General features: G+C 65.1%; 56 protein-coding genes (1 of these 56 only partly in view). 31 read left to right on the top strand and 25 right to left on the bottom strand.

Annotated features, from left to right (window positions below):
* Positions 1-2,123, top strand: partial view of a catalase/peroxidase HPI gene (gene katG, locus CH266_RS03485; protein ID WP_217900984.1) — the 3' portion only. 73 nt of this gene lie to the left of the window's left edge; 2,123 of the gene's 2,196 nt are visible here — the last part of the coding sequence; its start codon lies off the left edge, out of view; its stop codon occupies positions 2,121-2,123.
* 165 nt (positions 2,124-2,288) lie between these two features.
* Positions 2,289-2,432 (top strand): hypothetical protein, encoded by a 144-nt coding sequence (locus CH266_RS25295; RefSeq protein WP_176456996.1) that lies wholly within the window; start codon positions 2,289-2,291, stop codon positions 2,430-2,432.
* A 3-nt stretch (positions 2,433-2,435) separates the two neighbouring features.
* Here the strand turns inward: CH266_RS25295 and CH266_RS03480 are convergent, their stop codons facing one another.
* Positions 2,436-3,419, bottom strand: coding sequence for a fumarylacetoacetate hydrolase family protein (locus tag CH266_RS03480; protein WP_141214480.1), 984 nt, complete (start codon positions 3,417-3,419; stop codon positions 2,436-2,438).
* Positions 3,420-3,540: 121 nt separating this feature from the next.
* On the opposite strand from CH266_RS03480, the gene glsA reads away from it, so the two are divergent.
* On the top strand, positions 3,541-4,749 hold the full coding sequence (gene glsA / locus CH266_RS03475) for a glutaminase A (protein ID WP_032387098.1): 1,209 nt from the start codon (positions 3,541-3,543) through the stop codon (positions 4,747-4,749).
* A gap of 25 nt (positions 4,750-4,774) precedes the next feature.
* Here the strand turns inward: glsA and CH266_RS03470 are convergent, their stop codons facing one another.
* Positions 4,775-5,956, bottom strand: a complete 1,182-nt coding sequence (locus CH266_RS03470) for an NAD(P)/FAD-dependent oxidoreductase (protein WP_094714730.1) — start codon at positions 5,954-5,956, stop codon at positions 4,775-4,777.
* 8 nt (positions 5,957-5,964) lie between these two features.
* Complete coding sequence (locus CH266_RS03465) at positions 5,965-6,432, bottom strand: hypothetical protein (RefSeq protein ID WP_094714719.1); 468 nt, start codon at positions 6,430-6,432, stop codon at positions 5,965-5,967.
* 202 nt (positions 6,433-6,634) lie between these two features.
* Between CH266_RS03465 and CH266_RS03460 the strand changes: the two genes are divergently transcribed.
* Together CH266_RS03460 and CH266_RS03455 are read left to right on the top strand one after the other, a co-directional pair.
* A complete protein-coding gene (locus CH266_RS03460) occupies positions 6,635-7,321 on the top strand; it encodes a HemK2/MTQ2 family protein methyltransferase (RefSeq protein WP_094666344.1) in 687 nt (228 codons plus the stop codon).
* Between the two features lie 61 nt (positions 7,322-7,382).
* Entirely contained in the window at positions 7,383-7,547 is a 165-nt protein-coding gene (locus tag CH266_RS03455) for a CDGSH iron-sulfur domain-containing protein (RefSeq protein WP_063216898.1), read from the top strand.
* Here the strand turns inward: CH266_RS03455 and CH266_RS03450 are convergent.
* Positions 7,529-8,527, bottom strand: coding sequence for an iron-containing redox enzyme family protein (locus CH266_RS03450; protein ID WP_051365077.1), 999 nt, complete (start codon positions 8,525-8,527; stop codon positions 7,529-7,531). The two genes, CH266_RS03455 and CH266_RS03450, sit on opposite strands and share 19 nt — an antisense overlap.
* Positions 8,528-8,654: 127 nt before the next feature.
* Here CH266_RS03450 and CH266_RS03445 point away from each other — a divergent pair, with 127 nt between their 5' ends.
* Complete coding sequence (locus CH266_RS03445; RefSeq protein WP_032366266.1) at positions 8,655-9,836, top strand: zinc-dependent alcohol dehydrogenase; 1,182 nt, start codon at positions 8,655-8,657, stop codon at positions 9,834-9,836.
* Positions 9,837-9,912: 76 nt separating this feature from the next.
* Here CH266_RS03445 and CH266_RS03440 read toward each other — a convergent pair whose 3' ends face one another.
* Positions 9,913-10,866 (bottom strand): hypothetical protein, encoded by a 954-nt coding sequence (locus tag CH266_RS03440; protein WP_032366265.1) that lies wholly within the window; start codon positions 10,864-10,866, stop codon positions 9,913-9,915.
* A gap of 207 nt (positions 10,867-11,073) precedes the next feature.
* Between CH266_RS03440 and CH266_RS03435 the strand changes: the two genes are divergently transcribed.
* Both CH266_RS03435 and CH266_RS03430 read left to right on the top strand, forming a co-directional pair.
* Positions 11,074-11,466 (top strand): OsmC family protein, encoded by a 393-nt coding sequence (locus tag CH266_RS03435; RefSeq protein ID WP_027496209.1) that lies wholly within the window; start codon positions 11,074-11,076, stop codon positions 11,464-11,466.
* A 39-nt stretch (positions 11,467-11,505) separates the two neighbouring features.
* Positions 11,506-12,342 carry a YihY/virulence factor BrkB family protein gene (locus tag CH266_RS03430; RefSeq protein ID WP_094714718.1) on the top strand — a complete coding sequence of 279 codons (837 nt, stop codon included), beginning with the start codon at positions 11,506-11,508 and terminating at the stop codon, positions 12,340-12,342.
* Here CH266_RS03430 and CH266_RS03425 read toward each other — a convergent pair.
* The 4 genes from CH266_RS03425 to CH266_RS03410 form a co-directional block, all read right to left on the bottom strand.
* On the bottom strand, positions 12,290-13,003 hold the full coding sequence (locus CH266_RS03425; RefSeq protein WP_141214479.1) for a CDP-alcohol phosphatidyltransferase family protein: 714 nt from the start codon (positions 13,001-13,003) through the stop codon (positions 12,290-12,292). The genes CH266_RS03430 and CH266_RS03425 overlap by 53 nt on opposite strands.
* A gap of 98 nt (positions 13,004-13,101) precedes the next feature.
* Positions 13,102-13,299 (bottom strand): hypothetical protein, encoded by a 198-nt coding sequence (locus CH266_RS03420; protein WP_255175829.1) that lies wholly within the window; start codon positions 13,297-13,299, stop codon positions 13,102-13,104.
* Positions 13,300-13,432: 133 nt separating this feature from the next.
* Positions 13,433-15,751, bottom strand: coding sequence for a glycosyltransferase (locus CH266_RS25745; RefSeq protein ID WP_255175828.1), 2,319 nt, complete (start codon positions 15,749-15,751; stop codon positions 13,433-13,435).
* The gene (locus CH266_RS03410) at positions 15,748-16,692 is read right to left on the bottom strand and encodes a WcbI family polysaccharide biosynthesis putative acetyltransferase (RefSeq protein WP_255175827.1); all 945 of its coding nucleotides are present in this window, start codon (positions 16,690-16,692) and stop codon (positions 15,748-15,750) included. Before CH266_RS03410 ends, CH266_RS25745 begins: the two co-directional genes overlap by 4 nt.
* A gap of 202 nt (positions 16,693-16,894) precedes the next feature.
* On the opposite strand from CH266_RS03410, the gene CH266_RS03405 reads away from it, so the two are divergent.
* From CH266_RS03405 to CH266_RS03385, 5 genes are read left to right on the top strand one after another with little or no spacing between them, the layout of a single operon-like run.
* The gene (locus tag CH266_RS03405) at positions 16,895-17,929 is read left to right on the top strand and encodes a glycosyltransferase family 1 protein (protein ID WP_255175826.1); all 1,035 of its coding nucleotides are present in this window, start codon (positions 16,895-16,897) and stop codon (positions 17,927-17,929) included.
* Positions 17,926-19,038 carry a glycosyltransferase gene (locus CH266_RS03400; RefSeq protein ID WP_032366263.1) on the top strand — a complete coding sequence of 371 codons (1,113 nt, stop codon included), beginning with the start codon at positions 17,926-17,928 and terminating at the stop codon, positions 19,036-19,038. Before CH266_RS03405 ends, CH266_RS03400 begins: the two co-directional genes overlap by 4 nt.
* On the top strand, positions 19,035-20,054 hold the full coding sequence (locus CH266_RS03395; RefSeq protein ID WP_094714714.1) for a glycosyltransferase: 1,020 nt from the start codon (positions 19,035-19,037) through the stop codon (positions 20,052-20,054). The genes CH266_RS03400 and CH266_RS03395 overlap by 4 nt, the downstream gene beginning before the upstream one ends.
* Entirely contained in the window at positions 20,051-20,902 is an 852-nt protein-coding gene (locus CH266_RS03390; RefSeq protein WP_141214478.1) for a glycosyltransferase family 2 protein, read from the top strand. The genes CH266_RS03395 and CH266_RS03390 overlap by 4 nt, the downstream gene beginning before the upstream one ends.
* Positions 20,903-20,935: 33 nt before the next feature.
* Entirely contained in the window at positions 20,936-21,958 is a 1,023-nt protein-coding gene (locus tag CH266_RS03385; RefSeq protein ID WP_094714713.1) for an LLM class flavin-dependent oxidoreductase, read from the top strand.
* A 69-nt stretch (positions 21,959-22,027) separates the two neighbouring features.
* On the opposite strand, the gene CH266_RS03380 is transcribed toward CH266_RS03385, so the two are convergent.
* The gene (locus CH266_RS03380) at positions 22,028-23,221 is read right to left on the bottom strand and encodes an esterase/lipase family protein (protein ID WP_094714712.1); all 1,194 of its coding nucleotides are present in this window, start codon (positions 23,219-23,221) and stop codon (positions 22,028-22,030) included.
* A 353-nt stretch (positions 23,222-23,574) separates the two neighbouring features.
* On the opposite strand from CH266_RS03380, the gene CH266_RS03375 reads away from it, so the two are divergent.
* Both CH266_RS03375 and CH266_RS03370 read left to right on the top strand, forming a co-directional pair.
* Positions 23,575-24,831, top strand: coding sequence for a PucR family transcriptional regulator (locus CH266_RS03375; RefSeq protein ID WP_141214477.1), 1,257 nt, complete (start codon positions 23,575-23,577; stop codon positions 24,829-24,831).
* Positions 24,828-25,562 (top strand): EAL domain-containing protein, encoded by a 735-nt coding sequence (locus CH266_RS03370; RefSeq protein WP_255175825.1) that lies wholly within the window; start codon positions 24,828-24,830, stop codon positions 25,560-25,562. The genes CH266_RS03375 and CH266_RS03370 overlap by 4 nt, the downstream gene beginning before the upstream one ends.
* 62 nt (positions 25,563-25,624) lie before the next feature.
* Here CH266_RS03370 and CH266_RS03365 read toward each other — a convergent pair whose 3' ends face one another.
* Positions 25,625-25,822: a CsbD family protein gene (locus CH266_RS03365; protein ID WP_027496220.1), complete on the bottom strand. Its 198-nt coding sequence runs from the start codon at positions 25,820-25,822 to the stop codon at positions 25,625-25,627.
* 118 nt (positions 25,823-25,940) lie between these two features.
* Here CH266_RS03365 and CH266_RS03360 point away from each other — a divergent pair, with 118 nt between their 5' ends.
* Complete coding sequence (locus tag CH266_RS03360; protein WP_094714726.1) at positions 25,941-26,402, top strand: hypothetical protein; 462 nt, start codon at positions 25,941-25,943, stop codon at positions 26,400-26,402.
* Between the two features lie 74 nt (positions 26,403-26,476).
* Here the strand turns inward: CH266_RS03360 and CH266_RS03355 are convergent, their stop codons facing one another.
* The 4 genes from CH266_RS03355 to CH266_RS03345 form a co-directional block, all read right to left on the bottom strand.
* Positions 26,477-27,025: a Dps family protein gene (locus CH266_RS03355; RefSeq protein ID WP_027496222.1), complete on the bottom strand. Its 549-nt coding sequence runs from the start codon at positions 27,023-27,025 to the stop codon at positions 26,477-26,479.
* Between the two features lie 79 nt (positions 27,026-27,104).
* A complete protein-coding gene (locus CH266_RS03350) occupies positions 27,105-28,169 on the bottom strand; it encodes a TerC family protein (protein ID WP_032371100.1) in 1,065 nt (354 codons plus the stop codon).
* Complete coding sequence (locus tag CH266_RS25290; RefSeq protein WP_167326732.1) at positions 28,166-28,321, bottom strand: hypothetical protein; 156 nt, start codon at positions 28,319-28,321, stop codon at positions 28,166-28,168. Before CH266_RS25290 ends, CH266_RS03350 begins: the two co-directional genes overlap by 4 nt.
* A 160-nt stretch (positions 28,322-28,481) precedes the next feature.
* Complete coding sequence (locus CH266_RS03345; protein ID WP_032366258.1) at positions 28,482-29,696, bottom strand: PucR family transcriptional regulator; 1,215 nt, start codon at positions 29,694-29,696, stop codon at positions 28,482-28,484.
* Positions 29,697-29,911: 215 nt separating this feature from the next.
* Here CH266_RS03345 and CH266_RS03340 point away from each other — a divergent pair, with 215 nt between their 5' ends.
* Positions 29,912-31,351, top strand: a complete 1,440-nt coding sequence (locus CH266_RS03340) for an amino acid permease (RefSeq protein WP_094714725.1) — start codon at positions 29,912-29,914, stop codon at positions 31,349-31,351.
* Positions 31,348-32,247, top strand: coding sequence for a universal stress protein (locus CH266_RS03335; RefSeq protein WP_027496226.1), 900 nt, complete (start codon positions 31,348-31,350; stop codon positions 32,245-32,247). The genes CH266_RS03340 and CH266_RS03335 overlap by 4 nt, the downstream gene beginning before the upstream one ends.
* A gap of 7 nt (positions 32,248-32,254) precedes the next feature.
* Here CH266_RS03335 and speB read toward each other — a convergent pair whose 3' ends face one another.
* Positions 32,255-33,214 carry an agmatinase gene (speB, locus tag CH266_RS03330; protein WP_027496227.1) on the bottom strand — a complete coding sequence of 320 codons (960 nt, stop codon included), beginning with the start codon at positions 33,212-33,214 and terminating at the stop codon, positions 32,255-32,257.
* Between the two features lie 115 nt (positions 33,215-33,329).
* Here speB and CH266_RS03325 point away from each other — a divergent pair, with 115 nt between their 5' ends.
* From CH266_RS03325 to CH266_RS03315, 3 genes are read left to right on the top strand one after another with little or no spacing between them, the layout of a single operon-like run.
* Positions 33,330-33,962, top strand: a complete 633-nt coding sequence (locus tag CH266_RS03325) for a helix-turn-helix domain-containing protein (protein ID WP_032383518.1) — start codon at positions 33,330-33,332, stop codon at positions 33,960-33,962.
* Positions 33,959-34,804: a carbon-nitrogen hydrolase family protein gene (locus CH266_RS03320; RefSeq protein ID WP_032383519.1), complete on the top strand. Its 846-nt coding sequence runs from the start codon at positions 33,959-33,961 to the stop codon at positions 34,802-34,804. Before CH266_RS03325 ends, CH266_RS03320 begins: the two co-directional genes overlap by 4 nt.
* A complete protein-coding gene (locus CH266_RS03315) occupies positions 34,801-36,486 on the top strand; it encodes a flavin monoamine oxidase family protein (RefSeq protein WP_094714710.1) in 1,686 nt (561 codons plus the stop codon). The genes CH266_RS03320 and CH266_RS03315 overlap by 4 nt, the downstream gene beginning before the upstream one ends.
* On the opposite strand, the gene CH266_RS03310 is transcribed toward CH266_RS03315, so the two are convergent.
* Together CH266_RS03310 and CH266_RS03305 are read right to left on the bottom strand one after the other, a co-directional pair.
* Positions 36,483-37,193: a YoaK family protein gene (locus CH266_RS03310; RefSeq protein WP_032366254.1), complete on the bottom strand. Its 711-nt coding sequence runs from the start codon at positions 37,191-37,193 to the stop codon at positions 36,483-36,485. The genes CH266_RS03315 and CH266_RS03310 overlap by 4 nt on opposite strands.
* A 28-nt stretch (positions 37,194-37,221) precedes the next feature.
* Entirely contained in the window at positions 37,222-38,718 is a 1,497-nt protein-coding gene (locus tag CH266_RS03305; RefSeq protein ID WP_094714709.1) for a PucR family transcriptional regulator, read from the bottom strand.
* Positions 38,719-38,847: 129 nt separating this feature from the next.
* On the opposite strand from CH266_RS03305, the gene gabT reads away from it, so the two are divergent.
* Together gabT and CH266_RS03295 are read left to right on the top strand one after the other, a co-directional pair.
* Complete coding sequence (gene gabT, locus CH266_RS03300) at positions 38,848-40,212, top strand: 4-aminobutyrate--2-oxoglutarate transaminase (protein WP_032371094.1); 1,365 nt, start codon at positions 38,848-38,850, stop codon at positions 40,210-40,212.
* 1 nt (position 40,213) lies between these two features.
* Positions 40,214-41,665 carry an NAD-dependent succinate-semialdehyde dehydrogenase gene (locus CH266_RS03295; protein WP_094714708.1) on the top strand — a complete coding sequence of 484 codons (1,452 nt, stop codon included), beginning with the start codon at positions 40,214-40,216 and terminating at the stop codon, positions 41,663-41,665.
* 93 nt (positions 41,666-41,758) lie between these two features.
* Here the strand turns inward: CH266_RS03295 and CH266_RS03290 are convergent, their stop codons facing one another.
* Both CH266_RS03290 and CH266_RS03285 read right to left on the bottom strand, forming a co-directional pair.
* A complete protein-coding gene (locus CH266_RS03290) occupies positions 41,759-42,787 on the bottom strand; it encodes a Glu/Leu/Phe/Val family dehydrogenase (RefSeq protein ID WP_094714724.1) in 1,029 nt (342 codons plus the stop codon).
* A gap of 283 nt (positions 42,788-43,070) precedes the next feature.
* Complete coding sequence (locus CH266_RS03285; RefSeq protein WP_027496234.1) at positions 43,071-43,550, bottom strand: Lrp/AsnC family transcriptional regulator; 480 nt, start codon at positions 43,548-43,550, stop codon at positions 43,071-43,073.
* A 134-nt stretch (positions 43,551-43,684) separates the two neighbouring features.
* On the opposite strand from CH266_RS03285, the gene pdhA reads away from it, so the two are divergent.
* The 3 genes from pdhA to CH266_RS03270 are packed head-to-tail and all read left to right on the top strand — an operon-like array spanning position 43,685 to position 47,175.
* Entirely contained in the window at positions 43,685-44,767 is a 1,083-nt protein-coding gene (gene pdhA, locus CH266_RS03280; RefSeq protein WP_094714707.1) for a pyruvate dehydrogenase (acetyl-transferring) E1 component subunit alpha, read from the top strand.
* Complete coding sequence (locus tag CH266_RS03275) at positions 44,764-45,768, top strand: alpha-ketoacid dehydrogenase subunit beta (RefSeq protein ID WP_094714706.1); 1,005 nt, start codon at positions 44,764-44,766, stop codon at positions 45,766-45,768. Before pdhA ends, CH266_RS03275 begins: the two co-directional genes overlap by 4 nt.
* Before the next feature lie 57 nt (positions 45,769-45,825).
* A complete protein-coding gene (locus tag CH266_RS03270; protein WP_094714705.1) occupies positions 45,826-47,175 on the top strand; it encodes a dihydrolipoamide acetyltransferase family protein in 1,350 nt (449 codons plus the stop codon).
* Positions 47,176-47,207: 32 nt separating this feature from the next.
* On the opposite strand, the gene CH266_RS03265 is transcribed toward CH266_RS03270, so the two are convergent.
* Complete coding sequence (locus CH266_RS03265) at positions 47,208-48,677, bottom strand: MDR family MFS transporter (RefSeq protein ID WP_037219199.1); 1,470 nt, start codon at positions 48,675-48,677, stop codon at positions 47,208-47,210.
* A gap of 110 nt (positions 48,678-48,787) precedes the next feature.
* Between CH266_RS03265 and CH266_RS03260 the strand changes: the two genes are divergently transcribed.
* Entirely contained in the window at positions 48,788-49,435 is a 648-nt protein-coding gene (locus CH266_RS03260) for a TetR/AcrR family transcriptional regulator (RefSeq protein WP_051365083.1), read from the top strand.
* A gap of 67 nt (positions 49,436-49,502) precedes the next feature.
* Here CH266_RS03260 and CH266_RS03255 read toward each other — a convergent pair whose 3' ends face one another.
* Together CH266_RS03255 and CH266_RS03250 are read right to left on the bottom strand one after the other, a co-directional pair.
* A complete protein-coding gene (locus CH266_RS03255) occupies positions 49,503-50,645 on the bottom strand; it encodes an NAD(P)/FAD-dependent oxidoreductase (protein ID WP_094714723.1) in 1,143 nt (380 codons plus the stop codon).
* Positions 50,642-51,139, bottom strand: a complete 498-nt coding sequence (locus tag CH266_RS03250; protein WP_032383525.1) for an Lrp/AsnC family transcriptional regulator — start codon at positions 51,137-51,139, stop codon at positions 50,642-50,644. The genes CH266_RS03255 and CH266_RS03250 overlap by 4 nt, the downstream gene beginning before the upstream one ends.
* A gap of 172 nt (positions 51,140-51,311) precedes the next feature.
* Here CH266_RS03250 and CH266_RS03245 point away from each other — a divergent pair, with 172 nt between their 5' ends.
* Both CH266_RS03245 and CH266_RS03240 read left to right on the top strand, forming a co-directional pair.
* Entirely contained in the window at positions 51,312-51,878 is a 567-nt protein-coding gene (locus CH266_RS03245) for an antibiotic biosynthesis monooxygenase (protein WP_032366526.1), read from the top strand.
* A gap of 46 nt (positions 51,879-51,924) precedes the next feature.
* Positions 51,925-52,449 carry a peroxiredoxin gene (locus CH266_RS03240; RefSeq protein ID WP_027496242.1) on the top strand — a complete coding sequence of 175 codons (525 nt, stop codon included), beginning with the start codon at positions 51,925-51,927 and terminating at the stop codon, positions 52,447-52,449.
* Between the two features lie 3 nt (positions 52,450-52,452).
* On the opposite strand, the gene CH266_RS25740 is transcribed toward CH266_RS03240, so the two are convergent.
* Positions 52,453-52,575 carry a hypothetical protein gene (locus tag CH266_RS25740; protein ID WP_255032376.1) on the bottom strand — a complete coding sequence of 41 codons (123 nt, stop codon included), beginning with the start codon at positions 52,573-52,575 and terminating at the stop codon, positions 52,453-52,455.
* 91 nt (positions 52,576-52,666) lie between these two features.
* Here CH266_RS25740 and CH266_RS03235 point away from each other — a divergent pair, with 91 nt between their 5' ends.
* A complete protein-coding gene (locus tag CH266_RS03235) occupies positions 52,667-53,785 on the top strand; it encodes a class I SAM-dependent methyltransferase (RefSeq protein ID WP_094714704.1) in 1,119 nt (372 codons plus the stop codon).
* Positions 53,786-53,809: 24 nt separating this feature from the next.
* On the opposite strand, the gene CH266_RS03230 is transcribed toward CH266_RS03235, so the two are convergent.
* Positions 53,810-54,235, bottom strand: a complete 426-nt coding sequence (locus CH266_RS03230) for a hypothetical protein (protein ID WP_027496244.1) — start codon at positions 54,233-54,235, stop codon at positions 53,810-53,812.
* A gap of 197 nt (positions 54,236-54,432) precedes the next feature.
* Here CH266_RS03230 and CH266_RS03225 point away from each other — a divergent pair, with 197 nt between their 5' ends.
* On the top strand, positions 54,433-55,281 hold the full coding sequence (locus CH266_RS03225) for a Bax inhibitor-1/YccA family protein (RefSeq protein WP_027496245.1): 849 nt from the start codon (positions 54,433-54,435) through the stop codon (positions 55,279-55,281).
* The last annotated feature ends 129 nt before the right edge of the window (positions 55,282-55,410 follow it).

Below are 55,410 nucleotides of genomic sequence, written 5' to 3'. Positions count from 1 at the left end.
AAGGCGGCGGCAACCGCGAGTGGTGGCCCAAGGCGCTCAATCTCAAGATCCTCAAGAAGAACCCGGCCGTGGGCGATCCGATGGGTGCGGATTACGACTACGCCGCCGAGTTCAATTCTCTCGATCTCGCCGAGGTCAAGCGTGACATCGAAGCCGTGATGACGAACTCGCAGCCGTGGTGGCCTGCGGACTTCGGGCACTACGGTCCGTTCTTCATCCGCATGGCGTGGCACGCGGCGGGCACGTACCGCAAGCAGGACGGCCGCGGCGGTGCCGGAGCGGGTATGCAGCGCTTCGCACCACTCAACAGCTGGCCCGACAACGCGTCGCTCGACAAGGCCCGCCGTCTGATCTGGCCGATCAAGCAGAAGTACGGCCGCAAGCTCTCGTGGGCCGACCTGATCGTGCTCACCGGAAACGTCGCCATCGAGTCCATGGGGCTGCCGACCTACGGCTACGCCGGCGGACGCGTCGACGCCTGGGAGCCGGACGAGGACGTCTACTGGGGCCCCGAGCAGACCTGGTTGGGCGACGAGCGCTACCACGGTGACCGCACGAGCCTCGAGAACCCGCTGGCCGCAGTGCAGATGGGCTTGATCTACGTCAATCCCGAAGGCCCCAACGGCAATCCGGATCCCGTGCAGTCCGCACTCGACATCCGCGAGACCTTCGGCCGCATGGCCATGAACGACATCGAGACCGCGGCACTTGCGGTCGGTGGACACACCTTCGGCAAGACCCACGGCGCAGCCGACCCCGATGCCCACATCGGACCGGAGCCCGAGGGCGCGCCCATCGAGCAGATGGGCCTGGGCTGGAAGAACAGCTTCGGCACCGGCTCGGGCGCCGACGCGATCACCAGCGGACTCGAGGTCATCTGGACCCCGACGCCGACCCAGTGGGACAACTCGTTCCTCGAGACCCTCTACGGCTTCGAGTGGGAGCTCTACAAGAGCCCGGGTGGCGCACACCAGTGGCGTCCGAAGAACGGAGAAGGCGCGGATCTCGTTCCCGACCCGGCGGATCCGTCCAAGCGTCGCCACCCGTCGATGCTGACCTCCGACATCGCGATGCGCGTCGATCCGATCTACGAGCAGATCACCCGTCGTTGGCTCGATCATCCCGAAGAGCTCGCAGAAGAGTTCCAGAAGGCATGGTTCAAGCTCACCCACCGCGACATGGGACCGGTCTCGCGTTACCTCGGCCCCGAGGTTCCGGCGGAGCCCCTGCTCTGGCAGGACCCGATTCCGGCCGTCGATCACGAGCTGATCGGTGACGCACAGATCGCCGAGCTCAAGCAGGCCATCCTCGGTTCCGAACTGAGCCAGGATCAGCTGATCTCGGCTGCATGGGCGGCGGCATCGTCGTTCCGCGTCAGCGACAAGCGCGGCGGTGCCAACGGTGGCCGTCTGCGCCTGCAGCCGCAGGCCGGCTGGGAGGTCAACGAGCCCGACGAGATCGCACAGGTCATCCGCGTTCTCGAAGGCATTCAGCAGTCGTTCTCCGGAACGGTGTCGTTCGCGGATCTCGTCGTCCTCGGCGGCGTCGCAGCCGTCGAGCAGGCCGCCAAGAATGCAGGCGTCGACATCACAGTTCCGTTCACCCCGGGCCGCATGGATGCGACGCAGGAGAAGACGGACGTCGACTCGTTCTCCGATCTCGAGCCCAAGGTGGACGGCTTCCGCAACTTCCTGGGCAAGGGCCAGAAGCTGCCCGCCGAGTTCAACCTGGTCGATCGGGCCAACCTGCTCTCGCTCAGTGCACCGGAGATGACCGTGCTGGTCGGCGGTCTGCGTGTACTCGGCGCGAACTACAAGGGGTCGACGCACGGCGTCCTCACCGACAAGGTCGGCACGCTCACCAACGACTTCTTCGTCAACCTCCTCGACATGGGCACCGAATGGGTTCCCACCGCGGAGGACGGCATCTACGAGGCCAAGGACGCCGCTACCGGCGAGAAGAAGTGGACCGGAACCCGTAACGATCTGGTCTTCGGCTCGAACTCCGAATTGCGCGCTCTCGCAGAGGTTTACGCTTGCGATGACGCCAAGGAGAAGTTCGTGCGGGACTTCGTCGCGGCCTGGGACAAGGTCATGATGCTCGATCGCTTCGAGCTCGCCTAGTACTCACCGGCGCTGATGCGCCACCCGAACTCGAAGTTGTGGATGGAATACGAGCTGGATCCATCCACAGCTTCGAGTTCGTCGTTACCGGGCTGTTATCTTTCGATGCCGATTCGTGACTTTGCACCTGGATTTGTCGCAATGTCCGATTGTCATGCTGGTTGCATGACACAACAGGACGTATCCGCAGGCTCTGCGGACAACAACAGAGACGAAACACGTCAGAGTGCATCCGGTTTCGGGTCGTTCCTCGAGATGTTCCAGGACGCGTCGACCGACAAGTCGGACATCGAGCGCGGAATCCGATAGGACTCAGCGAGCGCCGATGGTGTTGGTGACGGAGCCGATTCGTTCGATATCGAGTTCGACGCGGTCGCCCGGAGCAATCCACCGGTCGAGTTCGAGCCCGCAACCGCGAGGCAGAGTGCCCGACGTCAGGAGCTCGCCGGGGTGGATGCTCTCGCCGCGACTCGCATACGCCAGAGATTCACCCATGGAATAGCGCATGCCGGCAGTGCTGGTGGTGGACCAGAGCTCGCCGTTGACCCGGACGGTCGCGGCCAGCGAATCTATATGCGCCGCAACCTCATCGGGGGTGACGATGTCTGCGCCCATCGAACTGGCGAACGTCTTGGTCTTGACGACCGGACCGAACGGAGTCCGGCGCTGCTCTTCCCACTGCGTGTCCCGCGCGCTGATGTCGTCGAAGACGACGTAACCGCCTATCGAAGCCTCGGCCTCCCGCTCGGATGCATCTCGGATCGGTCGGGTGACGACGGCACCGAATTCGAGCTCGAAATCGAGAACTCGGCTGTACGACGGCCACTCGACATCGGCCCCGTCGGCGACGACGGTCAGGTGGTTACCGGTGTAGTAGATCGGATGGTCGTCGAACCCCGGACCGGGACGCAGGGCCGGGAATGTTCGACGCGTCAGCATCTCGAATCCACGGATGAACGGGACGGCACGCGGTAGATTTCGCCGAACGAGGTTGTGTGCGGCCAGGTCCCAGTGCTCGTCCCAGCCCAGGAAGCAGCGCAGTGACGCCGGAACGACCGGAAGGGTCGGTGCCGGTCGGTCCATCGTCGCGATGCCCTCGTCGGCCGCCCGCCGCGCCACCGTCGTTGCGGCTTCACGTGCGGGTTCACCTGCATCGAGGAACCGAAGCATGGACCCGGTGAGCGGGCGCAGGATCTCGGGGGCACCCAGAGTCGAGACCGCAGCCTCGAGATCGATCCACGTGGTCGTGTCGGGCACGTGGACGGCAAGGCGGTCGGCGGAATCGGTGGAGGTCAAGCGTCGCAATCGCACGGGCGCGTCCGATCTGTGCGGAGCGATGCTCCACAACGGTTGAGGAACCCGGAGTGTAAACGGTGCCACGGTCGGCGTGTCAAGACCCGACGGTTAGCGTGGGGTGATGAGATCACCGGTGCCCGAGTATCTTCAGTCCGTCCTGACGGAGTGCCGACACCTCGACGATGGGGAAATGTCGAGCGGCAACCCTGAATTGGCGGCGGCTGATCCCGACACGTTCGCGGTTGCGCTCGCCACCGTCGGTGGGTCGCACTACGGGGCGGGCGATACCGACACCGAATTCTCCATCCAGTCGATCGCCAAAGCCGTGGCCTATGCGCTGGCCATCGAGGACAACGGGCTCGCAGCGGTGCTCGAGGCCGTCGACGTCGAACCGTCGGGTGATTCGTTCAACGAGATCTCGTTGGAGGCGCGGACCGGTCGACCTCGCAACCCTCTGATCAATGCCGGTGCGCTGGCGGTACATTCGATGATCGCGGGCAGTGACGGCGAAGAACGAGCGGGGCGGCTCATCGAGCTACTCGGAGCCATGGCCGGCCGCGAACTCCACATCGATCGGGCGGTGTACGAGGCCGAACTGGAATCCGACGATCGAAATACCGCGATCGCGCACCTGCTGAAGTCGGTCGGCCACCTCGGTGCGGAACCCGCGGTCGTCGTCGACGGGTATGCGCGCCAGTGCGCGGTGACGGTGACGTGCAACGATCTGGCCGTGATCGCCTCGGTGATGGCGAACGGCGGAACCGATCCGGCCACCGGCCGACAGGTCGTCGACCCCGCGGTCAACCGTCACGTTCTCGCTGTCATGGCAACCTGTGGGATGTACGACGGCAGCGGCAGTTGGATTGCGACAGTGGGCATTCCGGCCAAGAGTGGAGTCGCGGGAGCCATCATGGGCGTGCTCCCCGGTCAGGTGGGCGTTGCCGTGATCTCGCCCCGGTTGAACGAGCACGGAAACAGCGTCCGCGGGGTTGCGGTGTTCGAGAGGTTGTCACGCGACCTCGGTCTGCACATGATGCACGTCCCTCCCAGCGGCGAATCCGCCATTCGCACGCTGAGCGAATCCGACGGCGTCACCACCGTCGAACTGCAGGGCGAGCTGAGGTTCGCCGGTGCGGAATCCGTCGTCGCCCGTCTTGCGGCCGGCGTCCCGGACTGCGAGGAGATAGTCGTCGATTTCACCGAAGTGCGCGCCGTCGACGGCGCTGCACAGCGCCTCCTTCGAGAGGCTGTGAGCGGACTGGAAGACGACGGCTACCGCGTCGTCGTCGAGGATCCCGACGGGCTGATGAACGCCTCCCGGGACAGCTGACACACCTCGAACCAGACGGTCGGTGTCACAGTCTCCCGGCGAGAATCATGTGCCAGTAGGACTGCGGTAGGCCGTATCGGTCGAACGCCCACGCGGACCGTCTGGGTTTGAGGGGATCGAGAAACGAGGGTAGCGACGAGACCAGTGCACCGGTGCGGTCGAACTCGGCAGCAATCAGAGTGTGTGCTTCGACAGCGATGGGTGCGACGGTGTACCCGTCGTAATTCGACATCGCTCCGCCGCTCCTGGATGCGACGAGATTGTCGACGAGAACCGAAATCTGTTGGCGTAGAGCGCCACCCGACGAGTCGGTGTCGATCGCTGCACCGTCGCCCGCAGCCCACACCTCGGGGTGGCGTCGGTGCCGCATCGTGCGGGAGTCGATGTCGACGACACCGTGCTGCTGCTCTCCGGCCAGACCGGACTCCTGTACCCACAGTGGTCCGCGATACGGCGGGACCAGGTGCAGCATGTCGTAGTCGATTCGCTCGTCGACCCCGGCGTGATCGGTGACGGTGATGCGCTTGCTCTCCGGCTCGAGCGCCGTGACCGATGTATCCATCAGGACGCGCACACCCAGGTCTCGGAGGTGGCCGGCGAGCCGGGGGTCCAGGTCAGGGACACCGAGCAGACTCTCACGATCTACGACCAACGTGATGTCGACGGTCGGTAGTCGTCCTGTGCGTTTCCAATGGGCCGCCGCGAGAAACAGCGGCTTGACGGTTGTCCCGGTACACCCGACGGGCGGACGCGGCACGGTGAACACGGCGTGGCTGTGTGCAGGCAGGTCACGGACCAGCCGCCATGTGCGCTCGGCCCGGTCGAGGTAATTGCTGGCGACATCGGGAAAACGAAGTGCCGCGTGCACACCCGGCAGAGCGGCTTCGTCGGCGATCAGGCCTTGCCCCAGCACGAGATCGCGGTAGCCGTACTCGATTCCCGACGCGCAGCGAACCGATCGTTCTGCCGGATCCACCGACACGACCGAATCTTCGAGCCACACACAGCCCTCGGGGGTCACCGAGCGTTGGGTCCGTTCGGCCTCGGTCAGCGGTGCCTGACCGGCACCGACGTACGACAACAGGGGCTTGTACGTGTGCACCTGCTTGGGCTCGATCACGGCGACGTCGGACACGCCCTTCTTCAGCAGTCGTGCGGCCGCGCTGATACCGGCATTGCCTCCACCGATGATCAGCACGTCGTACATGGTGCGGCTCACCGTGAATCGGCCGCCTGCGCTGTGACGTCGGTGCGGGCACCGGTTTCGGTGCGGGCTTCGGCGAGCGTGCGGTAGACGAAGACGCGGTCCAAGACGCCGCTCGGGTCTGCGCCGTCGGGAAGCACGACGGAGAGTTGCTGCTGCCAGCGACTTTGGCGAATAGCGGTGGCGTCGAGCACGGAGCGAACTCCCGCCGCGACGAACGTGACGCGAGACAGATCGAGAATGAGAGCCCGGCCGCGCTCGGCGGCTTCCCCCAACGTCTCGGCCAGCACCGGAACGTCGACGTCGGTGATGGTGCCGGCAATGCGCACCTCGATGTCGTCGCCCGCGCTCTCGTCGACCGACACCGTCATCTCGGCCTCCGGGAGAGAGGAGCGGGTACTCGAGGCACGGTCGCCGGTGGTGGAGAGCGATGGAACCACACCGGCGAGCGGAGTTCGAATGGACGGAACGACGATCATGGACAACTCCTCTGGAGCCGAACTCCTGAACCCGTGCAGGGGGAGTGCGGCAGTCGACTGCCGAGACTGCGGGCTGCTCCTCAACCACACACGTCCTAGCACTACCCCGAAGTGCGTGTCGGTAAGCCTGTTCCGAACAACCGGTTTGCGGGGCTCGGACACGGGAATACGAATCCGACAATCCACGCTGGGAGGAATGTCCATGACGACAGCCGAATTCGATTCCGTCCGTTCGCTGGCACGAGTGCACGCCGATCCCGGAGTGTACGAGCCTCAGGAGGATTCACTTCTGCTGTGCGACGTCGCCGCAGATTCGGGGCTCGTGCCTGGAGCCCGTGTACTCGACATGTGTACCGGTAGCGGCGCAGTGGCCATCACCGCAGCACTGCTCGGTGCCCGCGAGGTGGTGGCCTTCGACATCTCTCCGCGTGCGGTTGCCTGTGCGCAGCGCAATGCCCGGTCGGTCGGAGTCGATGTGGATGTGCGGCTGGGGTCGTTCTCGGAGGCAGCCGAGCTGGAGCCGTTCGACATTCTGCTGTGCAACCCTCCGTACGTTCCGTCGGAGACCGCGCCCACCGGCATGGGTTTGCACCGCGCCTGGGATGCGGGTGAGGACGGGCGAGTGGTGCTCGACCCTCTGTGCACGCGAGGCGCGGAACTGCTGGCACCCGGTGGTGTGCTGCTGGTGGTCCACTCGGAATTCTCGGGTCCGCAGCGAACACGGGAGATGCTGAATACTCACGGTTTCGGTGCATCGGAGGCGGCGTGCCGCACAATCGACTTCGGGCCCGTCATGACGGCTCGTGCCGAGTGGCTCGAGGCCAAGGGCGTGCTCGAATCAGGCCGCAGAACGGAAGAATTGGTGGTGTTGCGTGGCGACAAGCGATGAGTCGACGGGTGGTGACGCTGCACCTGCGCGCACTCGGGTGAGACTGGTCCGGGGCGGACCGATGCTGATCGACGGGCCGGTCGAGATCGAACTCGACGACGGCTCCGTCGTCACCTCGGATCGTTTCGTCGTCGCGCTGTGCACGTGCAAGCGCAGCAAGACGTACCCGCTGTGCGACACGAGCCATCGCGCGAAGCGACGAGCGAGTCAGTCCAGCGACGACTGACCGGCGGACCACCGCTGCATCACGTGGTCCGCGAGCTCGTTCTCGACGAAATCCAGTGCGCGCATGCCGAATACGATGTCGGCTTCGATGTGCGGTTCCTGTCCGATCAGGTTCTCCACCACGTCGTGGCGCAGGACCTGCTCGTGGACGGCGTCGGCCTCGACGTGCTCCGCGTAGAACGCGATGCATGCAGCCGGCGCTGACAGCCTGCGAAGGCCCTGCACGAACCGCTGTGAACCCGGCGAGGACGTGATCTCCGTGGCGGCGAAATGGCCCACGGTGGCACCTCGGCGGCTGCGGTGCAATCCGAACAACGACATGAGGTTGACCCACGCGAGTGTCTGGGCGGGGACGCGATCCACGTACCCGAGGTAGGACGCATCGAGGTCTGCTGCCGTCATGGATTCGGCCCACAGATGCTGGTGGACACGCTCACCCCTGCCACCGCCGTACTCGTCGAATTCGACGGCGACATACGAGGCCTTGACCTGGCCGACCAGCCTCGGGATCGCCCACGCATGGGGATCCGCTTCCTTGAGGTGGTAGATGGACCGATGTACGAAGTACTCGCGCATCTGCTCCCACGATCCTTCGTCCCGCAGGAACCACGACGGGCCGGTACCGGACGACGCCTCGACCGACAGTCGCTTCATTTCGGCGACGACGTCGTCGCCGGGTTCGACATTCGAGCGCACGTAGTTCAGAAACGCGGATTCGAGTGCTGCTCTGAACTGCAGCAGTGCTGGATCCCACTCCAGTTCGTCGTCCACGCCCTCGAACCCGCGGTAGTGCAGTTCGTAGCTGATGAGCAACGCCAGTTGCATATCACGCGACGTCGGATCGGCATCCGACGCGCTGGGCAGTGCGGCACCGCCGCCGGTGGAGAGATACCGGATCACGGCGTCCGAGAGTGGACCACACGGCACCGGCAACCGAGGCGACACGAGGGTGGGGGCGATGGAAGGGGTCACAACACTCATTGTTCACGCCTACCCGCTGCCGGTCACGGTCAATCGTGTGGGTCCGATGCGTTTGCACGCATACGAAGCAGGTAATCCGCTTCGTGCGATTCCGAGTTTCGGGGTCGAGTAACAGAGAGGAGCCTCCATGCGCGCAGTGACATGGCAGGGCAAGAGGAACGTCAGCGTCGATTCGGTGCCCGATCCCCGCATCGAAGCGCCGACGGACGCAATTGTGAAGATCACGACCACCAATATCTGCGGATCGGACCTACACCTGTACGAGACGCTCGGTGCCTTCATGGACCAGGGCGATATTCTGGGTCACGAGCCCATGGGCATCGTGGAGGAAGTCGGTTCGGAGACAGGCGATCTCGCCGTCGGAGACCGTGTGGTCATCCCGTTCCAGATTTCGTGTGGACATTGCTACATGTGCAATTCGAGTCTGTACACCCAGTGCGAGACCACCCAGGTTCGTGAGCAGGGCATGGGTGCAGCGTTGTTCGGCTTCTCCAAGCTGTACGGCCAAGTGCCCGGTGGGCAAGCGGAGTACCTCCGTGTTCCGCAGGCGCAGTTCACGCACATCAAGGTCCCCGAGGCCGGACCCGATTCGCGATTCGTCTACCTCTCCGACGTATTGCCTACCGCGTGGCAGTCGGTGGAGTACGCGTCGATACCTGCAGGCGGGTCGGTGACGGTGCTCGGACTCGGTCCCATCGGAGACATGGCCGCCCGCATCGCCCAGCACAAGGGTGCTCGGGTCATTGCTGTCGACCTCGTACCCGAGCGCCTGGCGCGAGCTGCGGCACGGGGAATCGAAACGGTGAATCTGGCCGAACACAGCGGGGGCGTCGGCGACGTCATTCGTGACATGACCGACGGCCGAGGAACGGACGCGGTGATCGATGCCGTCGGAATGGAGGCGCACGGCTCACCGGTCGGCAAGCTGGCCCAGCAGATCGTCGGAATGCTGCCCGACGCCGTGGCTGCGCCGATGATGCAGAAGGCCGGCGTGGACCGGCTGGGTGCGCTGTACTCGGCAATCGACATCGTTCGACGCGGCGGAACCATCTCGATCATCGGTGTGTACGGAGGTATGGCCGATCCGCTACCGTTGATGACCTTGTTCGACAAGCAAATTCAGCTGCGGATGGGCCAGGCGAACGTCAAGCGATGGGTCGACGACATCATGCCGCTTCTCGGCGACGACGATCCGTTGGGCGTCGATTCGTTCGCTACTCACGAGCTTTCGCTCGAAGAAGCGCCGCATGCGTACGACATCTTCCAGAAGAAGCAGGACGGTGCGATCAAGGTTCTGTTGAAGCCCTGAACCTTTCGAATACAGCGATGCGGCCCGGAACTTCACGGGCCGCATCGGTATTCGCAGAAGGAACGATCGATCGTCGTCAGTCGACGGAGATGACGTCCTTGGCGATTGCTGCCAGGCGAGTCTGTCCTGCAGACACGACTCCGTGGCGGTTCTTGTGTGCCTCCTCGTACGCCACGACAGTGCGTACGTCGGCGGGTGTGGTCAGTTCCTTGATGGCGGCCACCGCGTCCGAGACGTTGAGGTCGTCGTAATCCGCTACGGGAAGCTCGTCGGCACCGAGAGTTCCACCGGCGGACCGCGCGGTGTGAATGGCGTCGGCGACAGAATCGACACCTTCGCTACGGGTGACATCCTCGGCGGCTTCGAGTGCTGCATCGCGGCTGGCGGTCAACGTTCTGACGGCGACGTCGCCTGCGTGTGCACCGCGGCCCAGCAGAGCGCTCAGTCGATCCGGGGTGGCGCGAGCGGCGTCCAGTGCGCGGTCGAGACCGCGGGCCGACCAGTTGGCCGGTGCGTTGACGATCTTGACTGCGGTGCCGGCAGCTGCCTGAAAAGGCGTCCGGCGCAGTGCGGCGGGTCCACCCAGGGCGTCTTCGGCGAGGACGGTCTCGAGCCATTCGACCGTGGCGGCATGCGCGGTGGCCAAGCGGCCGGCCAGTGCCACGACGGACGGTTCCTCGGCTGCTGTCGCCAGAGCCTTGATGTACTTCGCTCGACCCAACAGTTGCTGCTCGAGGGCGAGATCGCCCAGCAGTGCCTCGTCGAACGGCTGCGCCTGCTCGGCGACTGCCTTCACCGCTGCGAAGGTGCGTCCGATGAACGGTGCCACTACCTCGGGTAGCCCGCCGAGGTTGCGCAGTGCTTCCTCGATGGCGGCGGCGCGGTCACGTCCGTTGGCGGCGTTCTGCGTCAGTTCCCGACGAACCGCTTCGGTGCGCGCCTGCACGACGCGGGTTTCCGCGACCTGGATTTCGGTGTGTGTCAGCTGCAGTGCAATCCGCAACTGAGCGATCAAAGTCGATGTGCTCATGGTGCTCCCCTTTCGGTGGGTGGGTACATGGATCCGGCCGATGCCTGTGGGTCACAGCGTGATGCTCGGCCCTGTTCGGGTGTTACCCGCCGGTAAGTTTTGCCAAACGGCTGTACCGCAGGTGTGAACAGCGACACGTCCGAACCGCTACTCGTGTCGGCGGGATTCAACGGTTTCGATCGGCAGCGGAATGGACATCCGACACCGATGACTACCGAGCTGTACACAGCAACCGTCTCTGCAACTGCGACCGGCGTGACCTCCGACGACGGAGTGCTGTCGTTGAGTGTGCGAGAACCGGCCGAACTCGGTGGCCCGGGCGAGGCCACCAACCCCGAGCAGTTGATGGCCGCAGCGCTGTCGAGTTGCTTGGTGGAGTCACTGCGGATCGCACTGGGGACCGTCGGCGGCAGTGTCGACGAACTCGCGGTCAAGGGCACCGTCGTGCTGACAGATTCCGACGCATCCGGTTACGACGCGAAATTCGCACTGTCGGTGTCGCTACCGGGCACCGACAACCCGGAGGCCGTACTCGCGCAGGCCACGTCGATCTGCCCGTTCCTCAAAGTGATCGACGCCGTGGACGTCACCCTTGAATAACCGCTCGATCGATCGGCGGACCTGCTCCGAACGCGCGCGATGACATCCATTCGCGTTCGGGCGGTTCGCGGAGTGCAGGCGATCAAAGCCGGCTTCGCGCGTGAGGACACCACGCTGATCGCGGGCGGACTGACGTTCTACGCGGTGATTGCCGTCGTCCCGCTGTTGCTTCTGACGATCCGGGCGACCGTGTTGTTGGTGTCGGCGCAGTGGGTACAGGGCGGATTCGACGCCATGTCTGCGTTACTGCCCGATGCGTTGGGTGCCCGCGCGGCGCTCGACGGCCTGGCCGATGCCGGAATACACCTGGGACCGCTGGGAGTCGTGATCTCGATATTCCCCGCAACGTTCTACGGAGAGGGTCTGCGGAGGGCGATCGTGCGTTTCGCCCCGACCCGTGAAACGTTCACCGGGTGGCGAGGCAGAGCTGCCATGGTGCCCTTCTTCGTCGCCGCACCGGTGTTGCTCATCGGGGTGCTGACCGTCGCACGCGTCTTGCACGCGACCACGGGCGGCGGAGGTGCCGGTGCGCTGGCTCTACGAATATTTCTGGGGTTCAACTGCCTGTGGCTGATCCTGGCCGTTCCGCTTGCCTGGACCTACCGGGTCATCGCGCCGCGGGCGGTGGGGTGGCGGGCACTCGTGGTCGGCTCCCTGGTCACGTCGTCGATCGTCACCGGATTCGTGCACGGATTCATCCTGTTCCTGGCCATTCCGGTCGACCTCGGTGCACCGTTCGGCGGTCTCACCGACATCGGCGGCGGTGTGGCAATCATGTTGTGGATGTTCGTCTTTCACGTGCTCGCGCTCGCCGGCTGGCTGATCACCGCCGAGTTCGATCGGCCCGTCGGTACAGCCCGAACATCAGCTGGGTGAACCCGAGAACAGCCAGACCACACGTCACCGATATCCCGATCGTCGCGGACGTCTGAGCGCTACCGGGGCCCCCGCCCGCAACGGTCGCGGTGACGACGGCGGCAACGACCCGAGACGGCCGCTCCCACACTGTCAGAAAGCCGACGTCGGAGATCCCGGCTCCGACGGCACGCGCGCGGGCCGTCTCGTGCAGCAATGTCGTCACACCGACGGCAACGACGATGGGCATCGGAGCACCCAGCGCGAGGCTGCCCGCCAGGAACAGCAAATCGCTGCACCGATCCGACACCGTGTCCAGCAGATAGCCCCACTGCGATTGGGAACGGCCGATCATGGCCACGCCGCCGTCGATACCGTCGAGCAGCCCGGAGAACACGATGAGCACCGCCGCCAGGAGGGGCAGCGAGGTGCCCGGCCGGGACAACGCCACCGATCCTGCAGCCGCAACCACCGCGGCGACGGTGACGACGTGGGCCGAGACGGACGCGCGCACGAGCGGGGCGCTCAGGAAGTACACCAGACGAAGCCACGTCGACACGAGCACCGACGACGATGGATCGATGTTGCTGTGCAGACCCGACCATGTCGACAGATATTCCTGGCGGGTCGCCGGAAGTTCGGACGAAGTGCGCCGGCTCGGTGTGCTGCGCTGGTTGACCATCGACGATCCTTGCTCGGCAAATCGAAAGACCGACTCTACGAAAGATTCGTCGGTGTATACCCGCCCGTTCGAAACCCACACCCGAGCGGCTCGAACTGTTACTGCTCTTCGGAGTTGCTCTGTCTTCTGCGGGCTTTGAGCCGCGATATTTTGATCCCGACGGCCGCGAACAGAATCAGCCATCCCGCGATCAACACTCCGCCTCCGACGAATGCCGCTCGCTGCAGAGGATGGGTGTCTGCGTACACGTAACCGACTGTGCCCCACAGCAAAGCGACGAAAAAGATAATCGCCATCATCCACATCATCGAATACAGCGTTCTGTTCATCATTTGCCCGATCTCGCCGTTGCCTTTGTCTGCCGCCGATTTACATTCTCCCACTGGCCGTACCCGATTCGGTCGAGTCGACACCGGAACCACCCCACATTCACCACGCGAGTTTCGGTTGAACCTCGCCCGCGAAGAGCCCGAACTCCGCGCCTGTCCGATGCATGTGCCCGAACAGGGCCTCCGCGAGGTCCTCGGAAGCCGTTCCCATCGTCGACGACCACCGTCGAGCGCGACAGCTCGACCGAGACGTGCGCAGTTCGACCGTGCCCGAGTTGTTCACGTCGACCGTCAGCCGATCCGCTCCTGTCTCCACGAGACGACGAAGTGCGCCGGCACCGAACAGGACGAGGCCGCGCACCTCGAGCACCGCGTGAGAACGTGCAGTGTCTCCCGGAAGACCCACCTGGATGCGGCAGTCGGCGTCGCCCCACTGCCGCCGTAATTCTTCGGCACCGGGTCCGTGAATCCACACTCGACAATCAGGATGCCTCAGGACCGAGCCGACGGTCTCGAGGAGGGACGCAGCGCTGTGCCCGGTGGTATCGACAACCGCGACAATCTCCGGCAGCGCGAAGATCAGACCCTGGGTACGCGCCGCAGGGTCGGTGATGCGGGAGGCCAGCATCAACGCTTCGGCATTCTTTCGCTCTCGGTCTCCGCCCGTGCGTTCGGCCCAGTCGGGCCCGTCGTGCCAGGCGACTGCTCGCGGCCGATGGGCCAGGACGGCACCTGCGGCGTAGGCCCGATGCGCGAATTCCCAGTCTTCTCCGCCGTACCCGACGAACGTCGGGTCGAACCCGCCGAGTTCCTCGAACAACGTTCGGCTGCAAGACATCACGGCACTGATGACGTATCGGTACGAACGACGGTCCGCGTCCAGAAGATCTCGCGAGCCGGCGTAGCCGTCACGAAGCCATGGGGGCTCGGTGAACTCCGTGGGGCCCGCAGATCGGCCGTCGAACCAGGTGCCGATGTCCGCGGGCGTCCACCCGCCGAGATCGGCATGTCGACGCCTACCCACCGTCACCGCATCGGGAAGGGCCACGATCAGGCGTACCGATTCCTCGATGTAATCGGGTTCGGGCACGGTGTCGGCGTCGAGGAAGCAGAGGATGTCTCCGCGCGCTGCGGACGCACCGAGGTTACGTGCGGCGGCGGCCCGGAATCCGAGATCCGGTTGGCGCACGACGGTGATGTCGAGAGCCGAGCCGAATTCCTCCACGTTCGGTTCCTCGGGAGATCCGTCGTCGGCGACGATGACCTGGATGCGGGACGCGGGCCAGGTCTGCGCGGTCAACGCTGTCAGTACCAGGTCGAGCTGATGCTGCTGCCGGAAGTGGGGAATCACGACCGACACTCGGGGCGTGTCGGATGCGGTCGGTGCCAGATCCCACCGATTGTGCGGAACCACTGAGCGGCCATCGGGCAGCGCGATGGACGGTCGAGCCATGCCTTCTCGGAACAGGGAGCTGTACAGGTCGGCCGCCTGCGCCGGCGATGGATACGGTGCCGAGTCGGGAGCCTGCCATGTCTTCTCGGGTCGGCGTAACGCTTCTGCCATGGCCTCGGCCAGGCCCTCCACTGTGTCCTCGTGAATCCACAGCGCATCGGGCGAATTGACGGCCATCTCGTCGACGTATCGACCACGAGGGACCAGAGGACGACGGCCCGCCGCGATCCAGGTGTTGATCGAACCGGATGCCGATACATGCCGGTGGAAAGCAACCGGGACAGCAATGGACCGCAACCGGCCGCCCAGTTCGGCATCGGGCACGAAGCCGGTCGTCGAAAACGGCCTGCCCAGATGCCGGGCAGTCACGCGTAGTTCGTCGAGCACGTCCTCGTGTCCGGCCGACGCGGCCCCGACGATCTCGAACCCGACGTCGGTGTCCAGTGCAGACATGGCACCGAGTACCTCGCTGTGTCCCTTTCCCGGATAGACGAACCCGAGAATCCCGACGACTTGCCGGGGGACGACGTCGTCGGATCGTAGTGCCGGGCGGTCTATCGGTAGGGGAATGACCCGGATGTCGGGTCGGCTGTCGAGTATGTCCTCGAGAAGCAGTCGCTCGTGCACACTCGACACCACGACCGTTGCAGCGCAGTCGATCACTCGGCGGTAGCAGTCGGTGCGTGCCGCGAACGCGGAGCCGTCCGAGATCTGGGGTACGTCGTGCAGCGTAACGGTGATGCGGGCTCGACGCTGCTGTGCCAGTGCGACAATGGCATCGGCGGCCTCGTGCGCGGTACGTCCGAACAGCCGGTCGGTGAAGTGAATGTGGACGGGAGCGTCGGGCGGTAGTCGGTCGGGAGCGGTCACCACGGGACTCGCTGTGGCGGCAGCCATGTCGCGGGCGCACCGGACGACTCCGTGGTCCGGTGGGCCGACCACGAGATGATGCACGGGTGCGATCACGGCGTCGTCTGCAGGATTCGCAGGAGCTCGGAGTGGCGGGCGAGTGCGGCGTCGACGAACTGGGGATGTGCCGCATACCAATCGAGGTGCGCGCGGTGCACGACATCGCTGGACACCTCGGAACCGTCGACCGTCCAGTCTGGGCGAGCATCACCGGGGAAGCCGAGGGCGTCCAGTACCCGGCGTTCGACGGGCGCTCGCACACCGCCGAGCAGTTCTCTCCCTGGATCACCCACAGTGCAGGCGGTGTCGAGGTGGTCCAGGATCCGCTGCGCGAGTGCAGTCAACACCACGTTGGTCGGATGGTTGATCGTATGAGTGGCGGGGCTTCCCGCACTCTGGAACAGGTCGGACGCAGCGATGTCGGTGTCGCGGCTCTCGCGTCGTCGTAGCTCGTCCAGGCTCGCCTGCGCGGCCTCACGAAAGCCGGCGTCGGATACCGGGAGGTCCCAGTTCTCGCCGGACCGCACGCCACGCTCGAAGGCCACAATCGTCCGCAGATCGTGGTACGGAACGAGATCCGGAACGGCCGCTGGATCGCTCGGATGCCGAACGATGACCTGAAAGGGATGCAGCGCAGCGTATCTCAGCACGGGCCAACGAAGTATCACGGCGTGCGGCGGGAGTGTTCGTGTCAGATTGGGGACCCCGAGCGGCAAATCCCGATAGCCCTCCCGCACAGGTTGAGTCAGCAGTACCGAGGTCTGCCGGACCAATCGATCGACGTGCGGCAGATCGGCGGATTCGAGTTCGTGTACCGGCGGGATTCGTACCGTCCGAAACGGCATCGCCGCATCCGAGCTCAGCAGAATGCGCATCGCCTCGGCCTGGCAGTTACCCCAGACGAGCAACAGGGGGCGATCGTCGACGGGTGTACGTGGCGCGGCCTCGAGCCCCGATATTCCGTAGAAATCTCCGTAGTGGCGAGTACGCCCGTCCATGTCTGCCCCGACGTCGTGTGAGTGCGTGTGTTCGACCATCCTTCTGGTCAACGTAGCCCCGCCGAACCTGCGACGCCAACCGCGATTGAACTCGGTACGAAGTGGGTACAGACCCCATGCGCGTGTCGGGAACAGGCACGATTCGTCTGACCTGTACCCGAAGGAATTCATGATTCGTATTGCGTCCGTACCCTCCTCTCACGTGTACGTACAGCACGTGCAGCCGGTGCCCGACGGCTCCGGCAACTCGGTGGTGCTGTTGCCCGATCCGACGCCGGTTCGCGTCGATGTGCCGGGCCAGTGGTGGCCGCCTCGTCTCCTCGACGCCGGGTGGTTGGCCGAGCAACCCGATTCGAGCTTCGACGTTCTGCACGTGCACTTCGGCTTCGAGTCCTTCTCACCGGAAGACTTGACCCGCACGGTCGAGTACCTGAGGGCCCATCGCAAGCCCCTGGTGCTCACGGTCCACGACGCGCACAATCCCCACTTCGCGGACAACACCGGTCATCTGGAGCAGCTGGACGTGTTGATACGTGGTGCCGATGCCGTGATCACCCTCACCGAGGGAGCAGCTGCGTGGATAGCCGATCGGTGGAACGTGCATGCGACGGTGATCGAGCACCCACACGTGGTGCCTCTCGAGAGAATGAACGTCCCACGCCCGGTGTCGGACTCGTTCGTCATCGGAGTCCACGCCAAGAACCTGCGAGCGAACATCGACCCGCTTGCGGTGATGGACGCCGTTGTCGAGGCGGCTCGATCGCTACCGGCTGCGACGGTGCGGTTGGACATCGACGAGGACGTGTTCGACACGGCCGGCCACTGGTACGACCCGACCATCGGCGCGAAGTTGCTGGACTACAACAGTTTCCCCGACGTCGATGTGCGGGTGCACGCCCGATTCGACGACGAGCAACTGTGGGACTACCTGTCCTCCATCGACGTCTCGGTGCTGCCGTATCGGTTCGGAACACATTCGGGTTGGCTCGAGGCCTGTCGGGATCTGGGAACGGCCGTCGTCGCGTCCGATTGCGGCTTCTATGCCGACCAAGCGCCGATTCACAGTTTCGTCATGAACACCGACTCGTTCGATCCCGCCACGTTGGTGGCAGCCGTACAGGCGGCCCACGCCGATCGGACCACAGCGCTCGACGCCGCAACCCGGGCCGAGCAGAGACAACGAATCGCAGCGACCCACGCTGGGATCTACGCAGCAGTGACAAAGGAGATGCGTTGAACGAGAAGCCACTTCGCATCGCGGTGCTGGCGTCATCGAGTTTTCCGGTGGCACAGCCTTTCGCGGGCGGTCTGGAGGCACACGTCTACAATCTGGTGCGGGCGCTGACCGACCGTGGGCACCACGTCAGTCTGTTCGCCGCAGACGGATCGAGCGTCGATCTGGATGCCACGATGTTGCCGGTCCGAACGCTGGATCTGACACCGATTGCCCTCGCCGATCTCGCGGTCACCCCCACTGCGGTTCGCGAGCACCACGCATACCTCGCCGTGATGATGGAACTGGCCGGTGCGCTGTCGAACTCGTTCGACATCGTGCACAACCACAGCCTGCACTACCTGCCGTTGGCTATGTCCGCCACACTGCCGGTGCCGATGGTGACCACTCTGCACACGCCGCCGTTCGCGTGGCTGGAGTCGGCTGTTGCCCTGGCTCCGTTCGGTGCCAACACTTTTGCTGCTGTCAGTGCGTTCGCAGCCGAACAATGGGCCGACGTCGCGTCCGGGACGATCGTCATCCGGAACGGGATCTCGCTGCAGGACTGGCCGTTCGGTGCGGGCGGCGACTACGTGGTGTGGTCCGGACGGTTGGTTCCCGAGAAGGGATTGCACCTGGCCATCGCCGCCGCTAAGCTCGCCGGCCGGTCGCTACGCATCGCCGGACCAATCAGCAACCTCGAATACTTCCACGGTGTCGTCGAACCCCTGCTCGACGATCGAGTCCGATACGTCGGGCACCTCGATCAGCCGGCCCTCGCCGCGCTGGTGGCCGGTGCCGAGGTCGCGCTGGTGTCGCCGGTGTGGTCCGAGCCGTACGGTCTGGTGGTCGCCGAAGCCCTGGCCTGCGGTACCCCGGTGGCAGCATTCGCCCGCGGAGGGATACCCGAGATCATCGACGCCTCGTCCGGAGTGTTGGTACCCGCCGACGACGTGGCCGGGCTCGCCGCCGCCATTCCCGCCGCGGCAGCGTTGAACAGGCACGACGCGCGGGCGCGCGCCGAGCAGGTGTGTTCGGTGGACCGGATGGTCGACGAGTACGAGGAGCTGTACCGATCGACCCTCGAGTCCGCATCGGCACCGGAGTCCGCCCACGGTCTCGCGATTGCATGATCGGCTACTACGCACACCACCACGGGGTAGGCCACGTCACTCGGTCCGACGCGATTGCGCGCCGCCTGGGTGAGCCGATCACGGTGCTGTCCTCGCGGGCGCGGCCTCCGGAACATGCTGCAGCGGAATGGATCGCACTCCCGCTGGATGTGAACGACACCGTGGGCGAGGCAGCCGCCGACGACATCTCGGCGGGGGGAGTGGTGCACTGGGCACCCCACGACGTCGACGGGCTGACCGCACGGATGGCGATCATCGCCGACTGGGTTGCGCGTGAGCGACCGCGGGCAGTGGTTGTCGATGTGTCCGTGGAAGTGGCGATGTTTCTGCGGCTGATGGGTGTCCGGGTGATCGTCATGGCGATTCCGGGACACCGGGCCGATCCCGTCCACGCGATGGCCTACCGCGCGGCGACGCACATTCTCGCACCGTGGTCACGCAGTGTGTACGACCCGGCCTGGTTGCATCCGTACGCCGCCAAGACGACGTACTCGGGCTCGATCAGCCGGTTCGCCGGACGCGCACGAACGGAGGCACCGAACACTGCGGCCACCGAAGGCCCGGTTGTCGTCCTGGGTGCAGCGGGCGGCACCTCGTTGACCCGTGAACTGGTGGATTCGTGGTCCGCCGCGGACGACCGGTTCGACTTCCGCACACTCGGAGTGGCGGGCGGCGACTGGGTGGACGACGTGTGGCCGGTGCTGTGCTCAGCGGCCCTCGTGGTGACCAACGCCGGGCAGAACGCCGTGGCCGACGTCGCCGCGTCGGGCACACCGGCCATCGTGGTTCCGCAAGCCCGGCCGTTCGACGAGCAGGCTGCCACCGCGCACGCACTGGCGGCCGGATCCATCGCCGCGGTGCTCGACGAGTGGCCCTCGGTCGATCGGTGGCGACGCGCTGCCGACTGCGCCCTGGGCATCGGCGGACGGACATGGTCGCTGCTCGGTACCGACGGCGCACCCGATCGGGCGGCTCGCGCGATCGAGCAGGCTGCGTCCGGGACGGCTCGACGATGAAAGTGGTTGTCGTGACCGTGGTCTCGGGTCGTCACGATCATCTCGCCGCGCAGATTCGCGGGTTGGCCGAGTCCACCGACCGGCCCGTCGAGCACATCGTGGTCGCCATGGGCGATGACGACATTGCAGAAGTGGTCGCCCGAACCGGCTCTGCGGCAACGGTTCTCGACATGGATGCGCAGACCCCGCTGCCGGTGGCGCGAGCGCGTAACCTCGGGGCAGCCGCTGCCCTCGATCGGGGTGCCGAGCTGGTGGTGTTCCTCGACGTGGATTGCATACCCGCCCCGGAGATGCTCGACAGGTATCGCCGCGCCGCGCTGCGCCCCGACAGTCGGCGAACTCTGTTGTGCGGACCGGTGACCTACCTGAAACCCGACAGCGTCGGGCTCGAAGGTGACGCTCTGATCCCGCTCACCGCGCCGCATCCGGCTCGACCGAATCCGCCCGCGGGCGCAGTGGAACCCGGACACGATTTCGATCTGTTCTGGTCGTTGTCCTTCGCCGTGCACGCCGACACGTGGAGCGAGATCGGCGGCTTCTGCGAGGACTACACCGGGTACGGGGGCGAGGACACGGATTTCGCGGCCACGGCCCGCGCGTCGGGCATCGGGTTGCGGTGGGTGGGCGGCGCTCACGCGTACCACCAGTTCCACCCCGTGTCCGATCCTCCGGTGGAACATCTCGACGACATCGTCGTCAACGCTCGGATTTTCTTCCGCCGGTGGGGCCGGTGGCCGATGGTCGGATGGCTCGAAGCGTTCGCGTCCCGCGGCCTGCTCGAATGCGGCGGCACCGAGATTCGTCGTCTCACCGCCGCTGTTCACGACACCGACGACGGTGTGAATTAGGCTGGCCGGACTTTCACGAAACGAGGTCCAGACGTGCCCGAACCATCCAGGCCCCTGCGTTCGCTCGGATTTCTGACCATCGGGCTCTTCGACGAGAACACACCCGAGGTCGGCCACGAATCGACGCTGCGCATCATCGAACTCGGGGAGCGGCTGGGATTCGACAGTGCGTGGCTTCGTCATCGTCACCTGCAGTTCGGTATCTCGTCTCCCATCGCGGTCATGGCCGCCGCGTCGCAACGTACCGACCGCATCATGCTCGGTACTGCGGTGACGCCGTTGGGTTGGGAGAACCCGTTGCGTCTCGCCGAGGACCTGGCCACGGTGGATGTGCTGTCCGGTGGGCGCGTCAACGCGGGAATCAGTGTGGGACAACCGATGCACTTCGATCGCGTCGCACACTCGTTGTATCCCGACACCGCCGAGGACGAGGACTTCGGCTACGACCGAGTCTCGCGGCTGCTTCGGTTCGTAGCCGGTGAACCTGCGTCCACGTGGTCGGGGACCGAGGGAATCGAAGCGTATTCCGAACGGGTACAACCGTATTCGCGTGGTCTACGGGACCGAATGTGGTACGGCGGGGCCAGTCTCCGTTCTGCCCAGTGGGCAGGGGAGAACGCGATGAATCTTCTGGTGAGCAGTGTGGTGCGCGCCGAGGACTCGACGGATTTCGATGCGATCCAGCGCGCGCACATCGCGCGGTTCCGCGAGGCTCACCCGGCCGGGGCCGACGCGCGGGTTTCCCAGGGGCTGGTGGTCATCCCCACCGACAGTGCTTCCGCCGCGCAGAAGCGCAAGTACGAGGACTACGTTCACGCGCGTACTGCACGGACCGGAGCACCGCAGGGGCCGGCTCGGATGATGTTCGCACCGGACCTCGTGGGTACCTCGGACGAGATCGCGGAGCAGTTGTACGCCAATCGATCTTTTCGCGAGGTCGACGAGGTGGCGTTCGCGCTGCCGTTCAGCTTCGACCACGAGGACTACCTGCAGATCCTGACCGACACGGCGCAGAAGCTCGGTCCGGCACTGGGGTGGACTCCAGCACAGAACTGACCCGGACTTCCGCCGAGGGCGATCGGCCCGATCGGCCGATCGCCCCGGTGGAACAGAGGTACCGGTGTACTACTGGCCCGTGATGGGCGAGTTGTAGGCACACGGGATCGACTTCGCGGGGAAGCCCTTCGGATCCAGTGCGTTCTTGACGATGCCGATCGCGCGCGGTGAGACGGAGATCGACAGGTGGTCCGACAGATCGATGCCGCAGCCATCCTGCAGGGTGACGTTGTTGACGGTGGCACCGGGGCCTGCGGTGAGGAACGTCGTCTTGTACGGGGTGACGACCTCGTCGTACTTGGTGCCGATCACGGTGTACTTGATGCCGGGGTCGGTGTCACCGCCGACGGCCAGTCCCTTGACGAGTGGCGAGTCGATCACCTGGTCCGAGGCTGCCGGCCCGGCGATGGCACCGACGACTCCCAGGACGTTGAGTCCCAGGTTGTTGATGGTGCGCCCCAGAGTTCCGATGCCGACGAGGGTGGTGCCGTGATTCGATCCGGCGACGCTGACGACCGTGTTCACTTTGTTCTTGGTCGGGTCGGTCGGATTGGCACCGCCCTCGAAACGGAGGTACTGACGGGTGACGAGCCCACCCTGGGAGTGGCCGACGATGTCGACCTGCGCAGAGCCCGTGGCCGTCCGCACAGCGTCGACGTAGGTGGCGATCTCCTTCGCGTTGGACGCGACCGATGCGGTACCGCGAAGCGACGGGAGATTGCCGACGACGCTGGTGTCCCCGTCTCCGTAGTTGAGCGCGAAGATGCAGTAGCCCTCCTTCTTCAGGGCAGGCGACATGCGCGCGAAGTTGTTGTACGCGTTCTCCCAGGTGCCGTGCAGGAGGACGACCGGGCGGGGGTGCGCGGCGGTGGGCTTGCAGTTCCAATCGTTGGCACCTTGGGGTGCGCCGTTGGGGTTGACGATGCTGTAGAGGAATCCGGCCAGGAAGTTCTTCTGATCGGGCCCGTATCCGGTGGTCTCGGTCCGTGGGTCGTACGTCGCGGTGGCGGGGGCAGCCGAATCGATGCTCGGTGCCGTGATGCCCTGATCCGAGGCCTTCGGGTATGCGCCGGTCGGCCCCGGCGGAACAACGGTGTTGCCCTGCACGGTTGCGGGCGGTGCCGGTACCGGGACGGGTGCCGGCTGAGCCTGTGCTGCGAAACCGGAACCGAGGGCAACGGAGCATGCCATTGCAGCAATCATCGCAGCGCGGACTGTGGTGGCCTTCCTCGTTGCACGGAAGGTGGACCGAGAAGTGGTCATGGAGCCTGACTTTCGACGAGGGTCAAGTGGACAAGTCGGAACTGTAGGCCCGGATTTCTGCCCGGAACGTGCGCCGCATCACGTTTGGAAACCGCCCGCATGTGACCGTTCATTCGTGATGGGGCGTCACAAATGACGACGAACCGGACGCTAATGCGGATTTGTTGCCGGGTTCACGGTCCAAAACAATCCCCAGGTTTTATTTGTGCACTATGGTTCGAGTGTCTTCACCCCGGCCGACGGTTCGGCCGGGGAAGGACGGTTCGATACCGAGGCAGGGGCGTTGTGGGCAGACATCGGCCGCCTGAAGGACATGACCTGACGCGGGTTTCGAGTACGAGGGGTGGGATTCGGTGACTGCAACAGACAGTGTGGACACGGCGCAGGAGGAGTACGCAGGTGGTCGACGTGCATCGGACCGCTTGCGGACGCCCCGAGAGACTGCCGCGCGAATGCTGAACCGGTATTTCGTCGATCCGGAGGACGTACCGCCGCCGCGCGACTGTGCACGGGGCGAGCTCGACGACATGGCGACCACCTGCAGCGAACTGGCTGCAGGGGTCCTCGATTCCGGTCGACTACCGGTCGCGGGGGCAATGGACACCTTCCGGGACGCCGCAACGCGGTGGGCCCGCGACGGAGTGCCACTCGGCCGAATTCAACACGCGATCAACGAGGGCTGCGCGCTGGGTCTACGGGCTGTCGAGTCAGCGGTGAACCGGGAGGCAGGCGCGGCGGGTGATGACCGGACGATCCTGATCATGGAGCTTCTGGACGTGGTCACCGAGGCGGTGTCCGACGCTTATCTCACCGAGTTCCGCACGTTGGCGCAGAACGGTCCACGGCACGACGTCGAACTGCTCGACGCTCTGCTGACCGGCGACGGCACTGCCCGCAGAATCGCCGATCGGATGGGTGCGCTGCTCGCCGAGGAGTATCACGTCGTGGCCCTGCACTTTCCGGCGCATGCCGACGAAGGGGGTAGGCGCGGCGATGCGGCGATGATGGCCGCACGGAAGCTGCGGAGAATTCACGCGGCCCTGGCAGCGCACAACGGAGACATCGCCCCCATTGCATCCATCAGTGCGACGGGTGGAACGGTACTGCTGCCCGACGTTCCGGGTGCCGACGTCGACGAACTGGTCGAGCGGCTTGCCGACGCCGGCCAGATCGCAGTGACGGCGACGACCGGGTCGGCAGCGATCGACGACATCTCGGTGACGGCGCCGCACCTGTACGAGCTCCTGAGTCTGGTCCGCAGGCTGCACTACACGCCGGGCACGTACCGCATCTCGGATCTGGTGTTCGAGTACCAGGTGAGCAGGCCCGGACTCGGCCGAAAGCACCTCGTGACCTTGATCGATCCGCTCCGTGACTCGGTCGACCTTCTTCCGACGCTGCAAGCCTTCGTGGACTCTGATTCCAACAGGAAGAAGACAGCCACGTGGCTGACGGTGCATCCCAACACCGTCGACTACCGCCTCAAGCGGGTGGATCAACTCACCGGTCTCGATCCGATGAAACCGTCGGGGTTGCGGCGACTGCACGCAGCACTGATCGCCGATCGCCTCGAGGCACGCCGAACCCCGGTGGACGAGCGATCACTGTGACCGTCTCGGACGGCGCGGTGCTGGCAGCGTCCGCGGCGCTCGAGTCGGTGGATTCGGTGGCGGCGCTGTTTCAGCCGGTCGTCGAACTGTCGACCGGACATGTCGTCGGCTACGAGGCTCTCGCTCGGTGGCCGTCGCCGAGCAGCGCACTTCCCGAGGACGTCTTTGCTCTGGCCCGTGAACGGGGACTCGTCGGCCGAGTGGATGTGGCCTGCCGCGCGGCAGCCCTGCGCGCGGCGAGGGAACGTGCCTACTCCCGCAGGGTGCGGTTCTTCCTCAACATCGAACCGGGTTGCTTCCATGACGAGCAGGACGTCGACATGCACCTCGACGCCATCGGCGACGATCTCGACGTGGTCCTCGAGATCACCGAGCGTGATCTGGATCGGAACGTTCCGTTGCTGATGGCCCTCGTCCGCGGCGCGCGCGCACGCGGGATGGGGGTGGCCATGGACGACGTCGGAGCGACACCGGCAACTCTGGATCTACTGGCGCTGGTGGCACCGGACATCGTCAAGCTCGACGCGTCGATCGTGCGAGCTCCGCTGCGATCCCGACCGGCGATGCGACAGATTCGCGCCTACGTTCGTTCGAGCAACGCGATCGTGCTGGCGGAAGGCATCGAGACGCGTCGGCATCTGCGACGTGCGAAAGCGCTCGGTGCCAGCTTGGGGCAGGGATGGATGTTCGGGCGGCCGTTGCCGCTGCCGAATCCGACAGGAGGCCTGTGACAGAGAAGAACCCCGCACCCGAGTCGTGAAGGCTGGGTGCGGGGTTCTGCTGCATCGATGGATCAGTTCGTGAACTTGTCCTTGATGTTGCCGGCTGCGTCCGAGACGTCGTCGCCGACCTGCTTGGTCTTGCCCGACGCCTGGTCCTTTGCGCCTTCGGCAGCAAGGTCGTCGTTGTCGGTCTTGTGGCCGATCTTTTCCTTGGCTTCGCCCACGAGCTCTTCTGCCTTGTGCTTTGCCTTGTCGATGAAATCAGCCATGTGAACTCCTCGAGATCGATTGTGCTGCTCGTGCATGGGAGCTATACCCGAGATCGCGGTCGGTAATCATCGGACTGCCGGCCGTGTTGCCGGCACGGGATGCGGGTACGTGCCGTTCATGACTGCACAGACGAACGACCCACATTCGCATGAGACGCCGGCACCGGAGCGCCGCCGCCCCGACGGAGTGGACGACGATACCGTGGCAGCCACGGGCAAACTGTCCGAGGCACTCGAATACGTCGAGCGCGCTCGCGGCCACCTGTACTCGTTCCATCAGCTGATGGGACACGCGGATCTGCTGCTCGGGGAGGCCTCCGACGCGTTGTCGGACGCCGGGCACGACGCGTTGGCACAGCGACTCGAGACCGACATGATCGGCCGCAACATCGCTCAGGGGCGGTGGACGTTCCAGCTCGTCGAGGAGTTCGACGACGGGTATTGGACGGTACTTCGTGATCACGAGCGGGCGGTCCGGAACGAGCTGCTCGACGGACGTCGGCACGTCTTCGAGGCCGAGATGAAAGAACAGCGACGAACGCACGGTCGCAGCGGCCACGAGGCGCGTCCGACGGAGTGATCTGGCTCTGTCACAACGAAAAGCACCGGTCTCGCCGTGATCGGCGAGACCGGTGCTTCGGGTAGAAATGTTTGTCAGCCGGCTTGCTTCGCAGCGTCGACTTCGCTGGTCGCGCTTGCGGTGGAGAGCTGACCACCGGAGTTCTCCAGGTGCGCGCGGACGAACCAGTGGAACAGTTCGAGCTGGGCGCTCTGGCCGATGAGCATGTCCTCGGTGATCGGATCGATCTCGCCGACCTCTTCGATGTTCTTACGGGTGGTCTCGATGACCCCGGTGTACACCAGATCGAGAGCGCCGAGGTGCTCGATCGCCGTCGCCCGGCCGATCGAGTAATCGTCCCAGGAACGTTCCTTGACGATGGTGCCCGGCGTTCCCTTCGCAGAGGAGCCGAGGGTCGCGATGCGCTCGGCGACCTCGTCGGCGAAGCCGCGCACGGCCTCGACCTGAGGATCGAGCATTTCGTGGACAGAGATGAAGTTCGGTCCGACCACATTCCAGTGAATGTGCTTGAGCGTGAGATGGAGGTCGTTGTAGGCGTTCAGGCGATCCTGCAGGATCGCTGCGACGCGCGCGCCCACGTCCGACGAGAGTCCGGGAACGGTGTACGAGTTCTTGTCAGCCATGACGACGGTTTGCCCCATCACGGCGAAGTACAAACATGCCCCGCCGGATCGATTCCGGCGGGGCATGTGTCGTGCGGAACTACTTGTCGAGTCGAGGCGAATCGGTACCCGACGTACCCGTCGACGAGGTGCCGGCGGTGGAGGTTCCGTCCGTCGGATCGACGATCGGACTGTCGGCTGCGGCCCTGTCGACCGCGTCGGCGCTGTCTTCCTCCGGGGGATTCTTCAGGCTCAGGATGATCGAGCCTGCCAGGACCACGACGATGACCACCAGGCTGACGAAGGACGGGATCTCGGGGATCGACGTGCTGATCACCTTGTGCCCGGCCTGCAGGATCAGCTTGACGCCGATGAAGGCGAGGATGATCGCCAGTCCCTTGGACAGGTAGTGGAACTTCTCGAGCAACCCTGCGAGCAGGAAGTACAGGGCACGCAGGCCGAGGATCGCGAACGCGTTCGAGGAATACACGATGAACGGGTCGTCGGTCACTGCCAGAACGGCAGGAACACTGTCGACCGCGAAGACCAGGTCGGCGGCCTCGATCGCCACCACGACGGCGAGCAGTGGCGTGGCCACCCGCTTGCCTGCTTCCTTGACGAAGAACTTGGTACCGGAGTACTCGTCCTGAACGGGGACGATCTTCTTGAGCAAGCGCACTGCAATGGAGGTGCCGGGGTCGTACGAGTCGTCCTCGTCCTTCATCAGCTTGTACGCGCTGTAGAGCAGGATGGCGGCGAAGACGAACAGAACCGCGGCGAACTTGCTGACGATGGCCACACCGGCGGCCAGGAAGATGGCACGGAAGACCAGGGCGCCGATGACACCGAAGAACAACACGCGGTGCTGGTACTCACGGGGGACCTTGAAGTAGCCGAAGATCAGCGCGAAGACGAAGAGGTTGTCGACCGACAGACTCTTCTCCAGCAACCATGCCGTCGTGTACTCGACTCCGGCCGTTGTTCCCAGCGTGAAGAACACCACGATGCCGAAGATGATGGCGACGCCTACCCACAGCGCGCTCCACCACGCGGCCTCCTTGAAGCCGATGATGTGCGCGCCGCGGTGCGCCAGCAGGTCGATGGCCAGCAGGATCAGGACGACGGCACCGAATGCGGCCCACGCCCACCATGGGACGACGTTCATGAACGTCCACCCTTACCGGTGAACTTCGTGCCCAATTGCTTCAACTTCGCCTGATTCTCGGGCTTGGTTGCATATCGGCGCGCTCGGTCGATCATCTGTTTGCCCTGAGGGCTGCGAGCGAACGCGGTCAACTTCTGTGTCAACGACGACATCTGTCCTGCTCCTTACGTTCTCGTTCGATCGGTATGTGGGGCGGTTCGACCGCAACTACTCCAGTCTGACTGTTTGCTTTACTGCAGGCAGGGTTGTTTTGCGGACATGTTTCAGCAGACTTTCTTGCCGACTTCCGGCAATCTCGGCCTCAGGTGCGATTCAGGAGTGCAGGCCGGATCGCGGCCAGTCGAGCAACATCGCGCCGAGTACTGCCGTGTGCAGCGCAAATGCCTCGACGGGATTGCCCACATCTTGCCCGGTCAAATCTCTTATTCGCGACAATCTGTACGTGACCGCGCGCACTGACAGATGCATCCGGCGTGCGGTGGACGCCGAGTTCGCGCCGGTCTCGAAGTACACCTGCAATGTTTCCAGCAGTGGGCCTGCTCCGCCCCGAGCGCTCGTCAACGGGGTCAGCAACGTCTCGACCAGATCGGCGATCGCGGCGCGATCACTGATCAGAACGCGATAGACGAGCAGATCACGGGCGTCGACGACGGGTGTGTCGAGCCCCAGCGACGACGCGAGGTCGAGCGCGTCCAGAGCGTCTCGGTACGACGCCGCCACGCCGACTGCGCCGCTGCGTGGGCGACCGACTCCGAGCTGTATCCGTCCGTATTCGCCGCGACGGCGCAGGTCGACCGTATCGCTCGGGCCGGCTGCAGACGCACCGAGGACTCGTCCCACACGGGTGAGCACGTGGTCGACGGCCTCGCGATCGGGTGCCGGAAACACCACGATCAGCCGACCCTGCTTGGTGGCGACGAGGAGATCGGCGTCCCCTTTGCTGCCCTGCACGCTGCGTTCGACCAGCCCGATGGCCGACGTCGCGTCGGTGAACGGAGTTGTGGACGTGACCACGGCGACTGCGTGCGGACTCGACAGATCCAGCCCGAACGTCTGCGCACGTCCCAGGACACCGGCGACATCGGCCGTTCCGGAGAGCAGATCGTCCACGAACTCGCGGCGTGCCAATACCTCCACGCGAACCAGGGTCCGCCGGGCGAGCTGAAAGCCTTCGGCGAGTTCGGCCGCGGCGTCGTCGACGGCTCGAAGCATGACCTCGCCCGCGGTGACGACCCCAGCCGGGTCTGCTGCGGCGGCCTGCACGGCGGGCAACTCGCGCCACAATCGCCACGCCGCCGACAGGTAGAGGTCGAGCAACGCGCGCAGAGCCACACCCGCTCGGGCTGCTTCGTCGCCGTGTACGCGGCACTCCCGAAGTTGCTTGCGGGTGAGCGGAACACCTGCGTCCACCGCATCGGTCACGACGTCGAGAAAGTTCCCCAGGAACGCGACGTCCAGGCCGCCTGCGTCCGAGGCCGCTTGCGCGGCCACCGCGTCGAGCGGTGTCGCGTCCGGCTGTGTGGCCATGTGTTCGAGGGTCTCCCATCCGAGTCGAGGTCAATGGTAGGCGGCGCTCACACCGACACCGGCTCGACAACGAGCTCGTGGACCGCGCGGCGTGTTCGGTGTGCGACCGGGTGGCTCGGGGAGCAGAATCACCGAAATCGCCTCGCGTCGGCTGCTGTACCGCCCGCGGCACGGTTCGGTCCGCACCGTTCGTCTTCACGTTGGGAGTCTCGACCATGACATCGTCGAACGGACCCGCATCGGGTCTGCGCTCGCAGTTGTTCCGCAAGAAACCGATCGCAGAGCCGGACCAGCAGCCCGGTGGTCTGGAACGCACCATCGGGACGTTCCAACTGACGATGTTCGGAGTGGGAGCGACCATCGGCACCGGCATCTTCTTCGTGCTCTCGCTCGCCGTTCCCGAAGCCGGTCCAGCCGTGGTCCTGTCGTTCCTGGCCGCCGGAATTGCCGCCGGGCTCGCCGCTATCTGTTACGCCGAAATGGCCTCGGCGGTGCCGGTCTCGGGATCGACGTACTCCTACGCATACGTGACGATGGGGGAGGTGGTCGCGATGCGTGTTGCGGCCTGCCTGCTGCTGGAGTACGGGGTGTCGAGTGCCGCGGTCGCGGTCGGCTGGAGCGGATACCTCAACGAACTTCTCGGTAACCTCTTCGGCTTCACCATCCCGCACGCGTTGTCCGCGGCACCGGGTGACGCCGATCCGGGAATCCTGAACTTGCCCGCCGTCGTGCTGATCGTTCTGTGCGCCGTGTTGCTCATTCGCGGTGCGAGCGAGTCCGCAGCGGTGAACGCAGTCATGGTCGTCATCAAGCTGGGCGTGCTCGCGCTGTTCGCCGTCGTCGGATTCACCGCCTTCGATTCCGGCAACTTCTCGGACTTCATGCCGCTCGGAGCGGCAGGTGTCACCGCGGCGGCCGGCACCATCTTCTTCTCGTTCATCGGTCTCGACGCCGTCTCGACAGCCGGGGACGAGGTGAAGAATCCACAGAAAACCATGCCGCGAGCCATCATTGCCGCACTCGTCGTGGTGATCGTCTTCTACCTCGTCGTTGCGGTCGCGGCGTTGGGCACACAGCCGTGGACAGCATTCGCCGGGCAGGAAGAAGCCGGGTTGGCCGAGATTCTCCGAAATGTGACCGGACGGGCATGGCCGGCCACGATTCTGGCGGCGGGCGCGGTGATCTCGATCTTCTCGGTGACTCTGGTGACGATGTACGGGCAGACGCGCATTCTGTTCGCCATGGGCCGAGACGGGATGCTGCCCAAGGCGTTCGCGAAGGTCAGTCCCCGGACTCACACCCCCGTCAACAACACGATCGTCGTCGCGGTGATCATCTCGATCCTCGCCGCGTTCGTTCCGCTGGACAAGTTGGCCGATCTGGTGTCGATCGGAACGCTCGTCGCGTTCATCGTCGTGGCGATCGGCGTGATCGTCCTGCGCCGGACGATGCCCGACCTCGAGCGTCCGTTCAAGGTGCCGGGCTACCCGGTGACACCGATCCTGTCCATCGCCGCGTGCATCTACATCCTGTCCGGCTTGCGGTGGACCACGTGGTTCTGGTTCGGGCTCTGGCTCGCCGTGGTTCTCGCGTTCTACTTCCTGTGGGGTCGGCATCATTCGGCGCTTCGATCGGTCGGAAAGGTCGCGGAATGAGCGTGCTGATCGCCTTCGCGCCCGGCAAGGGGAGTGTCGGTGCCCTCGATCTCGGTGCGCAACTGGCCCGATCCCTGACCACGAACATCGACGTGGCAACCGTGGTTCCCAAGCCGTGGTCGACGCCGTCGATGGCCCGGGTCGACGCCGAGTTCGCGGACTGGGCAGCGTCGACGGCCACCGAGTCGGAGGCGAAGGCCCGCCACTACTTGGAGGAACGCGCACCCGATGTCGCGGCGTCGTTCCATCGGATGTCGCACCGCTCGGTATCCACCGCATTGACCGAGGCCGCGGAGACCACCGGGGCGTCGATCCTGGTTCTGGGTTCCTCGGGCGACGGTGCTCTCGGGCAAGTCGTCGTCGGTTCCACCGCGGACAAGTTGCTCCATTCCTCGCCGGTCACCGTCGCGTTGGCCCCGCGCGGCTACCGCATTCGAGATCGGGCCGTCCTGACGCGGATCACGTGCGCGTTCTCGGGCGACAGCGAGGCCACCCGCGTCGTCGGGCCCACAGCGGAGTTGGCCCGCGACACCGGTGTGCCACTTCGCTTGGCCTCGTTCGTCGTTCGCGGGGCAACGATGTATCCGCCCGAGATCGGGTTGCGAGCCGAGGACGACGTAGCGGCCGAGCTCGCCCGTGGACTGAGCGAGGCGCTGACCGCTGCGGTGGACGACGCTGTCGCGGTGGGGTTACCGGCCGACCGCGTCGACACCGAGTTGGCCACCGCGGGCAGTTGGCGAGAAGCACTCGACGAACTGCACTGGCAGGACGGCGAAGTGCTGACCATCGGATCGTCCGGGCCGTTGGGTCCGATTGCTCGGGTGTTCCTCGGTTCACGGGCAACGAAGATCATCCGCCACTCGCCCGTACCGATTCTGGTGTTGCCGCGCCGGTGAGTGCCCGCTACCGGTTCAGCGCCAGCACCGACAGCAACTCGTACGCGACATGGGCCGCCGCGATGCCGGTGATCTCGGCGTGGTCGTATGCGGGTGCGACTTCCACGATGTCGGCACCGACCACGTTGAGCCCCACGAGACCGCGCAGCGTGTTGAGCAACTCGCGCGAGGTCATCCCGCCGGCCTCGGGTGTGCCGGTGCCCGGAGCATGCGCGGGATCGAGAACGTCGATGTCGACCGAGACGTAGACCGGGCCACCGTCGAGGCGACGACGCATCCGCTCGACGATGCTGGCCACGCCGTCGACCTCGTAGTCGTCGGAGCGAATCACCTGGAAGCCGAGAACCCGGTCGTCCTCGAGGTCCTGCTCACTGTAGAGAGGGCCGCGGATACCGATGTGCTGGGAGCGTTCGAGGTCGATGAGCCCTTCCTCGCTGGCTCGTCGGAACGGCGTCCCGTGTGTGTACGGCGCACCGAAATACGTATCCCAGGTATCGAGGTGGGCGTCGAAGTGCAACACCGCAATCGGCCCGTGATCACGCGCGAGCGAACGCAGGATCGGGAGCGCGATGGTGTGGTCGCCGCCGAGAGTCAGCACCGAAGAGCCGTCGGCACGCAGGTCCGTCACGGCATCGTGCACGGTCTGCAGCGCTTCGGTGATGTCGAACGGATTGACCCCGATGTCGCCGAAGTCGGCTACCTGTTGGCGTGCGAACGGCGAGACCTGCAGGGCGGGGTTGTACGGCCGCAACAGTTTCGACGCCGCACGAATGTGGCCGGGTCCGAAGCGCGCACCCGGCCGGTAGCTCACCCCCGAATCGAACGGCACGCCGAGAATCGTCACGTCTGCCCGCGACACCTCGTCGAGCCGGGGGAGTCGCGCGAATGTCGTCGGTTCGGCGTAACGGGGGACCTTGGTGGCGTCGAGCGGGCCGACCGGGGTGTGTTCCGGGTTGTTCGCATTCATCGAGATGTCCCTCCGCAGTCGAGCGCCCGGCCGTCGAAAGGTCGACCATGTCGCTCGGCAAGCGTTACTCTGATGCTCGGTCTTGTCAACACAAGTTTCCTGAAAGGCGAAAAGGGTGTCTTCAGCCGCACAGGTCGACGTCGATGCGCCACGGATCGGTGCGCGCCTGAAGGAGGCGCGCCTGAAGAAGCGGCTGACGCTCGACGCGCTCGCCTACACCTGCGGGGTCACCAAGGGGTATCTGTCCAAGCTCGAGCGCGATCAGGTGAACGCATCGGTCGCATCCCTGGTTAGAGTGTGCGCCGCGCTCGACGTACCGGTCGGCTCGCTGTTCGACGACGCACCCGTCGGCGAAGTGGTACGCGCACAGTCGTTGCCGCGCATCATGTTCGGCGGAGAACGGATGACCGAATATCTGCTGACGCCGGTAGGGGAGCGTCGCGTCCAGGTGTTGTTGGGGCATATAGAACACGGCGGCGGAAGTGGGTCCGAGGCGTACACGCTGCCGCTCGACGTGAGCTTCGTGTACGTGATCGACGGCGAGCTACGGGTGATCTTCGACGCCGATCCCGGCGCGGACTTCGGCGGGGACGACATCTCTCTCGGCGCGGGGGACGCCTTCACGTTCTCGCCGCGCCGTCGGCACAGTTTCCGCAGCGACAGCAGCAGTGGGGCGCGAGTGTTGTGGGTACTGGCACCGGCACTGCCCGAAGAACTACCGATCGGAAAGCCGGGGATGCATCGGTGACGAACACCGTCTCGCTCTATCAGGGGCCGGAGGACTCCGGCGATGTCGAGGCCAACCTGACGGCACTCGATGCTGCGGCTGCGGCTGCCGCGGCGGCAGGTGCATCGATCCTGGTCACTCCGGAGATGTCGGTCAGCGGTTACGACATCGGTGAACTCGTCGTCGACCGTGCCGAACCGTTCGACGGGCCGATCTTCGGGAGGGTCGCACAGATCGCCCGTGCTCACGGCGTCGCGATCGTGTACGGATATCCAGAACGCAGCGGCGAGTCGGTGTACAACGCCGTTCAGGTCGTCGACGCGACCGGTACGTCACTGGCGCGGTACCGCAAGACGCACCTGTTCGGTGAGCTCGATCGTGCCCACTTCACCCCAGGCCAGGAGTTGGTGGTGCAGTTCGACTTCGGAGATCTGCGCTGCGGTCTGCTCACCTGTTACGACGTCGAATTTCCGGAGACCGTCCGCGCGCACGCCGACGCGGGTACGCAATGGTTGATCGTCCCGACCGGTCTGATGTCGCCGTTCGAGATCATCGCAAGCCACGTGGTTCCCACGAGGGCCTACGAGAGTCAGGTGTTCGTCACCTACGTCAACCGCTGCGGCACCGAGTCGACTCTGACCTATTGCGGCCTGACGTGCGCCGTTGCTCCCGATGGCACCGACATCGCCAGAGCCGGTGTGCACGAGCAACTGTTGACGGTGCACTTGGACCCCGCCGACCTCGACAGGTCCCGAGCGATCAACACCCACCTTTCCGACCGACGTCCGGATCTGTATCGGACGGCACCTCGTCCCGCAGGGACCGCAGGCCCGGTACGAGCCGAGCAGGAGAACGACAGATGACCACACCCGTCACCCCGGACAGCGCGATAGAGCCCGAGGACGAACAACCGCTCACCATGTTCGGGCCGGACTTTCCGTTCGCCTACGACGACTACCTCGCCCACCCGGCCGGCCTGGGTAGCGTTCCCGACGCCGCACTCGGTACCCGAGTCGCGGTGGTCGGCGGCGGACTCGCAGGAATGGTCGTGGCCCGCGAGTTGCTTCGGCTCGGCCTGGAACCGGTTGTCTACGAATCGGATCGAATCGGCGGCCGCATGCGATCGGTGCCGTTCGAGGGGCATCCGGGTGTGGTCGCCGAGATGGGCGCGATGCGGTTTCCGCCGTCCTCGACCGCGTTGTTCCACTACCTCGACTCCGTCGGGCTAGAGACGACGCCGTTCCCGAACCCGTTGGCCGAGGCGACCCCCAGTACGGTGATCGATCTGAAGGGCACCAGCCACTACGCCCGCAAGCTCGAGGATCTCCCGCCGATCTTCGCCGAGGTCGCCGAGGCATGGAACAGAACGCTCGAGGAGCACGCCGAACTGATTCCGTTGCAGCGGGCCATCCGCCGGCGGGACGCGGCCGAGATCAAGCGCATCTGGAACGAACTGATCGTGAAATTCGACGATCAGACCTTCTACGGATTTCTTGCTGCGTCCGAGCATTTCTCGTCGTTTCGCATGCGAGAGTTGTTCGGCCAGGTCGGTTTCGGAACAGGAGGTTGGGACACCGACTATCCCAACTCCATTCTCGAAATCCTTCGTGTCGTCATCACCGCAGCCGACGATCACCACCGCGGCATAGTCGGCGGGTCACAGCAGCTGCCGATGCGGTTGTGGACCGACACACCCGCGGACCTGGCGCACTGGCCGGCGGGTACGTCGGTCTCCTCGGTGAACGGCGGCACCACGATGCCGCGCGTCACCGAGATCAGGCGCACCGGGGGCGGCACCACGATCCACGACGACCGAGGAAACATCCGTACGTACGCGGCCGCGGTCGTGACCGCGCAGAGTTGGATGTTGCTCAGCAACATCAGGTGCGACGACGATCTGTTCCCGATCGACCACTGGACCGCCATCGAACGTACCCACTACATGGGGTCGACGAAGGTGTTCGCACTCGTCGATCGGCCGTTCTGGAAAGACAAGGACCCGGTGACCGGGCGTGACCTGGTCAGCATGACGCTGACCGACCGAATGAGCCGCGGCACATACCTTCTCGATCAGGGCGAAGGAAAGCCGGGGCTGATCTGCCTGTCCTACACCTGGTCCGACGACTCGCTCAAACTGCTGGCTCTCGATCCCACCGAACGCATGAACATCATGTTGCGATCCCTCGAGGAGATCTACCCGGGCGTCGACTTTCGCAGCCACATCATCTCGACTCCGGTGACGCTGTCCTGGGAGACCGAGCGCGACTTCATGGGTGCGTTCAAGGCCAACCTGCCGGGGCACTACCGCTATCAGGAAAGACTGTTCACCCACTTCGTGCAGGACGAACTCGAACCCCGACACCGCGGCATCTTCCTTGCCGGCGACGACATCTCGTGGACCGCCGGTTGGGCGGAGGGCGCGATTCACACAGCACTGAACGCGGTGTGGGGCGTCGTACATCACCTGGGTGGCACCTCGGCACCGGACAACCCGGGCCCGGGGGACGTCTTCGACACCATCGCGCCGCTTCGACTGGGCGACTAACGCTTCGCTGCAGCCGATCGAGGTGGGCGCTCGTCGAACACGAACAGTGCCAGCGCAACGATCAGCATGACGGCCACCACCCAGATCGCGCGCAGAGCGAACAGCTCCACCGACACCGCGCCGAGTACAGCGCCGCCGAGAAATCCGGCGATGACCGTGCCGAACCGCCGAGCCCTGATCCCCGCCTCCCGATCGTGCTCGACCACACGATGAAACGCCGCCATGGCCATGGTGCGGAGGTTGCCGGTCGTCATCGTCGTGTTGAACGGCGAATCCACCAACACCCGAAAGGTCGTCACCTGCACGCCCGCGACATGCGCGAGGATGACCGACACCACCGCATCGGGAACCGTTGCCGGCAGAAACCCGACGATCACCAGAACCAGGATCTCGTAGCAGAGCACAGCCCGCACCGGCCTGCGCACGATCCTCTCGATCGCAGGCAACGCGATGAACTCCGCCGTCATGACACCCAGAACGAACGCCGTCAACGGCGGCAGGAACACCAGCGCCTCCACCCAACGCCCGCCCGCCACGTCCACGCCGAGCAGCACCACGTTGCCGGTCTGGGCACCGGCGAACACACCGCCGCGAGTGACGTAGGTGTACGCATCCAGAAATCCGCCCACTGCCGCCAGCAGCACTCCGAGCCGAACCGACTTCGCGGTGGCGACGGAAATCTGGGGTTCAGGACGAGGGGTGGTCATCGCGAAATCCTGACACAGAGGGGTGCTCTCATGCCGCCAGAAGGGAGAGCAACAATTCCGCACGCACCCGCGCCGACGTGAGATCCACCCCCAGCAATTCCTCGCATCGTGTGATGCGGTTGCGCAAGGTGTGACGATGCACCGACAGGTGGGCAGCGGCGGTTTCCCAGTGCCCGTTGGCTTCCAGGAACGCTCGAAGCGAACCCACCAGATCCGCGGTGTGAGTGCGGTCGTACTCGGCCAGTACGGCGATGGTGACGGCAGCCATGGCACGCAACGATTCCCGAACCGGTTCCGACGCCAGCAGCATCGACCCGGTGAAGTGGACGACCCGATCACCGGGACCGGCCGCCGCGCACGCGAGCCGCGCTTGTCTCAGCGCGGTGGGGGCCTCGGTGATGTGCATGTCGGTGCCGACCCCCGCACACACCGAACGGGGAAGAGAATTCATCAGCTGCGCAACGAAATTCGCGTCGCCGCCGGGTAGCAGCATCTCGGCGCCGTCGTCGGTGGACCTGACGAACGTCGGCCGTGCGTGGGCGCGGAACTGAGCATCGACGGCATCGGCGATGGAACCCGTCCGCCCCGTCGCGCCGCGGAGAACCACCACGGTGATGCGTGAGTCGTCGTCGGCCGCATCGGCGAGATAGCTCGGTACGTGCGTGTCACCGGGGGACAGGAGATGCCCGTCGAGGAGAAGTCCGAGCGCGCGCGAGTTGAGGGCCGTCTGCTCGGCGCGCAGCCGCGCAGGCTTTTCCAGTTCGAGGGTTATCAGCGACACCGCATGCCCGAGCAATATCTGCTCGACTCCCGTCACGGGCCCCTTTGTGCGAATCGCGAGAAAGCTCGGCGCACTGGCGGTGATCGGTACCGAGTGCAGGCTCACGGTGCGGCCGGGCTCGCTCACCGACACCGTCGCGGGTGACGACGACGGACGGATACTGGCGGCGATCTCGCGGGCCTGCGCGATCAGATCCGCCGCGTCGACCGGATGAAACGACTCGGTGCGATGTCCGATGAGCGCGACGGAGGTGGACGTGGCGACCGCCAATTCGCGCACGATCGCGTCGACGCCGCCGTGCAGTGCGGCGCGGGTGATGCGGCTCTGCACCGACGCCGCCCGCAGGACTTCCTCGTACTCCTGCTCGGCGATGCGCGTGGTGACCGCCCGAATGACCGCGGCGAAAGGAGTGTCGTAGGGAACCTCGACGACGGGTAGCCCGACCTCGTCTGCCGCGTCGAGAAGTTCTCGTGGAATCACGCTGTGCGAGAGACCGGTTCCGAATCCGAGGCAGGCAACCCCTGCCGTTCGGAGGGTGCGGACGTACTGCGCGAGTGCGGGGCCGCCGGAGTCGAAGCCGAGACCTGTCGTGAGGATCAGCTCGCCGCCGGACAACCACGGACTCGGATCTGTGAGCTCGGTCGCCTGCGCGAAGGTGATGGCGGCACCGCTGCGTTCGGGCCCGCCGCGATGACTCAGCCGGAGGTCGTGTTGTCTCAACAACCAGGAAATCTGCACACTCACCTGTCGCACTGTAATCGTGCCTGACGAAATGGCGTGTGCTTCTGCACCTGAATGTACGTATCGGCAGTCTCCGGTCGACCCTCGCGGTCGCATACTTGCTGCACAGAGACCAACCCGAAAGGTGCGACCATGGCTTCGATCGAATACCGACTTCCGCAGGAGCGCAGGATCGTCACCGCGTTCCCCGGCCCGAAATCGTCGGCTCTGGCCGAGCGCCGCAAGGCCGTCGTCGGTGCAGGCGTCGCATCGACGCTGCCGGTGTACGTGGCCGACGCGGACGGCGGCGTCGTGGTCGACGTCGACGGCAATTCGTTGATCGACCTCGGTGCCGGTATCGCCGTGACGACCGTCGGTGCGTCGAATCCGGCTGTCGTTGCCGCCGTGCAGGATCAGGTCGCTCACTTCACGCACACCTGCTTCATGATCGCGCCCTACGAGGGATACATCGCGGTCGCCGAGAAGTTGGCCGAACTCACGCCGGGAGATCACGACAAGCGCACCGTCCTGTTCAACAGTGGTGCCGAGGCCGTCGAGAACGCAGTCAAGATCGCCCGGCACGCCACCGGCCGCTCGGCCGTGGTCGTGTTCGACCACGCGTATCACGGCCGCACGAACCTGACGATGGCTCTGACATCGAAGTCGATGCCGTACAAGAGTGGATTCGGGCCGTTCGCTCCCGAGGTCTATCGAGTTCCGATGTCGTACCCGTTCCGTGAAGGACTCGGTGCCGACGGATCGGCCGTCACCGGTGCACAGGCCGCCGCCCGTGCGATCTCCATGATCGAAAAGCAGGTCGGCGCAGACAATCTCGCGGCCATCCTGATCGAGCCGATCCAGGGTGAGGGCGGCTTCGTCGTGCCGGCGGACGGCTTCCTGCCTGCGCTGACCGAGTGGGCGCGCAAGCACGATGTCGTGTTCATCGCCGACGAGGTGCAGTCCGGATTCACCCGCACCGGTGCCTGGTTCGCCAGCGAGCACGAGGGCATCGTGCCGGACCTGATCACCATGGCCAAGGGCATCGCGGGCGGTATGCCGCTCGCCGCGGTGACGGGCCGGGCAGATCTGATCGACGCCGTGCATCCCGGTGGGCTCGGCGGCACCTACGGAGGCAATCCCGTCGCATGCGCCGCTGCGCTGGCATCGATCGAACAGATGGAGACCCTCGACCTCAACGCCCGCGCTCGCGACATCGAACGCATCGTCGTCGATCGGCTCACGGCGTTGATGCCGGAGGTGGGAATCATGGGTGAGGTTCGAGGCCGTGGGGCCATGCTCGCCGTCGAGCTCGTCGTACCGGGTGGGCGTGAGCCGAACCCCGAGGCCACCAAAGCCGTTGCCGCGGCGGCACTCGCGGCAGGCGTGATCGTGTTGACGTGCGGAACCTACGGCAACGTCATCCGCTTGCTTCCGCCGCTGGTGATCTCCGACGAGTTGCTCGACGACGCACTCACGGTCCTCGAGAACGCACTGCGCGACGCTTCGAAGGGACTCTGACATGGCCGTCGAGCAGCTGTTGTCCTCGCTGCCCACCGACCTGTGGCTCGGTGGAAAGCAGACCCCCGCGCAGTCGGGCGCGCGATTCGCCGTCCTGAATCCCGCCACCGGTGAGGAACTGACCACCGTCGCCGACGCAGGCGCAGCCGACGGCATCGTGGCCCTCGATCTCGCTGCCGCGGCGCAACCGGAGTGGGCGGCAACGCCTGCACGGGAGCGAGCCGAAATTCTGCGGCGCGCCTTCGTCCTGTTGCAGGAACGTGCAGCCGATTTCGCTCTGCTGATGACCCTGGAAATGGGAAAGTCGTTGGCGGAGAGTCGCGGTGAAGTCAACTACGGCGGTGAATTCCTGCGCTGGTTCAGCGAGGAAGCGGTTCGGATCGGCGGCCGGTACACCCCTGCGCCCGCCGGTAACGGCCGCATCCTTGTCACCAAGATGCCGGTCGGCCCGGTACTCGCGATCACTCCGTGGAACTTCCCCCTGGCCATGGGAACTCGCAAGATCGGTCCCGCGCTCGCAGCGGGTTGCACCGTCATCGTCAAGCCGGCCGAGGACACCCCACTGACGATGCTCCTGCTCGGCCAGGTGTTCGCCGACGCCGGATTGCCCAGCGGTGTGCTGTCGGTGCTCCCGGCCTCGGACGCTGCATCCGTCACCGGTCCGCTGATGGACGACCCCAGACTGAGGAAGGTCACCTTCACCGGATCGACCGGAGTGGGAAAGCTGCTGGTGCGCAATGCAGCCGACCGACTGCTCCGGACATCGATGGAGCTCGGTGGCAATGCGCCGTTCATCGTCTTCGAAGACGCGAACATCGATGCCGCCGTCGACGGAGCGATGCTGGCCAAGATGCGCAACGGCGGTGAGGCGTGCACTGCAGCAAACCGTCTGTACGTGGCCGAGCCCGTTCGCGAGGAATTCACCGAGAAGCTGACCGCAAGAATCGCAGCACTGACGGTCGGCCCCGGTGATCGCGACGGTACCGACATCGGACCACTCATCAACGACAAGCAGCGACGGACGGTGTCGGCACTCGTCGACGACGCCGTTGCCAAGGGTGCCCGCATCCGCACCGGCGGATCGGTGCCCGACGGTCCCGGGTTCTTCTTCACGCCCACTGTGCTCGACCGCATCCCGGCCGACGCAAACCTTTTGCGCGACGAGATCTTCGGGCCGGTTGCCGCCATCGTCGGATTCGAGACCGAGGACGAGGCCGTCGCCGCGGCCAACGACACCCGATACGGATTGGTGGCCTATTTCTACACCGAGAGCCTCGATCGGGCTCTGCGGGTCTCGGCTGCTCTCGACACCGGCATGGTGGGGGTCAACCGGGGTGCCATCTCCGACGCCGCGGCCCCCTTCGGCGGTGTGAAGGAGTCGGGCTTCGGACGAGAGGGCGGCTCGGAAGGGATCGAGGAATACCTCGAGACCAAGTACATTGCGCTGCAGTAGACGGGCGCCGCAGTAGATCGCAGCGGTGCGCTCCACTCCTGAGCCCAGCGCGGTACATGCGCTGCCGGGTGGAGCGCACCGGGCGTGCGGTCCCTATTCTCGGGCGGCCGCAATTCGCTTCTCGGCCAGTCGGTCCGCGGCTGCTCCGAGCAGGATCCCTTCGCTGCGTGCCATGGTGAATATGCCGGCGACGGTAGTACGGATCTGTCCGATCGTTGCCATCACCTCGGCCGAATTTCGTCCGCGCAGTTCACCTTCCACCTGAATCAAGCCGCCGGCGTTGGCCACGTAGTCCGGTACCCAGACGATGCCCCGGGCGGCCAGCAGCGATTCGACGTCGGGCGTGAGCAGTTGATTGTTCGCGGCACCGCACACGATGGACGCCGACAGCCGGTCCACCGAGGACGCGTCGAGCGTTGCTCCCATGGCGCACGGGGCGTACACGTCGATGTCGGCTCCGATGATGTCGGTTCCGATCGTGACGCCGGGGAAGTCCTGGGCGATCCGTTCGAGGGCGGGTTCGTAGGAGTCGCTCACGAGCACGTCGGCACCCGCTCCGCGCAGGAGCGCCACCAGGTTGTAACCCACTTTGCCTGCGCCTTCGACACCTACTCGTCTGCCGGTCAGATCGTCGGAGCCCCAGGTCGATTCGGCTGCTGCCAGCAGGGAGAGATAGACCCCCAGGGCCGTCTGTGGACCGCTGTCGCCGGTGCCGCCCGCGGTGGTGTTCTTACCGACGACGTAGGCCGTTTCTTCGGCGACGATATCGAGGTCGTCGCTGTTGGTGCCGACGTCGCCTGCCGTGACGTACGTGCCGCCGAGCGATTCGACGAACCGGCCGTAGGCCTCGAGCAATGTCGGGGTCTTGATGACGGTCGGGTCGCCGATGATGACTGCCTTCCCGCCGCCCAGATCGACCCCTGCGACAGCCGCCTTGTAAGTCATCCCGCGGGAGAGTCTCAATACGTCGGTCACGGCGTCCTGCTCGGTTGCGTAGGGGTAGAAGCGAGTTCCGCCGAGTGCCGGTCCCAGCACGGTCGAGTGAATCGCGACGATCGCGCGCAGACCGGTGTCTCGATCGTGGCAGAACACCACGCGCTCGTGCGCGGAGTCGGATGGCATGTCGGGCCGGTCGAAGACACCGGGTGCGGCCGGTGCCGAAGCCGAATTCGCGGTCTGGGCAACAGAAGAGCGATGTCGAGTGGGTGTGACGGCAGAGTGGTCGGCAACGACGGACACAGTCGGTCTCTTTCGGTCAGGGGATGGGAGCAGATGCAGCGGCTACCCGGATGTCTTGTCCGTCACAGGGTGTCGTGCACGACGCAGACCGGTCAACCGGCATCGCTCGGACCGTGCAGATTGCGTGATGCGGTCGGTATCGGCCCGGCGGGGATGGTCGGGGTGCTCAGCGGCGGCCGTCGTCGGCGAGCTGTTCGAGCAACGGCTTGGTTCGGTACTGAATCAGCTCGGACATGGCAATCGACATGTTCGTCCGCTCGACGCCAGGAATGTCGAGGATCAGGCCGGCTATGCGGTACAGGTCGTCGGCGTCGACCGCCGCAATGCGGATGTGCATGTCCGCGGCACCGGACAGACCGAACACCTCGAGTACTTCGGGGATCGTGCGGAGGTGCTCGGTGACCGCTGCCAACGTGTGCTGATTGACCTGAGCGGTCACGAAGGCCTGCAACGGACGTCCCAGCGACTTCGGCGGAATACGGTGATCGATGGGGGTCAGAGACCCCTTGTCGTCCCACCGCCCGAGGCGTGCCTGGACGGTGTTGCGGGACAGGCCCAACGTGGTGGCGAGTTCGACGCCGGTGGCTCGAGGCTTGGCGCAGAGGGCGAGGAGGAGTCGGGCGTCGGTCTTGTCGAGATCGGTCATTGCGCACTTCCTGTAGCTCGGTCGTTACCCGATATTGTGCACACTGCGTAATTCTGAAGTCATCACTTGTGCACGCTGGGCGTCGGTGGTGTCCTTGTGAAGGACATCACATCACGACGGAGAGTGCCACGGACATGAACACCACCTCGCTGATACAGCTGATCAAGGAATCCGGAACGGTGGTCCGCAACGAGACGTATTCACCTCTGGTCGCGGACATCGACACGGCTGCGATGAAGGAGATCTATCGCGATCTCGTGGTCGTCCGACGCATCGACGCCGAGGCCACCGCGCTGCAGCGGCAAGGCGAGTTGGGGCTGTGGGCTCCGTTGCTCGGACAGGAAGCGGCGCAGGTCGGCTCGGCCCGCGCACTCGACTCCGAGGACTTCGTGTTCGCCAGCTACCGCGAGCACGGGGTGGCTTACTGCCGCGGAGTCGATCCCACTCGGATGCTCCGTTTCTGGCGGGGATCGACCCTGTCGGGATGGGACCCGTACGAATATCGAATGACGACGCCGGCGATCATCGTCGGTTCGCAGGGCCTGCACGCGACCGGATACGCGATTGGCATGCAGCTCGAGGGTGCCGACGGCGCGGCCATCACCTACTTCGGAGACGGAGCGACCAGCCAGGGCGATATCTCGGAGGCTCTCGGGTTCGCGGCCAGTTTCCATGCACCGGTGGTGTTCTTCTGCCAGAACAACCAGTGGGCGATCTCCGAACCGGTCACCGTGCAGACCAAGTCCACGATCGCGGCACGCGGTGAGGGATTCGGCATCCCATCGGTACGGGTCGACGGAAACGATGTCCTCGCGGTGCTGGCCGTGACCAGAGCAGCGCTCGCTCGCGCCCGTGAGGGCAGCGGCCCCACACTCATCGAAGCCGTCACCTACCGCATGGGGCCGCACACCACGTCCGACGATCCGACGAGGTATCGATCCGGGGCCATGGACGACGAGTGGCGTGCCAAGGATCCGATCGACCGAATCGAGAAGCTGCTCAGACGAATCGGCGTGTTCGACGACGAGTTCGTGGCCTTGGTCCAGCGGACGGCGGACGACGTCGCTGCCGATCTGCGACGCGGATGCCTCGAGACCGTCGAACCCGCGGCGATGACGGTGTTCGACAACGTCTACGCCGACCCACACTCTCTGCTCGACGACGAGCGGGCCCAATTCGCCTCCTACCAAGCTGGATTCGAAGGAGTCACGTCATGACCACCCTGGAACGGCCCACCAGCCTGCCGCTCGGCAAAGCCATCAATGCCGGCCTGCGTCGCGCTATGGAGAACGACCCCAAGGTGTTGCTGATGGGCGAGGACATCGGCAAGCTCGGTGGCGTCTTCCGCATCACCGACGGCCTGCAGAAGGACTTCGGACCCGGCCGAGTACTGGACATGCCGCTGGCCGAATCGGGCATCATCGGTACCGCTGTGGGCCTGGCGATGCGCGGATTCCGTCCCGTGTGCGAGATCCAGTTCGACGGCTTCATCTACCCGGCGTTCGATCAGATCGTGTCGCAGGTGGCGAAACTGCACTACCGCACGAGCGGAAATGTCAAGATCCCGATGACCATCCGAGTGCCCTACGGCGGCGGAATCGGTGCAGTGGAACATCATTCGGAATCACCGGAGGGTTACTTCGCCCAGACCGCCGGACTGCGCGTGGTGACCTGCAGCAACGCCGCCGATGGCTACTCGATGATCCAGCAGGCCATTGCCAGCGACGATCCCGTGCTGTTCTTCGAACCCAAACGTCGATACTGGGAGAAGAGTCCGATCGACCTCGGTGTCGACGATCTCGACACCGCCTTACCGCTGCACCGGGCGCGGGTGGTCACCGAGGGCACCGACATCACACTGGTGGCCTACGGACCGTTGGTCTCCACTGCCCGTAAGGCAGCCGAAGTTGCGGCACACGAGGGTATCTCGATCGAGGTCATCGATCTGCGGTCGCTCTCGCCGATCGACTTCGAGACCGTCGAAGCGTCGGTGCGCAAGACCGGGCGGCTCGTCGTCACACACGAGGCACCGGTCTTCATGGGCCTCGGCTCGGAGATAGCCGCTCGCATCTCCGAGCGGTGTTTCTACAACCTCGAAGCTCCGGTGCTACGGGTCGGTGGATTCGGAACGCCGTACCCGGCGTCGAAGCTCGAGAAGTTCTATCTTCCCGACGTCGACCGGATCCTCGACGCAGTGGACCGCTGCCGTTCCCACTGAGCTGCCGTTCCCCCCCGATCACATCCTCCGCCGATACCGACCGAACAGGATTCGACGATGTCCACCATCAAGAGTTTTCCGCTGCCCGACCTGGGGGAGGGCCTCACCGAGGCCGACCTGTTGACCTGGCTCGTCGCGGTCGGTGACACCATCGAACTCAACCAGAACATCGCCGAGGTCGAGACGGCCAAGGCGGCGGTCGAGTTGCCTTCCCCGTTCGCCGGTGTGGTTGCTGCCCTGCATGTTTCCGAGGGCGACACGGTGGAGGTGGGAGTGCCGATCATCGACATCAGAGTCGGCGGTGAGGACGAACCGGTTGTTTCCGATCCACAGCAGTCCGTTTCCCCGATTCAGACCACGTCGTCCGGGGAGGACGAGGACGAGCGCGTCCCGGTGCTCGTGGGTTACGGCGTCGCGAAGGAAGGCTCGAGCCGACGCGGTGGCCGCGTCGACCCACCCGCGGCGTCCGCGCCGAACGAGCAGAATGGAAAGCCGCTTGCGGCCCCACCGGTACGAAAGATGGCCAAGGACAACGGCATCGAATTGAACGAGCTGCCCGCGAGTGGACGCCACGGCGACGTCACCCGTCAGGACGTGGAGTCGTACCTGCAGGGCGGGACGGCTGGGCAGACTGATACCGATGCGCAGAGTGACACCGAAGTGCAGCTCGAGACCGAGGCGCAGCAGTCGGTATCCGGGCGGACCGGTCGGGAGGAGCGCACTCCGATCAAGGGTGTACGCAAGCACACCGCCGAGGCCATGGTGCGAAGTGCGTTCACTGCACCTCACGTCACCGAATTCGTGACCGTCGACGTGACCGAGACGCTCGAACTCCTCGAGTCGCTGCGGTCCTCCACACATTTCCGGGACGTGCGTCTGACGCCGTTGGCTCTGGTGTCCAAAGCCGTTCTCGTCGCGCTGAAATCGAATCCGTCGCTGAACTCGAGCTGGGACGAGGCTGCGCAGGAGATCGTGACCAAGTACTACGTCAACCTCGGCATCGCGGCGGCGACACCCCGCGGATTGATGGTTCCCAACATCAAGAACGCTCACGAACTCTCTCTGGTGGACATCGCGCGTGCCCTGGCCGACCTGACGCGTATCGCGAAGGAGGGCAAGAGCAGTCCGGCCGATCTGGCCGACGGCACCATCACCATCACCAACGTGGGGGTGTTCGGAGTCGACGCAGGCACGCCGATCCTCAACCCGGGCGAGGCTGCCATCCTGTGCTTCGGGTCCATCCGTCGAACGCCGTGGGAACACAACGGCGAGATCGCTTTACGGTCGGTGACGACACTGTCGCTCTCGTTCGATCATCGACTGGTCGACGGCCAACAGGGGTCGGAATTCCTCGCCCTCGTCGGTCGTCTGCTGACTCACCCGATCGATCTGATCGCGCTCGGCTGACCGCGACGGCGCGGTGTGAATGCCGCCGGGGTTCAGTGCACCGGTTGCGCCGACACGGCCTCGTCTCGATCACTGCTTGCCTGTGCTCGGATGAAGAACGACGCAGCCACCGCGACCAGTGACACCGCCCCACCGCACAGGAATGCGGTGTGGATGCCTGCCTCGGAACCACCCACCTGCGTTGCCCCGTCGGAGATTCGGGCTGCTGCGGTGTTCGACATGACGGTGACGAACAACGCGGTTCCAGCGGCTCCGGCCAGCTGCTGCACGGTGTTGAAGATTGCGCTGCCGTGCGAGTACAGGCGGGTGGGAAGGGATCCGAGCGAGGAGGTCATCAGCGGAGTCATGATGAGCGCGAGCCCCGCCGAGAGCAGCATGTGGATACCGACGACCAGCGGTAGTGCCGACTGTGCGTCCAGCACCGTCATCGACCACAACGCGGCGCTCACCACCATGGCTCCGGGAATGACCAACGGGCGCGGCCCGATTCGGTCGAAGATGCGGCCGACGAAGGGGGCGAGCAGACCCATCAGCAATCCGCCGGGCAGGAGCATCAGGCCGGTTGCGAGGGTGTCGAGTCCGCGCACGTTCTGCAGATACATCGGCAGGAGGATCAGAGCACCGAACAGGGCCATCATCGAGATCGCGATCATGCCGAGTCCGATGCTGAAGGTGGGGGTGCGGAACGGACGCATGTCCAGCAGCGCGCCGCCGCGTTCCTGGCGGGCGATCTGCCGCAGCACGAAGACGACGAGTGCGATCACTCCCACCACCAACGGCAACCAGACCGGTACGACGGACTCCTCGGCAGAATGGCCGAGGCTGCTCAGGCCGTAGACGATGCCGCCGAACGCCAAGGCGGACAACACGACCGACGTGGGATCGAACGAAGGCTGTCCCGTCTCGGTCACGTTCTTCACCAGTGTGGTTCCGATGCCGAACGCGACGAGCGCGATGGGAAGCACCAGCCAGAACATCCAACGCCAATTCAGCGAGTCGAGAATGACTCCGGAGATGGTGGGGCCGACGGCAGGTGCGACGGCGATGACGATGGAGATCACACCCATCATCGCGCCGCGCTTGTGGGCCGGGACGACGGTGAGCACTGTGGTCATGAGCAGCGGCAGCATGATCGCCGTCCCGCTGGCCTGCGTGATGCGGCCGAGCAGAAGCAGCTCGAAACCGGGTGCCGAGGCCGCGAGCAGGGTGCCGACGGTGAACAGGGTCATCGCTGTCACGAACACCTGACGCAGCGTGAAGCGTTGGAACAGGTAGCCGGTGACGGGAATGACCACCGCCATGGTCAGTAGGAATCCGGTGGTGAGCCACTGGGCCGTCGTTGCCGTGATCTCGAGGTCGACCATCAGGGTCGGGAGCGCCACGCTCATGATCGTCTCGTTGAGGATCATGACGAAGGCCGCGATGACCAATATGCCGATCAGTAGCTTGCTGCCCGGCGCGAGTTGCTCGTCGGGGGTGCGGTCGGTCTCGGGTGAACTCATGTGTCTACAAACTTTCGCGTATGGGATCGAAGCGTGCAATCGTATGTAGATAGCTTCAATCATTATGACAGTGACTGTCAACTTGACGATTGCTGGTAAGTTGACAGCGGATGACGACCGCAGTCGACGGATGGACGAGGATGAGCGAACGAGTGCCGGACCTGCGAGAGCGACGTCGCCGAGACACTCGGCTCGAGATCACTCGCGCCGCACTCGAGCTGTTCGAGAAGCAGGGCTGCGCCGCGACCACGGTGGACGAGATCGCGCGCCGAGCGGGGGTGTCGCCCAGTACGTTCTTTCGCAGCTTCGCCTCGAAGGAGGAGTCCGTTCTCGGCATCGACCCTGATTTCGAGGTCGACTTCGACCAGTGGCTCGCCGCTACCGCGCCCGAGCACATCACGCTGCCTGGAATCGAAGCGTTGTACGAGCAGTCAGTCGAGCGACTGTCGACAGCGCCCGAGGAGGAACGCGACCGACTCCTACGCACTCGGCGACTGATCGGTATCGACGCGCATCTGCGGGCCGCAGCCTTCGCGGCCGACGCGATGACACTGTGCCGCGTCACCGATGCGGTGACCGAGCGTCTCGGTGACCACGAATCACGTTCGTATGCACGACTGTTGGTCGAAGGTGCCGGTATGGCCCTGCGTATCGCCTTCGACGACTGGGCGGTACGGATCGACGGCGGGCAGGATGCCGACCTGCTGGACATCTACCGGACGACAGTGCGCGATCTGCGACGCGTCGTCGCCGGCTGAGGTCTCACGTCGTGAGTGGAACTTCGTAGCCCAGGTCGAGTTTCCGCGCAAGTGGCGCGCAGCGCCTCTAGCCGAGGCGGCGGGGCGACAGATCCGCTTCGAGAAGGCCGCGCTCGGCCACATCTGCCGGAACCGGTTCTCCGCGAACGACGGCCGCGCCCACCAAGGCCAGCGCCGCGCACGTCTGGATTCCGTAGCCGCCCTGCCCGGCGCACCAGAAGAAGCCCTCGAGCTCGTGGTCGAACCCGACCACCGGGGTGCGATCGGGAACGAAGCTACGCAGTCCGGCCCAGGACGAACGAACGTGTCGCGCAGTCAGGGTGGTCACCTCGCCGATGTCGTCGAACGCCCGCGCAATCTCCAACTCGTCCGGACGGGCATCGCTCGGTTCGACCGCCGTCTCGTCGGCCGGCGAGCACAACAGTTGTGCGCCTTCGGGTTTGATGTAAAACTTCTCGTCGATGTCGCTCAGTGTCGCCAGATTCTTTGTGTCGAGATCGTCGGGTGCGGCGACCATGAAGACCGACCTGCGCTTGGGAACCAAGCCGATGTGGCGGGCCCCCGCCATCGCACCGACGACATCCGCCCAGGCCCCTGCCGCGTTCACGACCAGTGGAGCCCGATGAGTCGACCCGTCCGAGGTGCGTACGTGCCACAGACCGTTCAGGCGCTCGAGTTCGGTCACCGAGGCCTTGGTGTGGATCCGACCGCCCCGCTGTCGCAGACCTCCGACGAAGCCCTGATGCAGAGCATGGACGTCGACCTCCATCGAATGCGGTTCGTACAGAGCGCAATCGATCAGCTCGGGCCGTAGCGGTGGGAAGAATGTGCATGCGTCGGTGGGGGAGATCAGCTGCGCGTCGGGAGTGAGGCGACTGACGTCGGTGTACATCGCTTCGAGGGCATCGCCGCGTCCCGTGGCCGCGAATTGCAACAGTGGACGCGGAGTGAGCAAATCCGACCGGAAGCAGTCGGGTGGGTTCACCAGAAAGTCTCGGCTGGCGGTCGTCAAGGCGCGAATCGTGCTGTTGCCGTATGTCTCCAGAAACAGAGCCGCGGATCGACCGGTGGTGTGGAACGCCAGCGTGGACTCACGCTCGAGCAGCGTGACACGGCGGTCGGCGGCGAGTTCGTACGCGAGTGAGACACCGCCGATGCCGCCGCCGATGACAACGACGTCCGAGAGGGCGGGCTGTTCGGTGGCGCTCATGGATGTCTCCTGTTCGGCTTCGGCGTGAACCACTGCGCTCCGGGGCCGACTGCTTCGTCGAAGATCAGCCACGTCCGCGTCGAGAGTATCCCGTCCAGCCCTTGCAACTTGTCGAGTACCAGGTGTCGCAACGCCGAGTTGTCCGGAGCGCGCACGAGGACCAAGGCGTCGAAGTCGCCGCCCATCAAGCTGACGTGCTCGACGAAGGGGAACGTGCTGAGGTCGTCGGCGACAGTCCGCCAGGAATCTTGCCGAATCGACAGTGCGACATACGCAGATGCGCCGAATCCGGCTTTCTCGTACGCGATACGGGCGGTGAAACCCTCGATCACACCTTCGTCGACGAGTCGGTCGACGCGAACGTAGGCATGTGCGCGGGAAATGTGGGTGGCCTCGGCGAGGGCCCTCATGGACATGCGCCCGTCTCGGCTCAGTTCGGTGACTATCCGTCGGTCGACGTCGTCGAGTTCGTATTCGGTCTCGCTCGGTGCCATACGTCCACTCCAGACCGATCGCGATGGAAGCTCGTGGACGAATAGTCACACAGCGAGCTCCAGTATGCCATCGGTCTGCAATCCGGTTCGTGATTTGATACTCGGTCCATTTCGACACAGTCTGTGTAGAACGCATCGACGACGAACGAGCGCAGGAGGGGACCCCATGGCCATGACCGACACGCTCGAGCACGTCACGACCTCGGTCGCACGACGCGTTCGCGAGGGACACGAGGCGGACTTCGTCGAATGGACCGACCGGGGCATCGACCTGGTGCGAACCTTCCCGGGCTTTCTCGGCGGAGGCTGGCTGCGCAGCTCGGCCGAATCCAGTGACTATCACGTGGTGTATCGATTCGAGACGCACGACCATCTCGAGGCGTGGTTGCGTTCGGAGGCGAGGCGCGATTGGCTCGGCCGTGGCCGACCGATAGCGGACGACGTTGTGACACATCGGCTTTCCGGCGTGGAGGGATGGTTCGAGCCACAGTCGAACCTGACCGACGCCGTGCGCGTCGTGGGCGGTCCGCCGCCGCGGTGGAAGCAGGCCGTGTCCATCGGTGTTGCGTTCTATGCCGTCAGCCTGTTGGTGAACCTCGTGATCACCCCACATCTGACCCACCTGAACGTGGCCCTGAGGACTGCGGTCGTAGTGATGATGTGCACTCCGCTGATGGTGTACGTGGTGATGCCGTTCGTCACCGCACGACTGCGAAAGTGGCTCGTACCGCGCGGTTGACGGCCACGGCCCTGCTCGTTGCGAGCCGAGCGGTACCCTCTGCGTCATGCGAATCGGACAGACCGCCCCGGATTTCGAGCTGCCCGATCATTCCGGTGAACGTCGTGCGCTCACCGAGCTCACGGCGTCGGGGCCGGTGGTCCTGTTCTTCTATCCGGCTGCGAACAGTCCGATCTGCACGGCCGAGGCGTGCCATTTTCGGGATCTGGGAGCGGAGTTCGGCAGGTTCGGTGCGCAGCGAGTGGGGATCAGCACCGATACCCGAGACAAGAACCAACATTTCGCGCTGCAGAGGTCGTTCGACTTCCCGTTGCTCTCGGATTCCGACGGTGCGGTGGCCGAACAGTTCGGAGTGCGGCGCGGCGGGTGGTTCGCCCGTAGGCGTCGACTTCGGGATTTCGAGCGCGGCCACTCGAACGTGGCTCGTCGCAGTTATCTACGGCAGTTGTTGTCCGTGAAGCGGACGACGTTCGTGATCGATCGGCACCGTACGGTGCGGATGGTGGTGCAGAGCGAGCGCGGTCACGTACATGCGACCAAGGCGCTGGAGTACCTGCGGTATCTGTCGTGAGGGTCAGTCGTTGGCACCGCTGAAAAGGGCCGTGTAGACGGCGGGCTTGGTCGCTTCGGCCGAGGCATCGGTCGATGCGTCGTCGGGATGGCTGAAGAGCGCCTCGTTCTTGTCTTTGTGTTCCATTCCCCGAGCATGCACCTCATCGGTCGCAATAGCCACTTGCCGCGCGGAACGACCGCGCTCGGCCGGTCGCGTTCGGTGGAATACTGCCCGGGTGTCCGATGAAACGTTGTTCGAAGCTCTGCGGCGTGAGCCCGATGCCGAGGCACCCAATCTGCATGCGGTCGACGCGGCAGATCGTCTGCTGCTCGATACCGTCGACGAACTGGGGGTCGACCGCACGGCACCGATTGCTGTGATCGGCGATCGCTACGGCGCTCTGACTCTGGGTGCGGCGGCCCTGGGGTTCACCGACGTGCGAGTGCACCAGGACGCTGTTACCGGCGTACGCGCTCTGGAGCTGAACGCGGCGCGTGTGTCGATGGTCGGCACGTACACCCACCACGGGCTGGGTGCGGAACTGCTCGACGGCGTCGGCACCGTGTTGATGCAGTTGCCGCGAGGTCTGGCCGAGCTCACCGAGATCGCCGAGCACATCGCGGCGCATGCTCTCCAGAACGTCGTCGTCCTGGCCGGCGGCCGAGACAAACACATGACGCCTGCGATGAACGACATCCTCGGGCGGTCGTTCGAGACCGTCACGGCGGGTCGGGGACGGCAGAAGGCGCGGGTACTGACCGCGACCGGGGCAGTGGCGTCGGAGATGACGTATCCGGTCGACAAACGAATCGACGACCTCGGCCTGACGGTCGTGGCCCACGGCGCGGTCTTCGCCGGGGCGGGCCTCGATATCGGGACGAGGTTTCTACTGGGGTTCGTGCCGAAGATGGCACCTCGCGCAACCAACGCCGTCGATCTGGGGTGCGGCAGTGGAATCCTCGCGACCGAATTGGCTCGAACCAGGCCCGGTCTCCAGGTGATCGCGACGGACCGATCGGCCGCGGCCATCGCGTCGGCCGCTGCCACCGCCGAAGCGAACGGGACCACGATCTCGGTGTTGGCCGACGACGCGATGTCGACGTTCGAGTCCCGGTCGGTCGATCTGATCGTCTGCAACCCGCCGTTCCACGAGGGCGCTGCGGTACACACAGGCGGGGCAGGCAAGTTGTTCGAGGCCGCCGGACGCGTGCTGCGGCCGGGCGGACAGCTGTGGACGGTGTTCAACACGCACCTGAACTATCGTCGGGCTCTCGCCGACGCCGTCGGGCCCACCGATCCGATGGGACGCAACACCAAGTTCACCGTCACTCGCTCGGTGCGCCCGAGCGAGTAACGGTGAAGACCAGATGCGAGAGCGTCAGGTGACGGGGCCGCCGTCTTCCGGGGTGCCGTCGATCTGGCCCCTGTCGCGCCCACGATCCTCGACGAGAGTCCCTTCGACGATCTCGGCCTGACGCTGGCCTTCCGCGTAATCGATGTCGGGATCCTCGTCGGACTCCTCGATGACGTGGTCGACCAGTTCTTCGGTCAGTTCGTCGTCCGGGGTCTCGGTGATCGGGCGGTCGAGATCCTCCTCGACGGCGATGTCGGGTTCTTCTTCGCTGAGCTTGAGGTCGAGGCTCTCGCCCTCGGCTGCTTCACGGGCGGTGGTGCCGAAACTGTTGGCTTCGCTCCAGTGGTCCGGGGGATCGACCACGGTGTCGCCGTCGTCGTTGCGCACCTCGTCGGAGTCGAGGCTTTCGCTTTGGTCCAAGGTCTGGTCGGGTCCGTCTTCGATTGCCATTTCCTCATAGTGCCCGTTTCGATTCGGTGTCACACACGCGGTCGTGGCTGCCTGTCGAGGGGCGACCCGGTAGAGTCCGTTTTGTCCGACGTAGAGGTTCTCGTCACGGGAACTTTTGTCCGGATGTCGAACGTTCTACTGATGACCGACGGGGAGATCCCCGGTGGGGATCAGAACTTACGAAGGGAAGAGACACGGTGCGCACCTCCAGCAACCCGGTGTTCCGCAACCTGCCCAAGCAGCAGGGCGGCGGATACGCCACATTCGGATCTGCGACGGCTGGAGCCTCGCAGGCCGCAACGTTCGGCCAGCATCCCGGAACACAGGCCGACCCGTACACCACGCAGCCCGCTCAGCGGGCCATGACGATCGACGACGTGGTCACCAAGACCGGCATCACCCTCGGTGTGCTCAGCGTCACGGCGATCATCTCGTACTTCCTGGTCTCGGGTAATCCGGGCTTGGCCATCCCCTTCGTGATCGGCGGCGGCCTCATCGGCTTCGGCTTGGTCATGTTCGCGACGTTCGGTCGCAAGATGGACAACAAGGCAATCGTGCTTGCCTACGCCGCGGCGGAAGGTGTGTTCCTCGGCGCGCTGTCGCTGATGTTCACCGACGTCTCGTTCGGCGGAGTCGGCGGATCGGCACTGATCGGCCAGGCCATCCTCGGCACGTTCGGCGTGTTCTTCGGCATGCTGATCGTCTACAAGACCGGCGCTATTCGCGTCACGCCGCGTCTGACTCGCATGATCGTCGGTGCCCTCATCGGTGTCGTCGTGCTCATGCTCGGCAACCTCGTCGCCAGCTTCTTCATGGACGGTGGATTCGGGCTGCGTGACGGTGGACCCATTGCCATCATCTTCAGCCTCGTCTGCATCGGCATTGCGGCGTTCAGCTTCCTGCTGGACTTCGACCAGGCCGATCAGCTGATCCGCGCACAGGCTCCGGAGAAGGCAGCCTGGGGCGTCGCGCTCGGCCTGACCATCACGTTGGTCTGGCTGTACGTCGAAATCCTGCGTCTGCTGAGCTACTTCCAGAACGACTAGTACTCACGCAAAAAGCCCCGCCCTCCGATTGGCGGATTCTAGGGGTCCTCGCAACACCTGATGGTCAGATGCCTGTCAGTAGATCACGTAAACGCTCGGCTGGAGTTTTCCAGCCGAGCGTTTTGCGTG

The sequence above is a fragment of the Rhodococcus sp. 06-1474-1B genome, assembly GCF_002258885.1.
Classification (GTDB): domain Bacteria; phylum Actinomycetota; class Actinomycetes; order Mycobacteriales; family Mycobacteriaceae; genus Rhodococcoides; species Rhodococcoides fascians.
The sequence above is the reverse complement of the archived record's forward strand: the minus strand, read 5'-3'. Positions and strand labels throughout refer to the sequence as shown.

What these genes read in the sequence shown, in the direction of transcription:
- CH266_RS25295 (WP_176456996.1), top strand. Translation starts at nt 2,289, where the DNA reads ATGACACAACAGGACGTATCCGCAGGCTCTGCGGACAACAACAGAGAC.
- glsA (WP_032387098.1), top strand. Translation starts at nt 3,541, where the DNA reads ATGAGATCACCGGTGCCCGAGTATCTTCAGTCCGTCCTGACGGAGTGC.
- CH266_RS03470 (WP_094714730.1), bottom strand. Translation starts at nt 5,956, where the DNA reads ATGTACGACGTGCTGATCATCGGTGGAGGCAATGCCGGTATCAGCGCG.
- CH266_RS03465 (WP_094714719.1), bottom strand. Translation starts at nt 6,432, where the DNA reads ATGATCGTCGTTCCGTCCATTCGAACTCCGCTCGCCGGTGTGGTTCCA.
- CH266_RS03460 (WP_094666344.1), top strand. Translation starts at nt 6,635, where the DNA reads ATGACGACAGCCGAATTCGATTCCGTCCGTTCGCTGGCACGAGTGCAC.
- CH266_RS03455 (WP_063216898.1), top strand. Translation starts at nt 7,383, where the DNA reads ATGCTGATCGACGGGCCGGTCGAGATCGAACTCGACGACGGCTCCGTC.
- CH266_RS03450 (WP_051365077.1), bottom strand. Translation starts at nt 8,527, where the DNA reads ATGAGTGTTGTGACCCCTTCCATCGCCCCCACCCTCGTGTCGCCTCGG.
- CH266_RS03445 (WP_032366266.1), top strand. Translation starts at nt 8,655, where the DNA reads ATGCGCGCAGTGACATGGCAGGGCAAGAGGAACGTCAGCGTCGATTCG.
- CH266_RS03440 (WP_032366265.1), bottom strand. Translation starts at nt 10,866, where the DNA reads ATGAGCACATCGACTTTGATCGCTCAGTTGCGGATTGCACTGCAGCTG.
- CH266_RS03435 (WP_027496209.1), top strand. Translation starts at nt 11,074, where the DNA reads ATGACTACCGAGCTGTACACAGCAACCGTCTCTGCAACTGCGACCGGC.
- CH266_RS03430 (WP_094714718.1), top strand. Translation starts at nt 11,506, where the DNA reads ATGACATCCATTCGCGTTCGGGCGGTTCGCGGAGTGCAGGCGATCAAA.
- CH266_RS03425 (WP_141214479.1), bottom strand. Translation starts at nt 13,003, where the DNA reads ATGGTCAACCAGCGCAGCACACCGAGCCGGCGCACTTCGTCCGAACTT.
- CH266_RS03420 (WP_255175829.1), bottom strand. Translation starts at nt 13,299, where the DNA reads ATGGCGATTATCTTTTTCGTCGCTTTGCTGTGGGGCACAGTCGGTTAC.
- CH266_RS03410 (WP_255175827.1), bottom strand. Translation starts at nt 16,692, where the DNA reads ATGGACGGGCGTACTCGCCACTACGGAGATTTCTACGGAATATCGGGG.
- CH266_RS03395 (WP_094714714.1), top strand. Translation starts at nt 19,035, where the DNA reads ATGATCGGCTACTACGCACACCACCACGGGGTAGGCCACGTCACTCGG.
- CH266_RS03390 (WP_141214478.1), top strand. Translation starts at nt 20,051, where the DNA reads ATGAAAGTGGTTGTCGTGACCGTGGTCTCGGGTCGTCACGATCATCTC.
- CH266_RS03380 (WP_094714712.1), bottom strand. Translation starts at nt 23,221, where the DNA reads ATGACCACTTCTCGGTCCACCTTCCGTGCAACGAGGAAGGCCACCACA.
- CH266_RS03365 (WP_027496220.1), bottom strand. Translation starts at nt 25,822, where the DNA reads ATGGCTGATTTCATCGACAAGGCAAAGCACAAGGCAGAAGAGCTCGTG.
- CH266_RS03360 (WP_094714726.1), top strand. Translation starts at nt 25,941, where the DNA reads ATGACTGCACAGACGAACGACCCACATTCGCATGAGACGCCGGCACCG.
- CH266_RS03355 (WP_027496222.1), bottom strand. Translation starts at nt 27,025, where the DNA reads ATGGCTGACAAGAACTCGTACACCGTTCCCGGACTCTCGTCGGACGTG.
- CH266_RS03350 (WP_032371100.1), bottom strand. Translation starts at nt 28,169, where the DNA reads ATGAACGTCGTCCCATGGTGGGCGTGGGCCGCATTCGGTGCCGTCGTC.
- CH266_RS25290 (WP_167326732.1), bottom strand. Translation starts at nt 28,321, where the DNA reads ATGTCGTCGTTGACACAGAAGTTGACCGCGTTCGCTCGCAGCCCTCAG.
- CH266_RS03345 (WP_032366258.1), bottom strand. Translation starts at nt 29,696, where the DNA reads ATGGCCACACAGCCGGACGCGACACCGCTCGACGCGGTGGCCGCGCAA.
- CH266_RS03340 (WP_094714725.1), top strand. Translation starts at nt 29,912, where the DNA reads ATGACATCGTCGAACGGACCCGCATCGGGTCTGCGCTCGCAGTTGTTC.
- CH266_RS03335 (WP_027496226.1), top strand. Translation starts at nt 31,348, where the DNA reads ATGAGCGTGCTGATCGCCTTCGCGCCCGGCAAGGGGAGTGTCGGTGCC.
- speB (WP_027496227.1), bottom strand. Translation starts at nt 33,214, where the DNA reads ATGAATGCGAACAACCCGGAACACACCCCGGTCGGCCCGCTCGACGCC.
- CH266_RS03315 (WP_094714710.1), top strand. Translation starts at nt 34,801, where the DNA reads ATGACCACACCCGTCACCCCGGACAGCGCGATAGAGCCCGAGGACGAA.
- CH266_RS03310 (WP_032366254.1), bottom strand. Translation starts at nt 37,193, where the DNA reads ATGACCACCCCTCGTCCTGAACCCCAGATTTCCGTCGCCACCGCGAAG.
- gabT (WP_032371094.1), top strand. Translation starts at nt 38,848, where the DNA reads ATGGCTTCGATCGAATACCGACTTCCGCAGGAGCGCAGGATCGTCACC.
- CH266_RS03295 (WP_094714708.1), top strand. Translation starts at nt 40,214, where the DNA reads ATGGCCGTCGAGCAGCTGTTGTCCTCGCTGCCCACCGACCTGTGGCTC.
- CH266_RS03290 (WP_094714724.1), bottom strand. Translation starts at nt 42,787, where the DNA reads ATGCCATCCGACTCCGCGCACGAGCGCGTGGTGTTCTGCCACGATCGA.
- CH266_RS03285 (WP_027496234.1), bottom strand. Translation starts at nt 43,550, where the DNA reads ATGACCGATCTCGACAAGACCGACGCCCGACTCCTCCTCGCCCTCTGC.
- pdhA (WP_094714707.1), top strand. Translation starts at nt 43,685, where the DNA reads ATGAACACCACCTCGCTGATACAGCTGATCAAGGAATCCGGAACGGTG.
- CH266_RS03275 (WP_094714706.1), top strand. Translation starts at nt 44,764, where the DNA reads ATGACCACCCTGGAACGGCCCACCAGCCTGCCGCTCGGCAAAGCCATC.
- CH266_RS03270 (WP_094714705.1), top strand. Translation starts at nt 45,826, where the DNA reads ATGTCCACCATCAAGAGTTTTCCGCTGCCCGACCTGGGGGAGGGCCTC.
- CH266_RS03265 (WP_037219199.1), bottom strand. Translation starts at nt 48,677, where the DNA reads ATGAGTTCACCCGAGACCGACCGCACCCCCGACGAGCAACTCGCGCCG.
- CH266_RS03260 (WP_051365083.1), top strand. Translation starts at nt 48,788, where the DNA reads ATGACGACCGCAGTCGACGGATGGACGAGGATGAGCGAACGAGTGCCG.
- CH266_RS03255 (WP_094714723.1), bottom strand. Translation starts at nt 50,645, where the DNA reads ATGAGCGCCACCGAACAGCCCGCCCTCTCGGACGTCGTTGTCATCGGC.
- CH266_RS03250 (WP_032383525.1), bottom strand. Translation starts at nt 51,139, where the DNA reads ATGGCACCGAGCGAGACCGAATACGAACTCGACGACGTCGACCGACGG.
- CH266_RS03245 (WP_032366526.1), top strand. Translation starts at nt 51,312, where the DNA reads ATGACCGACACGCTCGAGCACGTCACGACCTCGGTCGCACGACGCGTT.
- CH266_RS03240 (WP_027496242.1), top strand. Translation starts at nt 51,925, where the DNA reads ATGCGAATCGGACAGACCGCCCCGGATTTCGAGCTGCCCGATCATTCC.
- CH266_RS25740 (WP_255032376.1), bottom strand. Translation starts at nt 52,575, where the DNA reads ATGGAACACAAAGACAAGAACGAGGCGCTCTTCAGCCATCCCGACGAC.
- CH266_RS03230 (WP_027496244.1), bottom strand. Translation starts at nt 54,235, where the DNA reads ATGGCAATCGAAGACGGACCCGACCAGACCTTGGACCAAAGCGAAAGC.